The organism is Paraflavitalea speifideaquila (assembly GCF_032395985.1).
Classification (GTDB): domain Bacteria; phylum Bacteroidota; class Bacteroidia; order Chitinophagales; family Chitinophagaceae; genus Paraflavitalea; species Paraflavitalea speifideaquila.
Genome location: NZ_CP135920.1, coordinates 3321629 through 3376231, shown reverse-complemented (window position 1 = coordinate 3376231; position 54603 = coordinate 3321629). Strand labels below are relative to the sequence as shown.

The following is a 54603-nucleotide window of genomic DNA, read 5'->3' as shown; positions in this document are numbered from 1 at the left end:
CAGCGTGACCCGCTGGGTTATGTAGATGGCATGGGGCTCTACGCTTATACCGGCAACAACCCCATCAGCAGGCTCGACCCTTTAGGCACTGACTTTTGGGATGATGTCATGAATGTAGGCGCTGGCTTTGCCGATGAATTGACCTGGGGAGGAACTGAACTATTGCGAGGGCCAGATTCTAAGATAGACAAATGTAGCTGGGCCTACCAGTTTGGAAAAGGACTTGGAATAGGCGTACAGCTATTCGGCGGGTATGGAATTTTGAAGTTAGGCGCCAAGCAGGTTTTGAAATATGCGGCCAAAAGAGAGGCCAGGAAATTAGCAGAAAGAGCCGCCGCAAAATCGGCCGCCAATGGCGCAAGATTACGTGAGCACTTAAAGCTGCTGGAAGAACATGGTCAGAAGGGATTTAAAGAATTAGAAAACGGGAGGATCCGGTATTATGGTCCAACCAAGGCACCCAATACACCCGGAACTATGGCAGGACGCAGAAGTGTTAAGGAATGGGACCCTGCAACAGGAAAAACAAGATTCTGGCATGAAACCGTAGACCATAATGGCAATGTCAGGATCGTACGTCCGCAAACAGATGGCCCCAAGACTCATTATATGTTTGACGAGAATGGAAATTTTATAAAAAAATGGTAACAATGAAAGTCAACCTTACCAATATTGAAACAATGCTTAATGGGATGCTCAACCAAACCATCACCAGGGAAGAAGCATCGGACTGGGCAATTCAAGCCAGGCGTATGAAAGATAAAGGGCTCCTTATTTATGAACCAGAAGAGGCCGAATCTATAATCTGGGATGCTATTCAATTCCTGGAAACCATTGATATGCAAAACAGTCCAGGGGTCTATTTATACGGCGAGGATGATATAAAAATATATGCCCAACAAATTGCAACATCGCATAATAAATGAGTTGTTGGCAACGGGTATTAAACATACAATAAAAATTGACACATGAAACATGTCAATGCAACCATACTGATTCTGATTACACTGTTAACGCTTTGTATTTCTCCTGCCGTATTTGCCCAATCCGAATGCCCGCCCGATGGCGGCAGCCAGGACGGCGGCTATGGCAAGGGGGCGACTCTACCCTGCCCGATGACGACAATCCACTGGAATGGATCATCCGCCGTGTGCATTCGCAAGACCCTAATGATATGCTAGGGCCGCAGGGCTACCTGGACAAACGCTGGATTGCCGCCAAAGACAGGTTATCATTCCGTATACGGTTTGAAAATAACCCGCAGTTTGCCACCGCACCGGCACAAAATATCTTCATCCGCCAGGCCATCGATCCCCGCATCAATATCAATAGCCTGCGCCTCAGCAGTTTTGGCTTTGGGCACTATACGTTCACGGTGCCAGACAATACCAGTTTTTATACCACGCGGCTCGATGTAAGGGATTCGCTGAAGATATTTGTGGATGTAATTGCAGGTATTGACATTACCAAACACGAAATATTCTGGTCGTTCAAATCCATTGACCCCATCACGGGCCGCGCACCGGAAGATGCGCTGGTGGGTATCTTGCCCGTCAACGATACAGCCATCAACCGCTTTAACGACACCCTGCAAAAACCAGGTGAAGGATACGTTACTTACCTCATCAATACCAAATCAAATGTAGCCACCGGCGATACGGTGAGCGCCAAAGCGATCATTGTATTTGACACCAATGAAGAGATACCGACCAATACCTGGGTCAACAGCATCGATGCCGTAGCACCCACCAGCAAGGCCCTGGCCGCCCAGGTACAAAAAAGATACGATTACTATAAGTTGGTCGGGACAGGATGATGCAGGAGGCACCGGCATCCGGGAATATGCCTTGTATGTTTCAGAAAACAACAGCCCCTTTACGCTATATCGGGATAGGATCACCAGCAACGCTACCCCTTCACCGGTACTCAGGGTGTGAACTACGGTTTCTTCACCCTGGCTACCGACCAGGTGGGTAATACAGAAGCGCTTAAAAGACGGCCGAAGTAACCGCTTCGCTCACCAATTGTCCCGAAGAGATTTGCAATGGCGTGGATGATGATTGTGATGGGCAGACAGATGAAGGATTCACCGTTACCTATTACCTGGATGCCGATGGCGATGGTTTTGGCGCACTGGCCGCACCCAAACAGGGCACCACCTGTAACCCACCAGCGGGTTATGTACTGAATAGTATGGATTGCAATGACAACAATGCAACAGTATATCCCGGCGCTCCTGAATTGTGTGATGATATAGACAATAACTGCGATGGGCAAATAGATGAAGGAGTAACCAAATACACATATTACAAAGATGCCGATGGTGATGGCTATGGCAGTACCGAAAATATTACGATATGCAGCGCAACGCCACCAACAGGGTATGCTAAGCTGACGGGTGACTGCAACGACAACAATGCGGCGGTACATCCAGGCGCCACAGAGATCTGCAACCAGTTGGATGATGATTGTGATGGCCTGGTAGATGAAGGCTGCGGTATACAGCGGTATTACAATGATGTAGACAAAGATGGCTGGGGCCGCAATGAAGGCTCACGCTTATCAGCCACACCAATACCCGGCTGGGTATTAAAAGGCGGCGACTGTGCCGACTTTGACGCCACCATTTACCCCGGGGCTCCTGAACTGGCCAATGGCCGGGATGACAACTGCAATGGCCAGGTAGATGAAGGGCTGCCCATGCTGCGGTATTATATAGATGTGGACAAAGACGGATATGGACGAAATGAAAACTCCAAACTATCGGCCATACCGTTGGCAGGTTATGTACTGTTGAATGGAGATTGTGCCGACTTTGATGCTACGATCTATCCCGGTGCACCTGAACTGGCCAATGGCCGGGATGACAACTGCAATGGTCAAATAGATGAAGGATTACCCACGCTACGGTATTACCTCGATGTAGACAAAGATGGTTATGGACGGAATGAAGGCTCCAAACTATCGGCCATACCGCTGGCAGGTTATGTACTGGTGGGTGGAGATTGTGCCGACTTTGACGCTACCATCTACCCCGGTGCACCGGAATTGGCCAATGGCCGTGATGACAACTGTAATGGACAGGCCGATGAAGGCTTACCCATGCTGCGGTACTACCAGGATGTTGACAAAGATGGTTATGGACGCAATGAAGGCTCCAGGTTATCGGCCATTCCTTTAGCCGGTTATGTATTGCTTGGTGGCGACTGCCATGATTATGATCCCAAGATATACCCCGGCGCTCCGGAGATCATCAATGGTAAAGACGACAACTGTAACGGCGTCATTGATGAAGTGATCATCACTACCCTGACCAATACGCTGAAGGCAGGCATGGGAGCAGATACGGCAGCCGTAGCGGATTTCAATGTAGTTGCCCGGCCGGTACCCAGCTATACCACCTTCCAGGTGTACATCTACAGCCCGGACAAACTGGGAAAAATAACCCTCAGTGTACACGACAATGTAGGAAGGCTGATTGAAACCAGGGCTAATCTTAATGCTGGTCAGGTGATCACATTAGGCGGAGGTTATGCCAAAGGTTTCTATATGATAGAAGCCCGGCAGGGAAAACGGATCAAGACCATTAAGGTGATCAGGTTATAGGTAATAGCTGTTAGACATTAAAAAGGTGGGCCACCCTGCCGCGCTGCTATGCCGGGCTGCAGGGCTATTGTGTACCCACATCTTTTTGTAAAGCATATCCCTGATAAATGGTGTAAAACTTAGTTAGTCCATTTATCAGGGTATTAAACCCTGGTTTTCTTTGGGATGCATATCCTTTCCATCCCCCCAGTCGTGCTAATATCCAAAATGCCCAGGCTAAGTTTTGCTGCTGAAAGGGATTTGATTGTTTCTCTGTTTTGCCCTGTACCTTTTTATTGATATTTGCCAAACACGCTACTTCCTCATCCTCAAACATTGTTCCCGTATCAGGACTATCCCCTTCCTCCATACCGTAGGCAATTGACATCTGAAACAACTTAATGATCGTGTCCAGCAGCATGAGGGTAAGTTTGCGGATGCTCCAACCACTTTCCAGCTCACTGCCTTCAATATTAAAACATTCCTTTTTAGCACTTTAAATACCTCCTCGATAAACCACCTGCATCTGTACCATTCTATCACCGTATGGGCCTGTTCAAAGTCTTCTACCGGCCAGGTAGTATATAGACGCCATAATATCGGGTCTGCAAAGTCTGTGTTTACCTCCCGCGCCTCTATTACGGTTAACTGTACCGATGACCCTGGCATGGACGCTGCCTTCTTATGAGGCTTCTTTAACTTTACTTTGCCAATTTTTACGGCTATGTCAGCCTCCCTCTTTTTCCTGGTTTTGTCTTTATGCTGATAGCTGATGGTTGTCCTATAATGACCCGCTACGGGCAATCCCTCTATATGATCCCAAAGCTTTACACCCTGTTCCAGCCGCCTGTTATGGTTGCTGCGTACCAGCAAAAAGAACTTGCCATCCTGGGGAGCCATGGCAAACTGTTCATAAAAATCGCCCTCCCTGTCCTGAATAATGATCACTGCCTGGGCTGCCGACAGGCTCTTGTAAGTCTGTTCATTGGAATCCACCCATACCTGGCTCTCCTTTTCTGATACACTCTTGCGCTGCTGAACATAATGCGACACTTCCTGTCTCTGATGCTCCCTGGACCACACCTCAATACCCGAGTACCCATAGGGATAGCTCGTTCGGGCATCTATTACCAGGCTCGGATGTAACTTAAAGCCTATCCCTCTTATCGTATCGTTGATCGGACCAAGACTCTCATCATAGAGGATCCGTCCACTATGATCACATAGATTGATCTCGGTGGTATCCTGTATCGATAAAACTACATTGCCAGCACTTACCTTACCGCAACGCTCTACCATCTCCCTGATCAACAGGTCTTCTTGTACTTTATCATTCTTTAAAAACGATAATATCCTTTTTTGTTCTGCACGACTATTGGATATCGATTGAATACTACTATAACCTGCTCGAAATAAAGAACTTAGTAATTGTTCTCCGCGACGCTCTATTCGTTTATCCCCGAATAAGTAATTATAATTGCTTTGATTCATAGTCACAAAGCTATTATTTGTGGGTACACAATAGCCCTGCCGCGCTGCTATGCCGGGCTGCAGGGTGACTCACCTTTCTTTACATAGACCTAACGCCTGAAAATTAACACCTGACTGCCAATAAAGCTACTGTTATACCTCCTGCATTTATTATAGACTTTCTAAAACTATCTTGGTCATGCAACAAATCAATTCCCTCGCCGGCTTTCCGATGTACATTTATCACTAACCCCTTTATTGTGAAGCGGAGTGCTGAATACCCTAATTACGTCGCTTAATCTGTCTGACAACCAGGAGCCCTGCACCTATAATTATTAACAAGCCTGCTGCATAGTACAGCCAATGATTGTTTTCCCGTTCCAGTATTACCGGTTGCAGGCGTCCGCTGTATACAATACCAGCCCAGAAATAAGGCAATTGTAAGGTGGCATTACCGGTATGCGCTTGCAGCCATTGTACTTTGGCATCGTATAAGGCAAGGCCTGGATCTTTAGCATGATCTAATTGTTGATAGAACTGTTGCAGGATACCAATGGCTGCTTCGTCATTTACATTCCACAAACCTGCAATAACGCCACCGGCGCCAGCAGCCGTAAACCCACGGCTTAAACTATTCACCCCTCCCCTGCCAGCCAGGCCCCATCGGCCGTTTTACAAGCCCCAATACTACCAGGGCCGGCGCAAAAGAACGGTACCGCAGATCGAACAAATAAAAAGGCTGATCATAGAATTGTAAGTAAGGAAAAGAGTCTTGCGCAGAAGATACCGCATGACTACTGATGTGCACAATTCCTTTGCCATTGGCCTGATCAGTGAAATGACCCCAGGTAGCATTGGAATCCAGGTAATAACTTCCTTTGATCCTTGCCTGCAAGGATTGGTATTCCTGCCTTACCGCCAGGGCGGGCTGAGCCTGCCCCTTCCCTTTGGATACAAAGAAACCGGCAAAACTATGCGTACTGTATACAGCCGATTGCTGCTGGTACCAGGTTTGTAAAGAATAAGCCTGTGATAAGGTAGCCCGCTTAAACAGAAAGGGCCAGGCGCTATAATTGTGGCTGTATGGAGCGTGGGTTACCAACGCATCAAAAGGTAAGTAGCTGAATATGCCATCGGGAATGAGCAAATAGCGGCGCGTGCTATCCCATGAGTAGTCTGCAAATAACCGGGTATACAGGTGGTAGCCTTGTTCATAGAATGAACGGGGATTGTTGATCATGGGCGCCGCCCCATTCATAAACCACTGCTGCATGAATTGCCCTACTTCCTGCTCCAGCATACGGCTATTCCCAATCACCTTTATACCGGAAACACCTCTGTTGTCCATTTCTAGGAGGTAGGTACTGTCTATACCGGCAAAAACTCCAGTACCGTTACCTGTGGCGGAATACGTTGAAAGAAATGATGCAATTGTACCAGGCTGATCATTTTTCCTCTGCCGTATCTTTTCTAGCTTGTACCCGTCCTGTTTTGTTAAGCAAGGAAAGTTCATATTCCGCAGTCTGCAACAGGTCGGGAATTACTTTATTGCCGGGAGCCGCCGCCAATTCACGTTGATAGTAGATCACCGCATCCCGCAATCGTGCTGCACGTTTACCGATGCTGTCTATTGGATGTACTCCTTTTGCCTGCGCCGAGCGTGCAGCTCTTTCATCGGCCAATAGCTGGGCCTTGGACAACTCGGCAATCAGCAGTAATTGCTCTTCATACTTCTTTTGATGCGTATCCTTCCATAGGGTATAAGCCAGCTGCATAGCGGCATTGGCACGCACCTTGGCCAACTGCAATTCCTTTAACCTCGATTCTGTATAAAGAAAGCAGCCCGCAATTTCCGGCCTGCCATAAATACCGCCATATAATGCTCCAGGGCCATTTCTGGTTTATTCAGCAAACGCAGGGCATCGGCCTTGCCCGTTAATGCGTCTGTTAGCGTATTCTCACTATACAGTAATTCTTCAGCAGGCACTGCACCTACAGATGCCGGTTTCCAGGCTGGCAATAACCACAACAGCGCTTGCTGGTAGAATTGTAAAGCATTTTGCGGCTGACCGGTCTTTAAACTCACATCGCCCAGTAATACATTCACCTTGGCTTTTTCTCTTTGCCGGGCTGCCGGGTAATACCGGTTAAACAAGTCCAATGCCTGCGGAGCATATTGCATAGCAGCCGGGTACCTGCCTTGCAAAGGGCTATACGGGCCGCCACCTGCAAACTGCTGCCGTACCAATACAAAGCATCCGTATCATGCTTATGGGACTTCAATAACTGAAGGGATTGTTCAATCACCTTATTGGCAGTATCATACATTCCTTTTTCAGTCAGCACATCCGCCAGGGTATTCAGCAGCAGGCCATACAAAGGTGTACGCCGGTTAGCAATTGCCAGGCCAGCCTTACTGTATTGTAATGCCAGGGGCAGGTCACCCTTCCAGCGGGCACAAATAGCCATATTGTTGTAAGTGGCAGCCATTTCATGCCTGTCATTCCGCTGTTGTGCCAGGGCCAGGGTTTTACTGTGCACAAACAAAGCGGTGTTGTAATCGGCCAGCCGGGTATAATTATTACCCAATGGTTTCAGCACATAGGCTATATTATCAGCATCTGGCAACGGATAGGCTTCATAGAAAGCCAGGGCCGTTTCATACGCATTGATAGACGAAAGGATATTGCCCGTTTGTAATTGGTAATAGCCCTGCAGGATCAGCAGATTGAACCAGGCTACCCGTTCATCGTACGTTGTATAACTTCTCCAGGCAGCTTGCTGGGTTTCCATCAGGAAACCGATCCGCTCAAAGGGAGCCGCATCCACATAATCAATGCGTGCATAGAGCCAGTGCTCCAGGTCATCTTTTTGTTGAAAATCCTGTAATTGCCGTTGCAGGGATGCCGGCAACCCCGTACTATCGGGTGAAGCAACAGATTGAATGAAAAAAAGCAGCAATAAACGGTAAACTGTATAACTACCTTGTACAGGCAGTGCGCCATCAGGGTTGTAATTTGACTAAAATTACTTAAAGTTTCCAGCTCGCATAGAGAAAAATACGCTGATGAGAAGGGTTCATGTATTGCAGGAAACGGATACCGGCAGCCGGGCCGGCACGAACCACACCTACCTGTACATCGGCAAACAAGGCGCCCCGCCAATTGGTAAAGGATTCCAGTCGGGGCCATAGTCGCCCTTCAACATGCTCTGTGTGCCATTGGGTGATTGAATATAGGTTTCAACAATGGGTGTTACCGACCGTTCTACATCTACCCCCACCAAAGCGCCTGCGCCAGCTACCACCCAGGAATTGAAGTTATAGCGGAAATGCAGGGGCACTGCCTCCAGCGACAATACCTTTTGCTTTTGGTACAGATCACGGTACGCTACCTTATACCCTACCCCATTGATGAGCGTGTCACCACCCTGGCGACGGCCTTCATACGTTTCTAAGGTGCGCGATTTTTCAAGGTAAAGCTCCCACTGGAAGTATTTCCGGTAAGCGGCATATTCCGACAAGGTAAAGCCCAATACATAGTTCTGTGCCAGCATATCTTTGGGCCGCTTACCAGCTATAGTATTGTATCCAATGATGATACCCGGCGACAATCCCCGCTTAAACCGGCCTACCGTTCGATTGGTGTATACCGGTTCATTCTTATCAAATACAATGGCTGCCCGGCTGGTAAAAGGCAGTTTCTTCATGCCTTTGTTAAAACGCAATTTATACCGAACATAACCCATGGTTGAATCGGGATCACTGATCCCTTCCTGCTGTGTGCCGGACAGGTAAATATTCTTGAAGATGAATTGTATGCTGTCTTTTGTAAGCACCGTATCAATACAGCTTTGGTTGGCATACGCCGAATCACACCATGTACAGGCTGGTTTCATGTCTACCAGTTCTACCGTACCCGTATTGAGCATACCCGGTATGGTAATGGTAATGGCTACCCGTTTGGCTGGCCCTTTGCCGGTATTCTGAAATTGTACTTTATAGATATTCTCCCTGTTCTTACCGGTAAACCGGTAATTCAACCGGCGATTCTTCAGCATGATCCGGTTAGGATCATGCGAGGCTACGATTTGTAACTCCAGGTTAAATTGTTCCACATCCAGGGATGCATCGTCGGGAATAAAGAGGCCGGAGATCGTAACCACCGCATTCGTATCCTTGATCATTTCGGGCAAGGTATTCAGCGTAAGGAACATGAATTGTTCTTCGCCCTGTTTCACCTCCTGTACCCGCCAGATATGGTGCTGGCGATAGGTTTCCAGCTGTTGTTTCAGGAACTGTTTTAGCTGCGGTTTGGCAGCAACCGGTATACCCATGCCACCACTTACCGTGAAGAGCCCACCTTTTTCTTCCTGGCTGCCCGGTATATTCCACTCTTCTGCCGGGGCATAAGCCAGTAGCGAATCGAGCCCGGTCTTTTGCTCCCGGTGATAACTTCTGGCATCTGCCATATCGAAGCTGTTTTGCCCAAACTGCTTTTCATTATACAGCAACATGACCGACCCACTGACCGCCTGGGTAGGGCTGCCCGGCTTATTGCGGTACCCCAACAACAATACCATATCCTCGCCTGGCCGGGGCATTTGGTTGGTGATCATTTCCAGTGAACCTGCACCCTTAAAAAGGCGGGTGCCGTATTGGTCGCCAGCATGGCCTTTTTCTACCCGTATCTTTTGAGGCGGGTGGGCGGCTTTTTTCCATCATCATAATTGTTGGTAGCCCATAGGCGAATGGGGTAATCGCCTGTATCCTTGTAGGTATGTACCGGTTCTTTTTCAAAACTGTAGGTACCATCGCCAAACTCCCAGAAATAGGAATAAAAGGGGGCTGGCGCACCGGCTACCCCACGCAAAGGGCGCAGTATAGAAGTGAATTTCACGCGATTATCCTGTACCTGCGGCTCTACCACGGCAGGTAAGGTATCATTGAGCTGCGCCACCGTCCATTGGGTTACCAGCAGTAACACCAATACAGGCAGCCATGTGCGGAGTGCGTTCATAAGTTCAGCCGTTTAAGGTATCTGTGGTTATATCAACAGGTTGGATCATTTGTTACCCCTGAAAGGGTTAAATCTGCCAGCTTAAGATATAACTTTTCCCTATATAACGGTGTTTTGAAGGGAAACATTTGCCCGTTATTCCCTTTCTTTCTACTGTCGTTTCGATAAAGTTCCCAACAGGGCTTCCAGGTTTTGCATTGAGCCAGCATACCCCTCTTTGAAGCCCATTTCAATCATCTTCTCCAAACGGGCAAGCGATTCGTTATAAATAGTAATGCTCACTTTTGTAGTCGCCCCCTGATCGCTAAAATGATAGTCCCAATCAGAACCAGGCAACTCAGGGTTTTCATCCTTGTCTGCAAAAGCATTGAACATTTTGAAATTGGTCTTCGGTGTGATGGAAGTGTATTTCTGAATTGCCCAACGCTCCAGTCCTTCCGGGCTTACCATCGCATAAAATCGTCGTCCACCCACTTCAAAGTTCATGTGTTTTGTTTTTGAAGTCCAGGGTTTAGGCGCTACCCATTGGTCAAGAAACTCTGGTTTGGTAAAGGCATCCCATACCAGCGAAAGTTCGGCATCAAACTCTCTGGTTATGAATACTGTTTTTGTTGCTTTGTCAACGGTAAAATCAAATAGCAAGTTGGTAGTCATTTTTTTGTTTTTTAATTGTTGCTAATACTTTGTCAAGTTGATTAAATTGGATTTCCCACAGCTTTCTGAATGGGTCTAACCATTTATCGATCTCTTTCATTTTTTGTATTTGGAGCGAGTAGTAAATTTCCCTGCCTTGTTGTTCCTGTTTTACCAGTTCGCACTCTATCAATATTTTAATATGTTTTGATACAGCCTGTCTGCTGGTATTAAAATGTTCGGCAAGGGCATTGGGTGTCATTGCTTGCAATGCGATCAGGACGATGATTGCCCGCCTGGTAGGGTCGGCAATGGCCTGAAAGATATCTCTTCTGGTTTCCATCAGTAAACTATTTGCAACTACGTGGTTGCAAACATACGTGCAATTATTTGGTTGCACAAGTTTATTTTTCCTTCCCTTTTATCTTAATTGATTATCCGTAATTTAGAAATTAGGCTCCAATAAACTTCTTAATCCATGATAATGCCAAATGACACAGAGATTTTACCCGGGTGGAAGCTTAGCTATGAAGAGTTGTCATCAAATATTTTTAAAGTGTCTCTCACAGATCGTTATGGTCGAATAGCGTCTTCAACAGAAGCAGGTTTTGAAAATACGCTGGCAATTGCAGAAAAACATGCCTATGAAATAGAAATGTCGATAAATAAACACCCTAATAAATTCCTATATGACTACCTCCTTTCAAAGCTTGAAGATCGGATAACTTTAAAGGGAGAATCAAATGCCTACGGCACATGGGGAATTGAAACCGATAATAAGCAGTTGGTATTGGAAGGCCGCGACGACGTTCTCCTGACCAAGGAGTACCAAAACAATAAGTCCTCTTGGGAAATTGTAAAGGTTTTAAGCGTGAAGGACTTGGATTATGAAAGGATCGAGGGATTAGTTCAATTTTTAATAAGCTAAGAAATGGTAAGCCTATTTTACCATCCAGGCCCATGTTTTTCATTTGGTGCTGGTTCAATTATCGTCATATGATTTAACAGCATTGGATCTTCGCCTTTCTTGATTCTTTTATGCATGTCCAATAAAGTAGTTAAGAGAAGGCCACCCCCTTCATCTTCGTTGTCGTCCTGTATTTTCAATTTGGTTAAAGCCTTTTGTGCCGCCTCCCAGAAGTATGCACGATTAGTTGGTGCAAATGTTCTTAAATCAATATTGAACATAATGTTTTCATTGCCTCTGATGAAACCACCAAATCCGTTATACTCATCTCCATTCTTTCCCCGGAAGACAAAGCTTTCTAGATATTGATAAAATTCTTCTGCACCTTTAATTCCCTTTAGTTCATCAGTTATAAGCGCTAACATATTAGCCATCCCTGCCCAGTTTCGAGCAAATCCACGACCATCTTCAAGTGTCCAAAATGCTGATGCCATATTATTTATATTGTAACGCTTCAATGACTATTGTATAGCCGGCTCTAAGGCGCATTCAACCAGTGTATTGTCCTTTTACCCCCTCCCAGCCCGGTAAAGCCGGCTTAGATTTGGTGAAACAATATTAAAGTTATGAGAAAGTTACAAATGAAGATGTCAATGTCAATCGATGGTTTTGTTGCCGACGCAAATGGAAAGAACGACTGGATATTCAAGACGGGAGACGAGCAATCCAAGGCCTGGGCCGTCGAGCAAAGCTGGGACGCAGGACTGATCATTATGGGCTGGAAGTCGTTTGGGGAATGGCGCCTTATTGGGTAACTTCCACCGATGCCTATGCCGCGTCGATAAACGAGATACCCAAGGCCGTACTTACCCAAAAAGGATACAAAGGCTTCGATCCAGGGCAGGACAAATCGCCTGCCGCTGTTTCCTGGGCCAATGCACAAGTCTTCACAGGCGATCTTGCCAAGGAGATCAAGCAACTCAAAGCCGAGGAGGGAAAACCCATCACAGCCATTGGAGGCGCAGGATTCATGCGGAACCTGATAGCGACAGGACTTGTAGACGAATTACGCCTGGTTATCCATCCCGTAGCATTGGGAGCAGGCCTACCCATCTTTAATGGTCTTGCCAACCCACTCTACCTGAAACTAATCGATGTCAAAGTTTTCCCCAAAGGAACCACGGTACACACTTACGGTTTATAAAGAAGCTGAAAGGTTGAGCAGGTCGGTGGTTCAAGGGAACTGATCTAGTAAAAATCATCAAATCTGCCTCTGTTCCCGCATTCACTAAAGCTGTTGCTTTGCAAAGTATATTCTTCAAATAAATATTTTCGTTTATGGAAGTAAAGCCCTTTAGTGAAGCAGAGATACAGGCATTCAGAATGGAAACAACAGGCACCTTCGATCGCATTCATTTCTACAAACATTGAATGACAAGGAATTTATAACAGATAAAAGATTTGCTGAACAATAAAAAACGAATATGAAAAATGTAGTAAAAGCTGCCCTGGCACTAATGGTATTGTCTTCCTGTGGTGATGCAACGGAAAAGAAAGAACCCGCTACTACCGGCGGCCATGAGCACCATGCCGATGCAGCCATGCCTTCCAATAACGGCAAAATGGATTATGCCGATAGTGTAAATACAGGCCTAATACCCAAAGATACTTTGAAGGGCAGTCCGGCCCGGATGGCCATGGCTAATATTGGCAAATCGTACATACGTATTGAATACCATGCGCCGGGTACCAAAGACCGGGTTATCTGGGGAGGCCTGGTGCCCTATGGAACAGTTTGGGTTACTGGCGCGCACAGTGCCACCACCATCAATTTTCAAAGGATGTAACTATCGAGGGAAAAACATTAAAGCCGGCACCTATGCCTTTTTCACCATTCCAGGTAAAGACAAGTGGATCGTTATCCTTAATACACGGTTCGACCAACACCTCACGGACCAGTACAATCAGCAGGAAGATGTGGCCAGGTTTGAAGTAGTGCCCATTCAATCCGATAAAAACGTTCCCCGATTGAATTATTCCGTCGTCAAACTCTCCGGCACCTCCGGAACGATCAATATGGAATGGGAAAAAATTAAAATTAGTCTGCCGGCATCAGCCAAATAAAAGACATACTATGACACCACTTTCAAGAATTGTAACCCTGGCTATTGTAGGCATATCAGTCATTGGGTTACTCCTTTTCATTGGTACCAGCATCCTCAAAAGGATGAATTGCCCATTGGGAGATCCCGGTCATGTGGCCGGTAGCTTTTCCTTTACCAATCAGTTGGGTAAGCAGGTAACAGAAAAAGAAGTGCAGGGCAAAGTAACGGTAGTGGAGTATTTCTTCACTACTTTGTCCGGGTATATGTAAGATCATGAATAAAAACCTCACCTCTGTGTATACCACTTTTAAAGACGGACCGGGGTTTGTTATCCTGTCGCATACCGTTGATCCCGAAAGGGATTCTGTACCCGTATTAGCCGCCTATGCCAGTCAGTTAAATGTAGCCGGAGGCAACCGGGAGTTTTGACGGGCGATAAGGAAGCACTGTATTCCGCTGCCAGGCAGGAATATTTCCTGGCGGTGGAAGACACTTGTAAGGAGTAGATTGCCAGCAACGGCATGACTGTATAAATTATCCCATGGCCCGGGATTGCAAGCGTTGTTGTTGTTTCACTTTTCGCAGCCTCTTGGTCAATATTGAAGAAGGCAATGGAATGGTTGGGTTTCATGGCAGTAATACAGCGTATCTATAATTAATCAAGCTGTCTGACAACAATGAGGCACAAAATAATACAATGTTTAATGACAGCAATGGAACCTCTGGCGGACTAAGCGAATTCATAGCCGGTACCAACACCCTACTACTATTGTGTCGTCCAGTGTATGCTTTTAACCTTCGCTTCTATATTCTTTTACTTTTCATACCTTTTGAATAACTCCCTTAACGGACATCTTAGGCTAAATAATTCAACTCTCAAGGCGACCTGGCCACCTTTTGATTCAGATTGGTAAACCCGGATAAAGCAGAAGAAATATTATGTTTTGACAAATTATAAACGATAGAAGTTGCGCCCACGAAAACCAGCCGCCCTTGCTTATTCACCACCCATCCTCGCACCGGGGCTTCCCTCTCCAAGCTATTAACTTCAGGTATAGCATTATCTTCCGATAACAAATTGTCAGACCTCCGACTTCCGGACTTTCGGACTTCCCGTCTTTCCTCCTCCACCCACTTCTCCAGTTCTGGCGGCAGTTCCCATTGCGGCCATTCCGTTCTATACCCCAACCGCGCCAGTTCATTCCAGGCAGCCTGCTGTACCGTTTCTTTTGTGGCTCCCTGGTGCAATAGCTTTACGCCGAGGCCTACCAACTTGCGGTACAGATCATGGCAGCGCCAGTCTTCATTTAGACTATTGTACACCGGCGTCACCCATTCCGACGCCCTGGCCAGTATCCCTGCATGGTGCATCGTACGGCGGAAGCGCTTGTCTTTTTAACTCTTTTACCAGTAAGCGAACTTTTAGTACGGATAAAATAAGCGCCATACATCTTATAGCAGGTAATAATACCACACAAAGTAGCTTCTACCTCAGTAGCGGCCAGGTAGTTCTTCCTGAAAGCTTCCAGGTGAGGTGGTAAATCGATATGTTGGTAGCGCTTTTTCATGGTGGATGACCGCTCTCTGAAATTACGAAAAATTAACATACAATATTCCTACATGCTCCACCATCCTGGCAAGTTTGAACACTCAACCACCTTTCAATAGGACCTTGTTCGCCCCATGTTCGGTTCTCATTAGTGGTTAATGCGCATTTACTAAGGGTTTTGTTTCCTGAGCTGGATCGAAGAAGAGGCGAACATGGTACGAACTTGGGAATAACAAGACCCAAAGGAAACATAAATTGACGTATATTACAATATGGCCGTTAAACCATTGGTACGGAAGCTGTTGAAGATTGCCGGGATTACCTTGGGCATATTGCTGGTGGTACTGGTTACTGCTTATATATGGTTTGTACACCATGCTGAAAGTATCCTCCGGGATATCGTACGCCAAAAATCCAATGGCACCGTAGAGCTTTCCCTCAAAAGCATCACCTGCAATTTTAAGGAGCGCCGGCTGAACCTGAAAGATGCCATTATTTACAATACCGATTCGACCAGCACAAAAACAGCCTACCGCATTTCCATTAAACGACTCAACCTGCAATTACATGGTTTGACGCCCTTACTCCTGCGCCGGGAGCTGGTAATAGACAGTATCCTGATCAACAACCCCGATATCCGGGTCATGAAATCCGATACACTGGAAAAAAAGCACGGCTCTCTTTCGCACGAAATTGGCGACCTGTACCATTCTATCAACCAGGCCCTCTCCTTGTTTTCCATAGGACAATTCAGGGTGGAGAATGGCCGGTTTTCTATGGCCAACCAAGCGCGGGCAGACTGGCAACCGGTAACCATCTCCAACATTTATTTCCGTATCAACAATATTAAAGTAGGTGGTGATAAAAAGACAGTTCGGCCTTCCATTTCAGTGAGGATATTCTTTTCAATACCGACCACCAGGAGATCGTTTTTCCCGATGGCCGTTACCGCATGGCCTTTAGCAATTTCAGGATCAATGTAAAAGAGCGCGTGGTGGCGCTTGACAGTTGTACCATTATGTCTACCGGCCGGCGACAGAAGCAATTAGGAGTACACCTGTTCTTTGATAAGCTAAAGTTTGTGAACATCGATTTTCCGGCCTTGTATGCCACCAATGTGATCAGGGCCGATTCGATGTATGCCCTCAATCCGCTATTGGACCTGAAGGTAACAGTAGACAGCAATAACCGCCGCAAAAATGCCCCCTTGTTAAAATGGATACCCTGCTGAGGCGCCTGGGCGTAAATACGCACCTCAAATACATGGGTGTTAAAAATATCAGCACATCAGTAATCACAATTCAAAATGGGCGTTTTGCCGAATTCAGCACCAAGGAGATGATTTTGAAATGCGCGACCTGGTGGTTGACCGCACCGCCAAAGAACCGGTAACGGTAGGCAGGTTTGATATGGCCATCCGGGGTTATTCCAGTCTCAATAAGGATAGTACCTACCGGTTTCAGTTTGATAGCATACGCATTGTGAATTCCAGCATCCTGTTGAATAATTTTACCATTAGCAGCCTGGCCAATGCCCCCATTCAGCGGCACCATATATTGCCCCTGTTTGAGTTGGACAGCCTTTCCTGGGAAGAACTGATCTTCGACCGGCGCATCAAAGCCAAGCAGGCTGTATTGCACCATCCCGAGATCCATTATGTAAAACGCCGGGGTACGCAGCCGGAAAAAAGCTTTCCCTGTATTCTATATTGGACTCCCTGGAGAATGTAATGTCGTTGGAAAGGATCCGGGTGATCGATGGCAAACTGTCTTTTGAACCCAACCCCACTACCCGCCTCTTGCTGGAACAGGTAAACCTTACTGTAAATACCAATCAATTACTGGCCGCCCGGTCAGGTACTATGTTGGGCGACGCAGTAGACTCCCTGCAATTTGAGAAGGGCAGCATCAAAACAAAAAAGCTACAGGCTACTATCAGCCATGGCAGCTTTCAGGGCAATGGCACCCGGCTCACCGCTGCCGGCGCTACCATACATGACTACACCGGCAAGATGACCATCAAGGTAAAAGGGTTACAGCTGGCAGGATTGTCGTTTGATGACAGCAGTGATCATATTGGCATTGACCAGGCCAACTGGAAGGCCGCCACGGTAACCATCATGGAACAGCCAAAACACCCTGCCCCCCAGGTGCACGGCCCCTTGGTTTCCATGTACAACAAGTGCAAGGCAATAACACCCAATTATCATTTACCGGCCTTCATAGCACCGCCCATACTTTCATTAATACACTTGCCATCAGCGACGCAAAAAAGGAAAACGGTAAGCCGCTTAGCCTCACCGGCGTAATCATTGACGGGAAGTACCTGCAGTATACCGGCGCTAACATTACGGTGCATACCGGCTCCTTTGTGTTGGCAGAGAATGCCCTTCCCACTTGCATAACGTGCAGTTTACCCAATACAAGGACCAGGACTCCATCACCGCCACCATTCCCGAATTACGATTGGAGACCGACCTGGCAGCGATAGTAGAAGGCAACCTGCAAGCAAAGGAGATCACCCTGAAAGAGCCCATTTTGCTACTAAAACTGGGTAGCAAGCCAGCTAGGCAGCCCGGCACAAATGCCCCAACGACAAAATCCCTGCCCCTGATCGACATTCAAAAGCTGGTCCTTGAACATCCTACCCTGCATGTGGAACAGCAACAACCCAATGATACCATGCGCCTTCACTGGAACCGGGGCGCCCTGTTGGCCCATAACCAATGGGTATTTACCAATATCCGGCACAATGGCAAAGAACCTTTGACCATTGAGAAAGCCAGCCTGTCGGGAACAGCCGTATCCTTTGCACAACACGCGAAGAAGATCCTGCTGCTACAGCCACAAAGTATGCAACTGGTGCTGGCCAACACCCGGCTGTTAATGGATAAACACGCCCCCATCCCCTGGTCAACCATCGTAGAAAGGTTGGCACTGAAGGATATGATGCTGGAGGGAATGGGAAAAGACAGTGGGCGGCTTCAACTGATAGCCTTAACAGTAGAACACCTACTTGTTCAAGCCAGGCAAACCCCGAAGGAATGGCTCGACAATAGTCCCGGTTTTATACTACATGATCTTACAGGCCAGTTTACCACCTCCCAAAATTACTTCCGCTGGAAACGGCTCAACTATCATCACCGGCAACACCTGTTATCCGTCGATTCCTTTACTTATACGCCCGTAATAAGCAGGGATGCCTACATAGCAGCGCACCCTTACCAAACTGATTACATACAATTGAATACCGGAAGGATCAACATACATCGTCCCGGTCTGGACAGCTACTTCAGGGATACGCTGATCCATATTGCTGCCGTTGATGTCAAAGACCCAATGATCAGCGTTTACCGCGATAAACGTCCGCCCCGCGAACCCAATATAATAAGACCCTTACCAGTTGATATGATCAAAGCCCTGCCTTTTAAGCTTAGGGTAGATAGTGTGCGGGTACACAACGGGCAGGTGGCGTATGAAGAATTAAGTGAGAAGACCAACAAGTCGGGGATCATCAACATTACCCACCTGAATGCATTACTGGGCAATATAAAAAGCCGCCACCTGGGGAGACAGACAGTCTGCGCCTCCAGGCCGATGCCTACATGATCGACTCCATTCATGTTAAGCTGCAACTGCATGAATCTTATACCGATTCACTCGCAGCCTTCCTGATGACCACCCGTGTGGGGCCTGCCAACCTCATGAACCTGAATAAGGTAGTTGAACCCTTGGCATCCGTAAGGATCAGATCGGGCTACCTGGATACCCTAAACCTGCGGGCCATTGGCCGGGAATATATATCCTATGGAGAGATGCACATGTTGTACAGCAAACTGAATGTAGAAATATTGAAGAATGGCGATATTAAAAGAGAAGTTTTGTTACTAAAATGATCACGTTCATTGCCAATACCTTCGTGATCAAAAGCCGCAACCGCCATAAAACAGGCATCATCTATTTTGAACGCCTGCGTGACCGTTCCATTTTTAATTACATGATAAAGATGTTGCTCAGCGGTGCCGGCACCAGCGTGGGCGCCAAGAGCAATAAGAAATCCATCAAGCACTACAAACGTGAATTGCGCAAACAGGGTTTGCCGCCGATTGAATTATGAGAGCTCCACTCATAATATTTACGTTTCCACTCAACTAACCTCCCTATAAGCTCAATACCTGTCCAGTCGCACGCCACTTGTAGCCTACCTTTAACACCGCGCAACCAAAATTAATTTGGAGGGATCTATTAACCCACTTATCTTGTGGACTAATAAGATTATCTCCTGCTACCTGTACTTACATATCATCCTTCGTGTTGTTGTAGCTGCCAGTCTATAATGGGTTGTTGCTGCTAATACGCACACTGTCCAATTCCTGATTTCATCCTTTTGCTTATTCCATCAATCATTAAATAGTATCGTTATGAGTCAGCAATGGCATTTTGACACCTTACAATTACATGCCGGTCAACAAATTGACCCCACCACCAAATCAAGGGCCGTACCCATATACCAAACCACATCCTATGGCTTCGACAATGCAGCCCATGCAGCCGACCTGTTTGGATTGAGGCAGTTTGGCAATATCTACACCCGCATCATGAACCCCACTACCGATGTATTTGAGCAGCGGATCGCAGCCCTGGAAGGGGTGTGGCGGCAGTGGCTACCAGTTCGGGACAGGCTGCGCAGTTCATAGCCCTGAGCAATATATTACAGGCAGGAGACAACTTCGTTTCTACATCTTATTTATATGGCGGAACGTACAACCAATTCAAAGTAGCCTTCAAACGCCTGGGCATTGAGGCCCGTTTTGTGGAGGGCGATGATGCCAATAATTTTGCCCGGCATATCGACAAAAACACCAAGGCTATTTATCTTGAAACCATTGGTAATCCGCGCCTCAACATCCCTGATTTTGAAAAATTCGTGCAGCTGGCCAGGGAGTACGACCTACCCCTGGTAGTGGACAATACCTTTGGTGCAGGCGGTTACCTGTTCCGTCCCATTGAGCATGGCGCCAACATCGTGGTAGAATCGGCCACCAAATGGATCGGTGGTCATGGTACTTCCATTGGCGGGGTGATCGTAGATGGCGGTAACTACAACTGGGGCAATGGCAAGTTTCCGCAATTTACCGAGCCATCAGAAGGTTATCATGGCTTGAAATTCTGGGATGTATTTGGTGAAGGCAATCCACTGGGCTTACCCAATATTGCTTTTGCCATCCGCGCAAGAGTAGAAGGCCTGCGCGACTTTGGTCCCTCCCTGAGCCCCTTCAATGCTTTCCTGCTGATACAGGGATTGGAAACCTTGTCGCTAAGGGTACAAAGACATGCCGACAATGCCCTGGCCCTGGCTACCTGGCTGCAAAACCATCCCTTGGTAGAGTTTGTTGATTATCCCGGTTTGGAAAGCAGTCCTTATCACAAGCTGGCGCGCAAATACCTGGTCAATGGATTTGGCGGTATCCTCAACTTTGGTATCAAAGGAGGTAAGGAAAAAGCCAGCCAGCTAATTGATTCCTTGAAGTTGGCCAGCCACCTGGCCAATGTAGGCGATGCCAAAACCCTGGTTATCCACCCCGCCTCAACTACCCATGAGCAATTGAGTGCCGGGGAACAAGTTATATCCGGCGTACTTCCCAACCAGGTAAGGGTAAGCGCAGGCATTGAGCACATCAGTGATATCATTGCCGATTTTGAACAGGCTATTGATAAAGTATTTGCCAAACAGCCTGTATCATAATAGAAGGTGCCGCTTCCCATCCCGCGCCTTATAGTGCGGATGGTTTTTAATCTAGTAACGCAGTGATTGTACATGAGCGATTATAAAGTTTTTGAGTACCGCGCCCCGTTTACACTGGAAAGCGGTAGTAGCTTGCCGGGCTTCCACCTGGCCTATCATACCTATGGTACCCGACAGGCACAGCCTGGTAATGTAATATGGATATTTCATGCCCTCACGGCCAACAGCGATGCGGCCGACTGGTGGTCTGGATTAGTGGGCGAAGGCAAATTATTCGACCCCTCCCGGCACTTTATTGTATGTGTGAATATGCCGGGGAGTTGCTATGGCAGTGTGGGGCCCCTGGAAAGAAACCAGGCAGTGAAGAACGGTATTACCACGCGTTTCCGGTGCTCACCATCCGCGATATGGTACGTATGTACCAGATCCTGCGCAGTTTCCTGGGCATTGAGCAGATCCATATCGGTATTGGCGGGTCAATGGGCGGGCAACAGTTATTGAATGGGCCATTGATGAACCAGCAGCGTTTGAATACATTGTACCCATTGCTACCAATGCCTGGCATTCGGCCTGGGGCAAGGCATTCAATGCTTCCCAGCGTTGGTGTATTGAAGCCGATCCTACCTGGCAACAAAGTGTGCCGGAAGCAGGCATGAAAGGTATGCAAATAGCCCGTAGTGTAGCCCTGCTCTCCTACCGGCATTATCAAACCTACGACCTGTTTCAAAGCGACGAGTCACCTTATGAAGCAGGGCAATACAAAGCAGGCTCTTACCAACATTACCAGGGGCAAAAACTGGCCCTGCGCTTTAATGCCTTCAGTTATCACCGTCTCAGTGCCAGCATGGATAGCCACCAGGTAGGCAGAGACAGGCAGGATGCCATACATGCATTGAAGCACATTACCGCTCGCACATTGGTTATTGGCATTGAAACAGATATTTTATTCCCGGTATCAGAGCAAGAATACCTGGCCAGGCATATTCCCGGCGCCCGGCTGGCGGTGATCAGTTCCCTGTATGGCCATGATGGTTTCCTGTTAGAATTTGAGCTGATTGAAAAAGAGATCAACAGTTTTTAGGTACACCTGCAAATGTGTTATCCAACAAGCAGACAACGTTGACCGATCTTAATTAGGGGGAAGTACTTTACCATTTGTCCAGCCATTGCTGCGCAAACTCCCGGCATTCCAGGTCGTATTGTACAACTTGTTCCAGCAGGGATTTGGCTTGTGTAAGATCGCCGGGTTTATTGCGCTTGATAAGGGTGAGCGCCTGGTAGAAAATACCTTTATTGGAGACGCTCTTGTAGGAGGCCAGTTGTTTGAACCAGGCGAGGGCTTTATCATATTGCTGCAGGCGCAAGTTGGTAACGCCCGCATATTCCAGTACTTTTTGATTGCTGGCATCATAACTAATGATGGCTTCAGAGAGTATAAGGGCCTCGGCAAAGCGGCCTTTATTATAAAGGCTCCGTATTCTTTCAACACTGTCTTCAATCCCACTCATGGAAGCACCCAGGTCATTCAGTTGATGGCTGATATAATTGTCGGCCATTTGCTGTTTGGTAGGAGGCACCAGTATATTAATGGTAAAGATAAGCCCGATGAGCACGGCTGCGGCCGCTACATAGTACCATACACGGCGTGGCGACTTAACCACTTGTAATGGAGTGTGAACAGGTTGTTGTTCGTATAATTTTCTGAAACGTTCAATTTTTTTCGGCCTTGGCTTCTTCCTGCAACAAGCGTTGTGTGGTCAGGTAAAAGCTACTTCTTCGGCAAAGCTGGGATCATCCTGTAATCTTTGCTCAAATTGCCTGTTCCGGGAAGCCTGATCGGTTCCTTTAAAGTAATCGTCTATGTATTCCAGGTGTTTCATGTGACCTTTATGTCGGATTGTATAATCGGCGCAATTTTTCCAGGCAACGGAGCCTGCTGGTTTTTACCACATCGGCTGTTTTGTATTCCATCAGCAAAGCTATTTCCTTGTCAGAATGGCCTTCTGCCGAAAGCTGCAATAACTGGTGACAGGTATCCCCTACCTCGGCCAGCCTTTGCTTCAGCAGCTTCTCATCGGCCTGATCTACTAGCTTTTGTACGATGGACTTGGCGGCATCCGATACATGTGCTAACATGTCTGTGATAGAAACCGTTTGATGCACCTTGTTCTTATTAGTCGTCTTTTTGCGCAACAGGTCAACGCTTTTATTATGAAATATTTTATAAAGCCAGGTTTTTAACGAAGAGGCCCTTTCAAAACTGCCATCGGCGATCTTTTCAATGGCCGATAAAATAGTATCTGAATAGGCGTCAAACGACTCATCTTCCGACAGGGGATACTTGCGCATTCCTTCATGTATGAAATACATATAGGTAGTGAACAGCTCTTCTTCACCTTTTCTTCTGTAAATACCGCCACGCGTAAGATTTTCAATGATCCGGAGATCTCCAGCGGGTAAATGTTTAGACTCGTTCATTATAGAAATGTGGCAGTTGTATGTAATATAACAAAAATATGCCCAAAATTAATTCGGTTGGGATGTTTCCCTGCAATAACCGTACTACGACTAATAAAATTGAGCGACACTAACCCTCGGCCATTAGCACTTATCCACTCCTTGCTAAACCGTACAACCGTTTGTAACAGTTTTGTCATTTTCAGGATGCAAGCTGTTACCGGTACACATTTCACAAGGTCAAAACCCACGGATCCATTCCGTTAATACACTAAACCTGTAGAGCCATTAAACCTGGCAACCTATATAAAAGAACTGCGCGGCAGGGATTTGCAGTGCTATATCGTAAAGCCCCCGCTTCGGCGAGGGGCTTTATAGCCCATTACTGCGCAAAGAAAACAGGTCTCGTTTTTAAAACGGGTTACATTAACCAACATAGCTATTAAGACTATCTTCTATGAAAGTGCAAAAATGCATATAATTGACGATACGGTGCCGTACGATTCACGGGAAACCAAACAGGAGTACCACCTGGCCAGGATCAGGCTACTGGAAGAAGCGTTGAACCGGCTAACGCTGTTGGAACATCCATGTGAAATACTGGCCATTTGTAAGCAAATAATTGCTATTAAGGAATTGTTGCGAAAAATAGCACCTGTTACCGGATGATCCTCACTCCATAGCGGGTCGCTACCGCAAAGGGCGCCCCACCCGCCACCAGTGGTATATTCCAATCAGTACCACCACACCCGCCACACTGGCCAGTACAATTAGCCACCAGGCCATAGGCGTTTGTCCGGGCATGGCCGTTACCTTGCCCGTAAGCACGGGTACCGCCCAGTAATAAGGCAAGCTATTGGCTTTAGAAGCACTATTCATAAAATCCAGCTTGGCCCGCTGTAAGGCCACATCCACCGGCTCTCCAGCCGAAAGGTATTTGTAAAATAAGGTCGTAAGCGCATAAGTCTTCTGATTATCGGCCTTCCAAAGGCTTGTAATGGCTGCCGGAATACCCAGCGCAGCAAATCCCCGGTTAAAACTAAAAACCCCTTCCCCCTGGTAAAGCTTCCCCGTTCCCGTTTCACAGGCTGATAATACCACCAGGCCCGTAACTGGCTTTTTTTCACTCACCAGGTCCGACAAATACAGCAACGAATCGGAAAAATAGATCACCGGCTCTCCCTTATCCTTGTTATCTGTGGCATGCGTGTACAATTGTATGATCCGGTAATCTGTAAAATGCTGTAGAAAGTTATTCTTCGAAGCCCTTTTCCCTATGAAATTATCCCCTCCACTGAAATACCGTGTCAATGCCTCCAGCGACTGGTCACTTTCATACAACTCGGGCAAATGCGTACCTGCATATTCAACCGGTGCAAATCCCACAAAACTTTTGGCTTTTTTATTGTCCGCTACAGTAAAATCATTCAATAGGTAACGGGCTGAATAAGTATAGCTGACAGCATGGTTTTTCAACAGCCACGATGCCGGATCTTTGCTCGTGAGCAAGGCTTCAAAAGGAAAATACTGGCCATCCGGTGAAATAATGAGACGGCCCGCCGGTAACCCTCCTTGAGGAAAAAGTAATTGATATAGTTGATGGGATATGCCGGTAAAGACCTCAAATTCGCTGTTCTGCGATCTATAATCAGTAAGATATTGTACAAACAAGTTGGCCAGGCTATCATAGTTCTTTTTATCAACCTTCCGCAATTGCGCAGTTTTAGCGCCAACCACCATCACATACACCGCACTATCGCCCGAGAATATCTCTACCAACCCTCCATACTCCTGCAGCATGTTTTGTTTTACCTGTTGGAGACTGATGAAATTGCTATCCAGGAAGCTCTGGTAATAAAAAGGGTTGCGTGCTTTGATCGAATTATTGAGCCTGCTCAACTGCAATTGGTTGTCTGTTCTTTCTTCCTCCTTTTAGTTCGTTCAGCCTCCGTGAGCTTGCTATTATTTAGCTCCCTGGTCAGGTTATTGATCGTTTTCATGGCCTGGTTTTGCTGCTGGATGTCCTGCTCCCCCATCCATCGCTGATCGGCCAGTTGATCATTCAACAATACGGCCCTGCTTTTCTCAAAAAATAGAAGGCATCCTCCAGGTTACCGGAAGTATAACAAGCTTCCAGGGCATGTTCGTACAAGCCATGGCTATTGCTGCGCCAGAATAATTTGGAATTGAGGTTAGCCTGTTCACCTTTGATGCGGTTCACCAATCGGTCGGCTTCTTTATATACTTCGATGGCCTTACGCAGGTCTTCGGGCTGATGCGTGCGGGCATATTTCTTTCGCCAGGTATTCCCTTGTTCTATCAACAGACTGGTGAGGTAGTGTATCTTTTCTGGCTCACCAATTCAGCAGGGGGCTGCTTACAATTGCGGCAATGCTAATACCCGGCTTAATATGGTCCAGGGCTTTCCGGAAGCAACTAAAAGCTTCTTCATACGCGCCCTGTACCACTTTCATTTCGGCTATATTGGACCATATACTCAAGGACTCAATGGAATCTTCCTTGTACTTTGTAGGGTCATTATTTTTACTGGCCAGCGCCTCTTTGAACAGGTACATCGCTTTATCATACTGCTTGTAATGCCTGAAATACACTTCATTGGCCATGGTATTTAGCAACTGTTTACGGCTTATGGGTCTTTTTCAACTGCCAGTGCCAGCCTGAAACTTTTGATGGCCTGCTCATAATTACCCTTGTGCACTTCCATTTCGGCCCGTATTCCATAGAAAGTACCACGGTAAGCATACAAACTATTTACGCCCTTCTGTTTGGCCTGGTTATTCAAAAGCGCCTCTGCTACATCATAATGCTTCAGGCGGATATGTGAATTTACCCGCCACACAAAGCTGCTAAGGGCATAAGATACAAATGCGGGTCTACTCACACTATCCGCATAGGGAATATATTTAAAGGCAATTCTTTCACAATCGTTTGAATATTCACTGCAGTGGTAGTAATCACCCAGATCATAACTATATTCCGCCTTTTCGTAGATAGCGGCCAGGTAGGAAAGATCAACCTGCCCCAGCCGGTTGCCAATGCTGATGCAACTGTCGAGGGACCTTATTCTGGCCGTTACATTATTGATACGCTGGAATGCTACAGCCATCCAGTAATATACACGCACCAGCTCGCGTTCGTTAATGGCAGGATTATTAGGTATACGCTTAATAAATGCAATGGATTGTTGGAGGTACTTGATCGCTTCGAGGTAATTTTCCTGCTTGAAGTAGGTATTGCCAATGGCTCGCAACAATAATACCCGTGTTGAGTCCTGCCAGTAGGAGCATTGCCTGATCCTGCTTTCTATTTGCAGCAATTTTCCCCGCGCTTCCAGGGCGGGCATTTCGGCGGAGTCCTTTAACATATTGATCTGTCGCCACAGGGAATCCCTGTTGGGGCATTGCCCCCGAAGCCCTGTAAGTAATAATAGCGTACCCAAAAGGAGAAGAACCTGCTTTAACATCGCTGCTAAAGTTAGTCAATAAAAAACACATAGCCCCGGCATACAGACCGTATTGCCGGGGCATTTTCCTATTCGCCTTTTCCTATTACTATTAGGTGTTGATTACATGGTTGGTGGCGGTGGCTTGGGAGGTGTTGGCGGATCTATTTCATCGCCGCTGCGCAATGCTACTGCTTCAGTGGCAGCAAGTGCATTGGCACCTGCGGTTGCGCCTTTTTAAGAATGGTAGGTGCTGGGGTTACATACACATGCAAGGTAAAATCCTTACAATTAGGCAGTTTACTGGCCACTTCCGTCCATTCAAAAGAACAGCATACTTCCTGCCTTTAATGGTATTATAAGCGGTAATAAAACCGATGTAATACCCTTCGATCGCTTCCTTGCGATGAAGAATGGAAGGATCAAAAATAATGTTCTTGAATTCAACATTGAACCAGCTGGCGTAGCCCTTGGGAGCGGGCGGTGCTGCTTTGCTTGCCTGCGCTTCGGCTGCGGTTAATCCATTAGTGCTCATAAACCTGATTTTAAAGTGAACAATTGGAGATTTGCTATATCCAACAGCATCCCAATACAACACCTCCAAAGCAGGTTTTGAAGTTTACCTGTTGGTTTATATATAAGGATGGCTGATGATTCAGGGAAATAAAGTTCCATAAGGGAGGGAGAAAACATAATAATTAGGATAAGTTTCAGTACTGCTGCTTTCCAGGGTCTTTTGCTTTGTACTAGCTTTTGTCGTATTTCATTGAATAAAGGGAAACAAAATGCCAATGCTTTCTTGTTAATTTGACCACTTGGCTGGTTAGTTGGTAGGGGCCTGACCGATAAAAAGTGAAAGTAATAAAAAGATGGGGCAAAAAAACATTTTCCCCTTGTTTCCTTTTCTTAACAATGCACGACTATTATATACCGACTTTTTATTATTTCCTCCTCTTTCACCTTTCCTTCATTAAGGTTTCCGGTTATTAATGCATCAGGTGCTCATTATTCTCCTGCCGCCATACTGTACCCATTGCATGATCAGTAGTGTATTATTCCTGTATTGCAGGCTTGTCCACACCCGCCTGCTGTATCCACTTGCCTTTGTCACACTAAAACTGAATAAATATGGCAACGAAATTAGCTATTGAGCCCGAAAAGCTGGTGTCACTACGCAAACAAACACACCTGCTGCTCTTACAAAATCCCAATTACTTCGGCACCATGACCGATAAGGTCATCGCCAAAAAAATTTGAACCTGTGTTGGACCTGGGGAGTAGTAAACAGTACTATGAAGAACTGGAATGTATTGACTACAAACCGGAAACAGCCAAACTGGGTGCGGTGATCAAGATCAAACAACCCAGTGGTTATTCCGGCAGCCCCTGCGCAGGCGGCAGCCGGGAGTATGTACGCTTCTTTGTTGACTATAACAATAATGGTACCTGGGTAGATGAAGGACTGGCCGATCTCGGTATATATGACCACCCGTTTACCGACGATCTATGCTACCATGTTGAGATCAATCTCAGCCCCGACAAGATCAGCTGTTGCCGCAGCAAGGCCGTGCTGCCAAAAGTCAGGGCCATCCTTTCCTGGAATATAGTACCCACTGCCGGAGATCCTAATTTCCCCTTTGTATGGGGTGATGTACACGAAGCATTTATACAGATCCATCCCAGCAACTCTATCTGGTGTTATATCCTGGGATCGCTGGAAAAGAACCCCAAGTTCAAACTGGCGCCGGAATTCTATACCCCTGAATTTGAAAAACAGTTCCTGCCCGACCTGAAAGAGAAAGTGAAGTTTGTAAAACCACTAGCCGAGCTCACTACCTCGGCTGCTGACCTGAAAAAGTATATGGCACCGAGGTGCATGAAGGCCGTATTGCACTCAAAACCATCTATGAGCTTTCTAAAAAAGCTTCTCTGAACAATAACAGTGTGATCACCTCCCTCCTGCCCAACTTCAACCTGGCCGAAATATTCGGCTTCTATGAAAAAACAAAATTCAATACCGACTTTGAAGAGCTGCATTGCGTAAGCCTTAACCGCGACATGGATACCTTGCATGGTTCTATTCAGATAAAAAGGAAAACGGGTTATAATGGCGATCTCTGTAGTAAGGGAGGTAAGGAATATGTGGCATTCTACATGGACTTTGGCACAGGCTGGGAATATATGGGTACGCAATCCTGCAGTGTGCATGACATTCCCGACATTCCAGCTGGTGGCCTGTGGTACAATGTATCCCTGGGTGTAAAGCTGGATAAATACCGCAAGCAATGGTGCCAGGTAGGCAAAGCTAAAGTAAAAGGCATCCTTTCCTACAACCTCGTTCCCACACCAGGCGATCCTGAATTTACAGCCCCTGGGGTGACTGGGAAGAATGCAACGTGGAAATAAAACCACTACCTAAGGGCGTTACTACCGGCCTAACCACCGTGGTGTTGGAAAAAGCAGGCGGTATGGTAGTGGTAGATATCAATGATGCTACCGGCCTGGCCACCACCGGATCGGCCGGCTCATTGGGCGGCGCACTCAACAGCCCATTCTATGGAACCATTGAATTGATTGGACATATCTTCTATGCAGCGCCAGGAATGGAATACCGCTTCCTGGTTACCCGGCCGGGTGAAACAGAAAAACCATTGCTGGATCAGCAGGTCATTACCACCGTCAATACAGGCGGCACGTTTGTAGACCATCCGCTGGATCCCGATGGTGATGGATGGATACCGTACTTAGAAACATCTTCACTCAACATCGTAGCCGACCTGTTGGGCCGCTATGGAGCTTTTGTGCCAGGCAAACACGTGATCCGCATCCAGGCCCGCAGTGGCGCCATCATTTACGATGATCCCAATGGATCGGTAACCCTGCTGGTAGACAATAAGGTGCCTGATGTACACATCCATATTATTACAGGTGGCGGTGATTGTGCCGACTTTACTTCCGGCACCAGCATCAGTGGTACTTATTCCATGCTGGATGACCATGCCCATTCCTTCTCCATCAGTGTAACCCCAATAAGGGCGCCACGGTGAATATAGATGGTACGGGAAGTAATAGCCTTAGCTATGCCGCCGGAACACTGCCAGGCACCGGCAAGAACGGCACCTTTGTGATCAACACAACTGGAGTGCCTAAGTGCGGTTACAATGTGCGTATTGATGCTTATGATCGCACCATTGTCAATTCACATGGCATAGGACTTTATAATAACGACATACAGGGATTCTGTTTGAGAGCAGCTAACTAAGAATAACCGACAGGAAAAACAACACCCGGCTGATTGCAGCATGCCTGCAATTACCGGGTGATTGTTTTTACATTAACCATTGAGTTGTATATAAAAAAGGGTATTTATACCTTTTTTAATGTAAGATAAATTTAGAACCTTGCAGCTATTTAGAACTCACCTGCTTTTTTATCTGCACCCAGCCAAAGCAACCTCTGATTAGGACTGGCAACCTGTTAGTAAAATTTTCACCTTTATTCCCTGATCCCTGCTGCTCCTGACAGTAAGGAGGTATATTATACGATCATCATTTAAATCCACACGCTGTATGAGAAAGAGAGTTAACAATGGCAAGGGCATATCCGTTCATGGCATTGCCGGCACCTATGTAGTATTGTTAGGCATGGATGCAACTCCACAGGCCCGTAAAGGATTACTTGGCTTTGCTATACACCGTACCGATAAAACAGAAAAAGAGCAGTATTGGCTCATGGGTTTTCGCACCTTCAAAGACACCGAACCTAACCCCGCTCCCGGAACCCTTATCTCGACGCAACAACACCCGGTACAAGGCTTTGTATGGGGCGATTATACCGCCAAAGCCAACCATACCTATGTCTATAAAGTAGTGCCCGTATATGGCACTCCCAAAAACCTGAATACGGTACGCCAGCCGAGCTGACCATTAAAACTGAGAACGAAGACAATGGCACCCATGCCATTTACTTTAATCGTGGTGTAGCCGGCAGCCAGGCCTACACCCGCAAGTTTGGCGATAAGAAACCCAAAGAAGTAGGTAAAGAGGCCTATGACTGGCTCTCACGCGGGGCATTGGAAGCCGTTCTCAAATACATTGGACAGGCAAAAGGAAAACGTTACAGCATCCGGGCCGCCGTATATGAATTCAGCTACCTGCCAGTACTGGAAGCTTTTAAAAAGCGTCCACCAGTGGAGCCGATGTAAAAATCGTGTACGATTGCCGTCAGCCCCAGCCACAAAAACAAGCAATGCCATGATCAAAAAAGCCGGCATTAGCAAACTCATGATCAAACGCACGGCCAATGCTTCTTATATCTCCCACAACAAGTTTATCGTACTGCTGGATAAGGGCAAACCCGTTCAGGTACTTACAGGCTCAACCAACTTCACAGAAGGAGGTATCTTCGGACAGTCCAATGTAGTTCATATTGTACGTGACCCTAAAATTGCCGCCCGCTATCTTGAATACTGGGAACAACTGGCAGCCAATACCGATGCCAAAGAACTACGCCCCTGGAATAGTGAGAACAATCCCGATCCGGAAGAACTCAGGAAAGGCATTACCGAAATATTCAGTCCCCGGTCTTCATTAGGCGCCCTGAACTGGTATGCCGATCAAATTAATGTCGCCACGAAGTCCATTGGGTTTACTGCTGCTTTCGGCGTTAATAAAACCATTGCCGCCATACTGGGTAAAAACAAAAAGAACTTCCGTTACCTCATCCTGGAAAAGGAAGGCAATACCTTCAACGACTTCAACCAAAACAGGAACAATTTTGTGGCCCTGGGTTCTGTACTGAATCCCAAAGCAGTAGGCGACGCCATCTTTCAACGTTGGTTAAAAGAAGAACTGAGCAACCTGAATAAAAATGTAAAGTACCTCCATACCAAATACCTCCTTGCCGACCCCTAAGCGATGATCCCATAGTAGTAAGTGGATCGGCCAACTTTAGTGATGCCTCTACCAAGAACAACGATGAGAACATGCTCCTCATTAAAGGCAATACCCTGGTGGCGGATATTTACCTGGGCGAATTCATGCGCCTATGGCACCATTTCTTCTTCCGTGATATCGCCAACCGCCTGGCGCATAAAACCACCGCGGATACCGCCTACCTCTACCCCAATGATAAATGGACTGATAATTTTTATGGAAAGAACATACGCAAAACAGCAGAACGTCAACTATTTGCTTAATCCCATTTATTACTCATACGTACTATGCAATACAATATCCTTTCCTTCTGGCAGCAGCAGGAGAATCTGCCAGTAGGCCATCCCGACAAACTGGGATGCAGAACCAACCGCTTGTTACAATACCTGTTTGAACAATGGCGCAATAAACCAGCCTGGCCCGATTGGGGGCAGCTGGGTCATCTTTTCGACCGGTATACCGGCACCGAGCTGGACACCATACGCAGCCAGCCCGTAGCCATCCGGAAGGGACTTGCCATCAAACACATGCTCACCGAGCTATCAGACACGACCGCGGCGGTCAAAAAGGCCTGATGCAGGTACATCCCGATGAGCTCATCATTGGCTCCCTCCCACCCTATTCCGTTGGGCAAGGCAAGGAACTCATGCGCTACCTCACCGAGGAAGAAGCCTTGTATTATGAGATCAGGTACCTGAACGAATGGAGCCCCTTTGGTCATATTGTACCCGATCACCAGCGTATACTGGATCATGGTATTGATCATATCATTGCAGAATGCCGGCAGAAGGTCAGCGAAACAGCTGAACAAAAAAGCAGGTTTTTATACTTCCGTTATCCTGGCCCTGGAAGGCGTATTGCTCTATGCTGCCAACTATGCCACACTGGCCCGTAAGAAAGCCGAATTATTCAAGGATGAACCCGAAAGGCACCAACAATTCATAGCCATCGCGCAAAGACTGGAACATACACCCAGGCTGGCGCCCCGCACCTTTACCGAAGCAGTACAATGCATTTACCTGGTACACTGCGCCCTTCACTATTCCGGCGAAATTGTACCACTGGGCCGCCTGGATCAACTACTTTACCCTTTCTATAAAAGACCGGGCCGATGGCATATTGACGGAAGAACAAGCGCGGGAAGTACTGGAATGCTTATGGATCAAACTGGATGAAAAGACCATCCTGAATGCCCGCCTGCTCGAAGACCGCTTCACCTCTTCCGATGGCGCCCTCCTGGGCACCGGCAGCGCCAGCAATTTCGATCAGGGTGGACTGGCCAATCAATGGATGCAACAGGTAACCATTGGCGGCGTAATAGCCAATAATGAGCCCCAGGCCATCGATGCCACCAACGAAATTACCTACCTCTGCCTGGAAACAGCAAGACGGTTGCCCATGAACAGTCCTACCCTCGACCTGCGTGTTCATACACAAACGCCTGCCCGGGTATTGGACCTGGCCGCTGCCGCTTTACTAAGTGGCGGCGCCCACCCCGTGCTGCTCAACGACGATAAGATCATACCAGCCCTCCAACTCAAAACAGGAGGTACGGTAGAATTAAAAAGCGCCCGCAACTATGCTTGCGATGGCTGTTATGAAACCCTTTTGCCGGTGAAACAGAATTCAGCTTTGGCTTTGTTGCCGCCCTCGATGTACTGGAAAAACAATGAATAGTGGTGCCGGTTTTTCCATGTCGGGCCCCCTTTACCTACGGGGTATGAAAGGCAGTTGGCGCACACCACCCGCCAGTGATATTAAGGACTTCACCCAATTCTGGGACATTCTGCGGAGCCATATCATCCTGGGCTGCCATAAATTCCTGCATGGTATACTGGTGCAGTATGGCAGTAAGGAAGACGTATCACCATCACCTCTTTTATCAGCTATTATAGGCGGCTGCCTGGCTTCGGGCAGGGACCTGGCAGGTGGTGGAGCCCGCTATCACCTGTTTTCTCCACTCATGACAGGCATCAGCACGGCTACCGATTCGCTTTACATCATCAAAACCCTCGTATTTGAACAACAATTGTTTTCCCTCCAGGAACTGGTAAGCTGCTTGCGTTCCAACTGGGGCAATAATCCAATCGTTACCGGTCTGCAATTAAGCAAAGACCGCATCACCCAGATAAGGACCCTCTGTTTGCAACAACCCAAATTCGGGTATGGACATGAGGCAGTGGATGCCTTAAGCTGGCAGCTTATAGATACTTTCTACCAATGCATGGAAGAAGCCCGAAAGGCACCTGTACACCAACCCGATTGGGATGCCCTCAAAGCCCGCTATGATATACCGGGCCGCCCCTTTGAAATACTCTTTGCACCCGGAGTGGGCACTTTTGAGCAATATGTATTTGGCGGTTCTTTTGCAGGCGCCACCCCCGATGGACGCCTGGCATTTGCACCCATCGCTTCCGACCTATCCCCTGCTCCTGTACATGCCGATCAACCTGCTTATAACATCACCGGCCAGACCGGCAAAGACCTGCAGGTAGAACCCCTGCGCACCGGCATACTGGCCAAAGCATTGAAAAGCTATTCCAACGAAGCCATCCATCACCTAAGTGACGGTGCTCCTTCTGATTTTAATATACCGGAAGACTTTCCCCAGCAAAAACTGGCCGAAGTACTCCAATCCTTTGCCAATGGACAGGGCAGTAATGTAATGACCATCACTACCGCCAATCCCAAAACCATGTACCTCGCGGCATTGGCGCCTGAACAATATGAGCTATTTCGCGTGCGCATGGGCGGATGGACGGAGTTTTTATTACCCTCTTCCCCGACCATAAAGCTCAACACCAACACCGCCCGGTATTTCTTCCCCATTAAACTATTCAACTTATGCCTACCAAGGAAGTAAAACGCATACCCGATCTCCAACATCCAGTGCCGGTAACACGTTACGACTGGCCTTACCAGCATGGCATAGCCGATCCCTTCTGGCCATTTGAACCTGATGGGGAATGGAGTGCGGCTGATAAAGAAATCTATAGCATTTATTATTCCGGGCGGGTAGATCCCCAAAGGTTTGTGGCCATCCTTCGTGCCGATGTTTTGTCGCACGATACCACCCAGTTGCAGCAGCTATTAAAACTACTCACCGAAAGGCTTCACTGGTATGTGGATACCAAACCATCCCAATCCCATGTGCTGCCTTTCTCCGAAAAAGATATACCTGTCACCTATCGCGTTACAGTGACCCTGGCCCTGGGCAGCTCTCTGTTTGTTGATACCACCGGGTATGATCGTTTTGGCATCCATTCCCAGCGACCTGCTTTCCTAAAGCCAATGCCCGGCTTTCCCGGCGATGCACCCGATTTTCAGGCACAGGCCAATACCAGCGACCTGCTGATCATGATCTGCAGCGATCATCCTTACGTCAATACCGCCGTAGTAAGAGATATTACCGAAAAGATCAATCCGGCCTTTGCCAGCAAGTACAGTTACCCGGCAGGGAGCAAGATCATCCACATCAAAGATGTGGAGCAGGGATTTGGCCGGCCCGACAGGCGGGAGTTCCTGCGCTTTGATGACGGTATCGACAACCTGCGCCTCAAAGGTGAACTGGAGAAACTGGTATTTGTGAACGAGAAAGACCCAGAGCCTTCGTGGTGCATTAATGGCAGCTATATGGTATACCGTAAGATCAGGGAAAAGCTGCCTATCTGGGAAGCCTTCTCCACCCCCACGCAAGAGGGTATGATTGGCCGGGAGAAAGCCACCGGTAAACCTTTATCACCATCCGCCGGTTACCCCAAAGATGAAGCCCCCGATTTTGGAGGCGCTACCAACCCAGGAAAAACACCCTTCACCGCCCATATACGCAAAGTGCAGCCCCGCCGCCCAGGCACCGACCTGTTCGGCATTCCCGATACCGATAGGCGCTTTCTAAGAAGGCCCTACCCTTTCTTTGAAGGCATTAACACACAGGGGGAATTTGTAAATGGGCTGCATTTTATAGCCTTCATGCGCAGCCTGCAACACCAATTTGAACATGTAACCAATATGTGGCAAATGAATGCCGGCTTCCCCGAAGCAGGTACCGGCATCGACGCCATGTATGCCAAAGGTGTACTGGAAACAGTAGATGGCGGCTATTATTTTTGCCCACCTATGCCCGCACCCGACGATTATTTCGCCTCAGGAATGTTTGTATAAAACATCCCATACATACATCCCCTTATATTATTCCTTTAAAATATGAAACACTACCATCATCCATGGCTGCTGCGCAGCCTCCTTTTCATTCTCTTTCATACGGCTCACACCATCCAGGCCTCCGCCCAAAAAACGCATACCTTCACCATTCTCCAGGTCAATGATGTGTATGAGATATCACCCCTGGCCAATGGCAAGGAAGGCGGTATGGCCCGCGTAGCAGCCATCAGAAATCAACTGCATGCCAAGGACCCCAACCTCATTACCGTACTGTCGGGCGATTTCCTAAGCCCCTCCTTTATTGGCACCCTGAAATATAAAGACGCCACCGGCAATGAGCTAAAAATTGCAGGCAAACAGATGGTAGAGGTTATGAACAGCGCAGGCATTGACCTCGTTACCTTCGGCAACCATGAGTTCGATATTGCCCAGGCCGATCTCCAACGCCGTATTGATGAATCACGCTTTGATTGGATCAACAGCAATGTATACCTCGTATCCGGCGGCCGGCAGCAACCCTTTACCAAAACCCAAAACAACCAAACCTCCACTATACCCTCCTGTGTTATTCGCAACATTACTTTCCCCGATGGCCAATCCGTCCGCGTAGGTTTTATTGGCTGTACTGTAGCATTCAATAAAAACGACTATGTGGCCTATTCCGATGAAATAAATACCTTCCAACGCATCTTTGATAGTATTCAAAATAAATGCGATATCGTACTGGGGCTCACACACCTATCTAAAGATGTAGACTCTACCATTGCCACGAAGATCCCTGGCCTGCACCTCATCATGGGCGGGCATGAACATGAGCATATGAAAGTACCGGCAGGCAAGATCAATGTATGCAAGGCCGACGCAAATGCCAAATCAGCCTACATCCATACCATTAGCTATACACCTGCCACCAAACAGGTAAGCATTCAATCCGACCTGAAATTGATCAATGAAACGGTACCCTTTGATGAAACCACCAATGCGGTGGTGAACAAGTGGGTGAAGCTGGCCGATTCCATCATGCGGAAGAATGGCTTTGATCCACAACAGAAATTGATGACAGCTACTGTACCCTTAGATGGACGGGAACATTCCATCCGCAACCATCCCACCAATTATACTGAACTGATCGCCCGCGCCTTGATCTTTGCCGATCCTTCCGTCGACGCCGCCTTTTATAATAGTGGCTCCCTACGGGTGGATGATGAACTGAGTGGTGATATTACTCAATACGATGTACTGCGCTCCCTCCCATTTGGCGGCCCCTTGGTAGCCATGACCTTATACGGTAAGCAACTTGACAGCATAATCACTATTGGCACCACCATCAACAAGGGCGAAGGCGGCTACCTCCAACTGGCCAATATTATCAAAAAACGTAAGGGCTGGTATATCAAAGGCAGGCGCCTCAAAGACCACAGAAGCTATTGCATACTGCTACCCGAATTTATGGCCCTGGGCGGCGAAAGCAACCTGGGCTTCATAAAGAACTACAGCTATTGCAAGCCCAATGCCTTCCATGGCAATCAATTGCCCAACGACCTGAGGAATATTGTGATGGCCTACATGTTGGCATCAGGCGGAAAATAAGCATCCATATCGCAGCTGTCAGCCTGTACTTGTCGACTTTCAGTCTTGTCGAAGGTGGGCCACCCTGCTGCGCTGCTTTGTCGGGCTGCAGGGTGACTCACCTTTCGTCTAAAGGAGCCTGTCGAAGCCATCTTAAAGAAAAAGAACTGATACGGGAAAACACCCCGAAAGGCTCCTTGCGACACCTCCATTCTATGACCTATTATTAAAATAAATCCCCGGCCATGCGAAGCACATAGCCGGGGATTACGATTTAAAAACAACCTGCTGATTAATTAACAGTCCGTACAAACCGCTTGTTTACCGGTACCCGCCAACATCATTTTCCCTTCAGGTTTTACCCGATTAATAGACTCATTAACAGGTTTTTGTTTTCTATATTTCGATAAATTAATTAATAATACACTAGCCAGGATTACACCCAGTCCTACTACTTGTAGCCAGCTCATGTGCTCACCGGCAAATAGTACTCCCAGCAGTACCGCCACCACCGGATTCACATATACGTGCGTACTTACCTGCGTAACCGGGCGCACACTCAACAACCACACATAGGCACTATAAGCTGCCAGCGATCCGAATACGACCAGGTAAAGCGTGGCAAACCACGATTCTGCCGGAACAGTCTGCCAATCGAAACCCGCCCATTCATTATTGATGAAACTGGCCGGAATAAAGACCAGCCCTGCTATCAACATCTGCCAGGCTGAATTGACCGTAGTAGATCCGCTGGAATGCTTCTTAGAATAGATCGACCCGCCCGACCAGCTAAGCATTCCTACCAATAGGATGAGGAAACTGATCACAGATGCGGCGCCACCGGCATTCGACACTACCCCTGAAACACTTTCAAAGAATAGCAGGACTACACCTGCGAATCCGATCAGCAATCCGATGATCGTATTGCGGCTGGTAAAGTTTATTTTCCAGTTGGCCTTGTCCAGCAGTACCAGCCAGATAGCTTGCGAAGCTATTAACACACCAACGAGCGAACTGGGCAATGTTTTCTCCACCCAGATCACCGCACCATTGCCAATAAACAACAGCATGATACCCGTTACTGAAGCATGTTTGAGTTGCTCAAGATTGAATAATTTTTCTTTCTTCAGGGCACACCACAGCAATAACAACAGGCCTGCAGCTATATAACGGAAAGTACCCAGTATAAATGGTGGTATATGGGCTACTGCTTTGGCAATGAAAAATAGGTGGAACCCCAAACAATGTACACCGTAGCAAAAGCTATGATGATTATTAAAGGAGAGGCTTGTTTTTGTTTTTCGGCTAATGACATAAAGTTAGTTTTTACGAATGACCAATTGTTGTTGCTCTTTCACGGTCTCCAGCACAATGGTTGTTTTGGTGGAAAGTACATTCGGCACCCTTTTGATCGACTTACGCATCATGGCCATCAACGAGGCTGAATCTTCCGTACGCACTTTTACGAGGAAGCAATCTTCACCGGCAATGATATGCACCTCCTGTACTTCCGGGATCCGCGCCAATGTAGTAGCTATTTTTGCATCCGACTCCAGTTCCTTTGTCTTGATAAATATGAAAGCCAGCAGCTTCTGGTTCAGCGCTGTGGGACTAATTGCTGTATTGTACTGAAGGATCACTTTTTTCTGCTCCAGCTTTTTTACCCGCTCCAATACTGCCGAAGGCGCCATCGACAATTGCTTGGCAAGGTCTACATTAGAGATACGGGCATTATCCTGCATCAGGTCCAGGATTTGCAGATCAATATCATCCAATTCAATCGTCATACAGAATTAATTTCCGTAAAACTACAACTATTCCGAATATAATTCTGCACACCTACCCATATTTCGCAATTTGTTTACAAACAAAGGAGCCGGTCCGACAAATATTCGACACCTTATGCCCTGCCCAGCTCCGGTAATTGCCCATTCTTTCCTGACCCAAAGCCTTTTAATAAATTGATGGGCTATCGTTTGCACAGTATTACCTTCATTTTAAATCTTACCTTACCCAAAAGTATTCGCCCCCTATCGCCTACTTTTGGCACCAACCATTCAATAAATTATTGCTAACCTATTATGGAAACCAGGAGATCATTTCTTAAAAAAGCATCCATCTTATCAGGCGGCACCGGACTTTTGCAGGTATTACCCGCTTCCATAGCCAAAGCCATGGCCATCAACCCCGCCGCTGGCAGCACCTTCCTCGATGCTGAACACATCGTATTCCTGATGCAGGAAAACCGCTCCTTCGATCACACTTTCGGTACCCTGCAAGGCGTACGCGGATACAATGATCCCCGTGCCATTACCTTGCCCAACAATAATAAAGTATGGCTGCAAACCAATGCTGCCGGCGAAACCTATGCCCCCTTTCACCTCGATATTAAGAACACCAAGGCTACCTGGATGCACTCCCTGCCCCATAGCTGGAGTAACCAGGTAGACGCTCGCAATAATGGTAAATATGACCGCTGGTTGCAGGCCAAACCCTCCGGATATGCCGCCTATAAAAGCATGCCCCTCACACTGGGCTACCATACCCGCCAGGATATACCCTTTTATTATGTCCTGGCCGATGCCTTCACAGTATGCGATCAGCATTTCTGTTCCTCTCTTACCGGCACCACCCCCAACCGACTGTATTTCTGGAGCGGTACCATTCGTGAAAAGCAACACGAAAACGTATTGGCCCGTGTATGGAATGGCGATGCCGACTATGACAATTGGGCTAACTGGACTACTTTCCCCGAGCGACTGGAAGACAATGGCGTATCCTGGAAAGTATACCAGAACGAGATCAGCGTTGGTGTAGGCTTTGAAGGAGAAGAAGATGCCTGGCTGGCCAATTTTACTGATAACCCCTGGAGTTTTTCTCCCAGTACCAGGTGAAACTATCGGCTGGCTATATTGCCAACCTCCCCAAGGCAATCGATCAATTAACAAAAGCCCTCAGTCAGCAAGAACAATTGTTGCCCACCCTGACCGAAGGTTCCAAGGAACTAGATAGGGCCAAACGAAAAATAGCCGACCTTAAAAAACAACTGGCCACTGCCCGGGAAGACCAAAAATTATTTACCCGCGAGAAGTATGAACAATTGTCCCAACGGGATAAGAACCTGCACGACAAGGCATTTACTACCAATAAAAATGATCCGCACTATCACCAGTTGGATACACTGAAATACAAAGATGGCGATACAGACCGCGAGGTAAAACTGCCCAAGGGCGATATCCTTCACCAGTTCCGCAACGATGTCAATGAAGGCAAGCTACCCACCGTATCCTGGATCGTGGCGCCCGAAAACTTTTCCGACCATCCCGGCGCAGCCTGGTATGGCGCCTGGTACATCAGCGAGGTGATGGACATACTCACCAAAAATCCTGAAGTATGGAAAAAGACCATCCTGGTATTGACCTACGACGAAAATGATGGGTACTTTGACCATGTACCTCCCTTTGTAGCACCGCATCCCATTAAAAAGGAAACAGGCTTTACTACCGGGGACATCCCTACCGGAGTGGAATATGCCACCGCCAGCCAGCAATCATCCGACGCTGGCAGCATGCGAGAAAGTCCCATTGGCCTCGGCTTCCGGGTTCCCCTGGTGATCGCCTCCCCCTGGACACGCGGCGGGTGGGTCAACTCGCAGGTATTTGACCATACTTCTTCCCTGCAGTTCCTGGAAAAATTCTTAACCCACAAATTGAGCCGGCCCATCATAGAAACCAATATCAGTACCTGGAGGCGTACCGTATGCGGCAACCTAACGTCGGTATTCAGGCCCTATAATGGAGAAACGATCATCAGTCCGGCGCCCATACCAAGGGAAGCTTTCATCGAAAGCATCCACAAAGCCCAGTTTAAAGAGCTGCCTTCCAATTACCGCCCGCTCACCAAAGAAGAAATTGCCCTGGCCAATAAAAATCCTGCGGCATTGCCTTTCATGCCCCACCAGGAAAAAGGTATCCGCAATGCCAACGCCCTGCCTTATGAATTATATGCAGATGGGTTAATTAATAATGACAAACAATCATTTGAAATAGTATTGAAAGCAGCCAATTATCAGTTTGGCAATGCGGCCGCTGGCGCCCCTTCCAGGTCTATGCACCAGGCTTTTACAAAGGAGAAAAAGTAAGGGTGTGGGATTACGCAGTAGCTGCCGGAGATGCCCTGACCGACAACTGGAAACTATCCGATTTTGAAAATGGCATTTACCATTTGCAGGTATATGGTCCCAATGGTTTCTTCAGGGAATTTACCGGTAGCAAAGACGAACCATCCGTATTCATCCGGCCCACCTATGAACCTGCATCCGATAACCCGGCTCAATTGTCGGGCAAACTGGTCCTAACATTTGCCAATGGGGCTAAAACGCCACAAACAGTTATCATTACCGATAATGCCTATAAAACAGCCAGTCAAACAGTGATCGTTCAACCCGGTCGTGAAAACCTGGCCATCATCAATACCATCAAAAGCCATAGCTGGTATGATTTTACCTTTACCGTCAAAGGTCATGCTACCTACAGTAAGCGATATGCAGGCCGGATTGAGACAGGCAGGAACAGCAAAACAGATCCATTGATGGGGCGGGTAGTATAACCACTTTTGGTGGTTGAAACGGCCATATTCCAGCGCAACCAAGTAACTTTACCCTTGCAATGGAAGAAAGGAAAACCATAACCAACGAGCAAGGCACCATGAACAGCATTACCTGGGATTGCGATGGCATCCTATTGGGCCATGCTGTAAATACTTTTAAAGCGCTCACCAGTTTTAGTGGTAGCAGCCAAAAGGACGTGGTACGTATGCATTTTGGGATGAAAGGCAACTATGCCTTTACCTATAAACAGCTCGACAAAACCTATGACCTCATTGGTGGGCACCACAATATCATGTACTCCAAAGAGTATGATATTACCGTATTCAACAAGACCCTGGTGCTGGAAACCTTCGGTATCCAATTTTCCTCCGAACAGTTTATCCAGTTCACCCAAAACGCCAATGATTCACTCAAACGTTTTGCCGAAGCCATCCTGGCCGGTGAAAATGTAATGCTATCCGAACAATGGGGCGCTATCGACTCCCCCATCCAGCAAGTACTACAGCAGATCATCCATTGCAAATACAAGGACGATCTCAAAAACTATTCCTCCTTTCCAAAAGCATTGAACTACTGGTGCTCTGTGCCGAAGCCTATCAGAATACCCGGCAGGAACAATTTATTAAGAACAAGGCCGATAAAGAAAAACTAATCGCTGTACGCGACCTCATCAACGAGCGCGTGCAGGACCCGCCCAACCTGTCACAAATAGCCCGCATCGTGGGCCTCAATGAATACAAGCTAAAACGAGGTTTTAAAGAAGTATTCAACAATACCGTATTTGGCTACCTGGCCGATCAACGCTTGCACCTGGCCCACCGTTACCTGCAGGATACCCGTAAAACAGCCGCAGAAATATCCTATGAACTGGGTTATGCCACCCCACAGCACTTTAGCAATGCCTTTCGTAAGAAATTTGGCATTACACCCGCTTCCGCAAGAAATAATCCGTAAAATGCAATCCCGCCCTTTTGATTGTTATTAGGTTTGTGCAGTCATTTAAAACAATTCAATTATGAGTCAGCCACTATTTGTAAAAAACGTTGTTACTATCAATGCACCTGCCGCAACTGTATGGGATGCCCTGGTCAATCCCGTACAAACTAAGAAATACATGTTTGGTTGTGAAACCGTTTCCGACTGGCAACCCGGCAGCAGCCTGGAATGGATAGGGGAATATGAAGGCAAGGCAATGGTCTTTGTAAAGGGCATATTGTGGAGATCAACCCCGGCCAATTCCTGTCTTATACCACCATTGATCCCCATTCTGGCATCGACGATACTTCCGAAAACTACCTGACCGTTACCTACGAGCTGATACCTGAAAATGGCCATACCGTACTCACCGTTACCCAGGGCGATTATGCCAAAGTAGCCGAAGGCGAAAGAAGGTACCAGGAAGCCTGGAACAATGGCGAAGGCTGGAACCCCATCCTCCTCCAGATCAAACAATTAGCAGAAGTACAATAAGTTAATTGCTTCTATACCTATTTATTATAGCATCCGGGAGGATGCTTTTTTATTGACTCAACCGATATACAAAAACTTACTAATCTTCTGGTATCACCAGTACAGGTACTTTTGTATTCTTCAATACACCCGAGGTGACGTTACCCACCAGGATATCCAGGGCACCCCGGCTATGCGCTCCCATCACGATCAGGTCGGCCTTCCAATCGATCGAAAAGTCCAGGATAGCATCAGCAGCATCGCCTTCCAGTACAAATGTTTCTATATTTTGATCACCCAGGTGTTGCGCTGTAGCCTGTACAAAATTCCGCGCTTCCAACTTTAGGTCTACCGCTAATTGTCGCGCATTATCCCCACCCAGGCCCGTATACCCCATCAAGGGAGAATATTCCATCGCATAATACGATACATCAGCCACTACATGCACCAGCGCTACCCTAGCTCCCATACTCTTGGCTACTGAATAACCAGCCTCGGTTACCTTTTGTGCCACCGGACTAAAATCAACTGCAATTATTACACGCTTCATAAGTATCAATTTTATTAATGAATGACTTACTTAGGAAAATTAGATATTTTTTATTTACTATACGTTTTAGGCTTTTTAGCAAATTGATACAATTGATATGCCACCCCGTTCCCAATCCATTTAATTTGCTGAAATTTGTGCCGGCTAAAAGCAAGTACATGAAAAGCAGAGATGAACAATTAAAGAAGGTCCTTGAATGGGCTACAAGCAACAACGATATCAGCGCCATGCTCCTCACCAGTTCCCTCACCAATCCCGACGCCCCTTCCGATATTTTCAGCGACCTCGATATCGAACTGGTAACCACCAACCTGCCTGCCATGCTGGCCAGTGATGCCTGGCTGGAAGAATTTGGTCCTGTAATGGCAAAGATCGTGGAAAATGAAGATGCTTTCGACGGCCTCCATGCCATGCGTATGGTATTGTATGAAGACTATTCCAGGATCGACTTCAAACTATGGGCCATTGATAAATTTAAGGAAGAGATCAACAATCCCGAATTGTACGAAGATTGGGACGTAGGCCACAAAGTATTACTGGATAAAGATGGCATTACTGCCGGACTAAAAGCCCCCACCTATCAGTCTGTAGTGATCAGCCAACCCACCGAAAAAGAATTCCAGCGCCTATTCAATGATTACTGGTGGGATACCCACTATGTTGCCAAATGCTTATGGCGGGACAATATCTTTTATGCCAGGTTCATGCTGGAACATGAGATCAGGCCCGAATACCTCCAAAAGATCATTGAATGGTATATTGCCAGTGAAAACAATTGGCAGGTAACTACCAACAAGTTCGGGCGCTTGTTCAAACGCTTTCTGTCCCCTGCACTTTGGGATCAGGTAGAGCAAACTTTTGCAGGCGCTGATATTGAGGATAATTGGCGCGGCCTGTTTGCGACCAACGACCTGGTACGGAAAATGGGACAACACCTGGCCAACCACCTAAACTATACCTACCCTATGGCCTTAGATCAAAAAATGACCCACTACCTGAAGTTGGTAAAGGATCTCGACAAAGACGCCAAGGAAATAGCCTAAGCAATCGTCAACAGGAATAGGAACCCGGTTGGCCGCTGCCGCTATCTTTCTACTTTTTATCGGTATTATTACCAGGGTCCATTTCAAGAACGGCTACTTTATGAACTTCTTCGGCAAATTACCAGCCGGCCAGAAAGGCTATGAATTTCACCTGCTGATATTAGGTCTATGCATAGCCAGCATGATCGAAGGCGGTGGAAAATGGTCTATAGATGGATTGCTATATGTTCATTGATCCTGCTTACAACGAGTAGCTTCAGCATTCTTTTTGTATTCACTGATCTCTTCCAGTAGTTCAATCGACCTAAGCATGGGATCCCACTCTTTTCCCCTAAAGATTAGGCGAAACCATCTCTTATGCCTGTTCTCGTATTTTATGTTCAGGAAAAGCCATACTGCCGCATAGGTAAAGATGGCCGTGATCACCACCGGCAGTAGGATCAACCAGACATTGCTGGTCATAAACATTTTTTGCTCATAAAAAGGTAGTCCATATAGGTAGCTGTAAAAACAGCAGGCGTGTCACCCACAAGGTCGAGACCATTAACCGGGCAATTCTTTCCTGAGTGGTCAATATGGGTTCACTGATATCCGTTTCATGAATTAGTATCAGCTGATATAAGTAAACACCAATGGCCAGTTTGGTCAGCAATACCTGGATACCCAGGGAGATAAGAAAAAGGAACTGGCAATAGAAAACAGGTTAATGATCAGCAGGTCAATTAATACCACCCAGGCAATACCTACCAGCACCGTAAAGACTTTAATCGGTCTCATGGAATACAGAAAAGATTGCACCTTCATGCGCGTAATCTCTTCTGTATTTTTCCTGTTCAATACCAGGCTTTCCTGAAGCCTTTTATCATAAGACTTCCACAAGTTCATGATCTCTACATCTTCCATAACCTTAGATTTGTACGTTGGAAAATTCTTTTTTAATTGTTGTTTGATCCTGGCAACCTTGGTTGACACATTTGTTGTTGTAAGTCCCAGAATATCCCCTATTTCCTGATGACTACTACCTTCCAGGTACAGCAACATGATAGCGCGGTCTATCTCCTTTAACTCCCTGATCAGTTTGTACAATTGGTTGATGGCCGCCTGCCCTTCTCCTCCATTGTCTTCTTCTTTTAGGTATAACATTGCCTCCGGCATCGGATGATTGATCTTATCCCGCCTGTTTTCTTTACGGTAATATGAAATGGAAACATTCAGGGCAATCCGGTACATCCAGGTGGTAATCCGGTATTGTTCATCATATTTGGGAAAAGAGAGCCATAGCTGCAGCATGATCTCCTGTATCAGGTCTTTCCTATTGTCCTCATTCCTGCAATATGAATTGGCTACTTTATAAATGACTCCTTTATTCGCGTCAATAACTTCCAGGAATGTTTGGGCAGTTCTTTGCAACGCCATCCTGTTAAAGTTGATGTTGTTTAAATGTACATATTTGCATTCCTTATTATTCGCTCAGCAGTAGGAAATATCACAGTTATCCGTCACTTTTTCCCAAAGAATTCATTTGCTCCACATTTTCAATGTATTACATGCCGGATAGCACTATTCCATAAACGCAAGAATCAGGTTTTCCACTTGAGGCATGCAGGATAGTTTTGTGGAGTCATTATTGAATACCACATAAAATTGTCCCATGCACTTTAAGAGCGAACCACCCATTTTATATTTCGGTACGCCCGTTGTACTGATCAGTACTGTTAATGAGAACCAATCGTATAACCTGGCTCCCATGTCATCCGTCTTTTGGCTGGGCTGGCGCTGTATGTTAGGATTGGGAACCGCTTCGCAAACAGTTCAAAACATTAAGCGCACAGGCGAATGTGTTTTGAACCTGCCTTCTGTTGATCTTGTAGGCGCTGTTGACAGGCTGGCCCGCACCACCGGCAGAGATCCCATCCCTGCAGGTAAATTAAAAAAAGGATACCGGTACGAAAAAGAGAAATTTGAATTGGCAGGGCTTACGCCAGTGCCTTCAGAAACGGTAGCAGCCCCACGGGTGGAAGAATGTCCGGTACAGATGGAAGCAAAATTGATAGCCATACACCGTGTAGGCGAAGATGAACCCTTGCAGGCAGGTAATATCCTGACCTTTGAAATGCGCATCCAACGGGTCTACCTTCACCCTTCCATACTCATGGAAGGTCACAATAACCGCGTTGATCCCAACAAATGGCGGCCCCTCATCATGAGCTTCCAGCAGTTCTATGGATTGGGCGAACAGGTACATCCTTCAACCCTGGCACAAATACCCGAGGCTTTGTATTACAGCGCCGACATTGAAAGGGCCAGGGAGTTGGTCGTATAAATGAATCATTGCACAACCGGGCAAAGTGCCACCCTTACCACCCTACCCGGTCTGTAAATCATACTACATTTTTGTATCTAATATTAAGTAATGGAACAAAGTTGCAGGAAGCCTTTTGTGCAGAACTTTACAATTGTTAAGAACTATGAAAACCTTAAGAGATGGGTGTAGGGCTCGAACCTACGTCTGCCCGGTAAAGAGCCGGGTATTCTACCACTGAATTAACCCACCTAATTCTTTTCCGGGAATATAGGATCCACCTGCTTCCCCGAAAAATATCGATGCCTTTTAAGTACTGTTGCTAAAAACGGATTCGATATAGCCACCCCATGCACCAACTCGGGTGTAGGTGTAAAAGCAGCGATACCATGTACCCGGGGAGCAATCCACCCCGACCTTTCCGCATCTATACCCGCTAATGTACAATATTCTTGCACAAGCTGCTTTGTACATACAGCCTTGCCCGCAAAAACCACCCAGGGCAAAGGCAACTTATTCCATATTTCCGTATTGGGATCCAGCTTCCCACCTACCGACCGGTGCCAGGCCGCTACATCGGCCGCCATAAGTCGCAACACCTTTCCAAAACAAACCTCATCCAGCACATATTCCATTCCCATACCATACAAGAGGTTCATCCAATTATCCCTGGCCTTATTCCAGGCGCCTGCTGTATTGTTCCAGGTAGTAGAGTCATTACCCCGCTTAACGATCATCGTTTCTTTATTAATATCACTGTATTGCCACACTTCTTCCAGCAACAAAGCAATATCCTGTAAGATACTTGTCCATTGCCCTAATAACAGCCCCTTTTGCTCATCCGTCAAATGTTGCAATAAATCCCTGCTTGTATACACATGCGCAATGGCCCACCAGTTGCTCTTTTGGGTGCAACGGGCTAAGAGCATTTGGCTGATCTCGTCAAAGGGACGTTGTTGACCTGCTGCCGTAAATTGACTTCTAAGATTACACCGGGCGGTATAATACGCTATAAAACAAGCACTGTCAAGATCTTTAGAGAAGTTTTCAAGATCAAGGTGATGTGCCAGGCCATGCTTGGCGATCTGTTGAAATTCATTTTTCCTGCTTTCCCTCGCAAAAGTCAAGAGCTTCTTTTCAAGGCGCTTTAGCAAACGCCACTTCTTATTGTAATTGCGCTTCGACAGATCAATCCCCCGTTCCTTCCGTTGGTCTTTATTGAATCGGTCTACTTTAAAATTGTTTTGCCCTACCGGTTTTTTGAATAATGGGCGACACCGCTTGAATGAACTGTTCAATATGGGTATAGTTATTATACCCTGCCCATTCAATATTATCCAGCTTAAATAGTTCAATGGTTTTAGCGACCTGTTTCCCCGCACCGATAGCAGTAGCAAAAGTTTGCATCATTGAGGTGTAGCCCGATAGATTTCTTTTAGACAACCCGCAGCCGCTTTCTCCAGCAGGCTTTTTGCTGTATTGTCCAGGTCATGCCCTTTTAACGACAAAATCGCTTCGGCAATATCTTCTGGTCGCCTACGCTCTTTCAGGGTATCATACAGCTGCTCTATAGTCATGCTTTCAGCATTCAGGAAATGGCAAAATACTTAAAACGTTTTCTTCCCACTTCCACCAGTAAATACTTCACTTTCCATAAAGGGTTGTTTATAGATGCGCTTGCCGGTGGCTTTAAAGATCGCATTGGCAATGGCGCCACCTGTAGGTGGTAAAGCGGGTTCACCGAGCCCGGTAGGATCAAAACCACTATCCACAAAGAACAGGTCCACTTCGGGAATCTCCTTCATACGTATCAATCGGTAATTATGGAAATTGCTTTGTTCCGCAGCGCCCTCTTTGAAGGATAACTTACCAAAGAAGGCATGTCCCATGCCATCTACAATGGCACCCATTACTTGTTGTTGTGCGCCGCCAAGATTCACTACCTGACCGCAATCTGCCACCGCAAAGATCTTCTTCACCACCAGCTTGCCTTTCTCCATCACCACCTCTGCTACCTGCGCTACATACGAACGGTGGGAGAAATAAACGCTGAAACCCTGGATCATGCCTTTCTTCTGCCCCCAGCCCGACCTTTCCGCTACCCGCTTGGTAACATCGATCATCCGGTTGACGTTATAATTCATTTGACCAATGGGCTTGGCCTTAGCTTTTTCAAACAATTCCAGCCTAAATGCGATGGGGTCTTTACCGGCTGCCTGCGCCACTTCATCCAAGAAAGCCTGCTCGGCATAAGCCAGGAAGTTGGTGATGGGTGCACGCCAGGCTCCCGTAGTAATGGGCGACTGATGTTCAACTGAATCAATCAAAACATTATCAATAGCCCCTGATGGGAAATTACTTTCACGTGTAGGGTTGCCCGAATTGATGCCCACTCCCCGCAGCTTATAACCAATCATTAAGCCATTGGCATCCAGCGCAGCTTCAAAGCGGTACCGCACAGCCGGGCGATACGTTCCGCCTGTCATATCATCTTCCCGGCTCCAGATCACTTTTACCGGTGCTTTGACCAGTGAGGATACTTCAGCCGCTTCTGTTACATAATCATTATACAGTCGGCGGCCAAAACCACCACCCAGCCGCGTAAGCTCCAACGTGATCTTATCTTCAGGAATATTCAACATTTTGGACACCGCCGTTCGCGCACCGCCAGGTATCTGGCAGGGGCCTATCAATTCTACACTATCTTCTTTTACATGCGCAAAAAGTTCATCGGCTCCAGCGGATTATGCGGTATGAAGGGGCATTGGTATTCCGCCTTCACCACCTTGGCTGCATCTTTAAAGGCCGTTTCTACATCTCCGTCTTTCCGGCGTACCGTGGCTTTGCCATTGATCAGCAGGTCGGCAAATATCCGGTCATGATCGGTGGTGCTTTCAATATTGCCACTGTTCTCATAAGTGATCTTTAAAGCTTTCCTGGCCTTCATCACCTGCCAGGTCGATTTTCCCACCACTGCTACTCCATTCTTCACCTGCACCACATCAATAATGCCTGGCAGCGCCTTGCCGCCGCCGCATCAAACGATTTCACCTTGGTACCAAAAGCAGGTGGCCGCTGTATCATAGCATACAACATACCTTCCCGGTAAAAATCAAGTCCATACATTGGCTTACCCGTCAGTATATCTTTATTGGCTACATTTCGTACAGCCGTACCAATCAGTTTAAAATCCTTGCGGTCCTTCAACGTTACCGTTGCAGGTACTGGTATTTTGCCTGCATCTTCGGCCAAATCACCATAACCCAGTTTTTTACCACTCCCTTTATGCAATACAAAACCCTCTTCAGCCGTACATTCCGCAGCAGGTACTCCCCAGCGTTGGGCTGCTGCTGCAATCAACATAAACCGGGCTGTTGCTCCTGCTTTTCTCAGCAAAGGCCAGCTATGCGGTACCGCACCACTGCCACCCGTTAACTGCCGGTCGAACCGGCTGTCCAGTGGAGCTTGCACTACCTTCACCTGTTTCCAGTCTGCATCCAACTCTTCTGCTACGATCATTGGAAACGAGGTCATGATGTTCTGCCCCAATTCGGGATTGGGTGAAAATATCGTTACAATGCCATTCGTGCCAATGGTGAGATAATGATTGATGGCTACTTCAGCTTCTGCCAGGCCGGCTGCAAATACCGTGGCGGTTTGCGCATCGGCGCCTGTCCACTTAAAACCAAGTACCAACCCTCCTGCAGTGAAGGTGGACCATTTGAGAAAGTCTCTTCTACTGGTATTATTAACAGTTTCCATACTTTACTTTTTTTTGCTGGCTACTAATACGGCTTCACGAATGCGGTGATAGGCGCCACAACGGCACAGGTTGCCATGCATCGCGCTGGTGATCTCATCCATGGTTGGATGTGGATTGTTTTTGAGGAAGGCGGCCGCCGTCATCATTTGACCAGCCTGGCAATATCCACACTGCGGAACATCCACTTCATCCCAGGCCTGTTGCACCGGGTGATCGCCATTTTCCGACAATCCTTCAATAGTAGTGATGGGCGTTTTAACTGCCGAGACAGGCAGGATACAGGAACGAACAGCAGCACCATTCATGTGCACCGTACAGGCGCCGCATTGCGCAACACCACAACCAAACTTCGTTCCTGCCAGGTGCAGGCTATCCCGAAGCACCCACAATAAAGGGGTATCAGCTTCTACATCAACCTGCCGCTCTTTACCGTTTATAGTAAGCTTAAAAGGGCCATAAGGTTTTCATTTTGAGTGCTCTAAAGTTAGACAAAAAAATGAGCCGTGAAGCAAAAGCCTCGACCGTTTACCCTATTTTTTAGATACTTCCTCATCGGATACATTACATTATTTAAGTATATTCATCCCTTATTCTATGCCAAACCATGCTAACAAACGAATTTCAATACAGGGAATTACTCATTGCTGTAAGAGAGCGTATACGATCTAGTCAGGTAAAAGCCGCCTTATCCGTAAACTCTGCAGTCATTCAATTATACTGGAATATTGGAGAAATGATCGCCAAGAACCAGGCTTTATTTGAAGGCAGGAACAATTATATTCAGCAATTGGCGACTGATATAAAAGCGGAATTTCCCGATTTACCAGGTTTCTCGAAAAGGAACCTTTTCGACATCAGAAGGTTCTACCTCTTTTATCAGTCAATTTCAGTGCAGCAGCTTGTCGCACTGGTACCCCGGGGCATCATTTGTTAATCCTACATAAGACCAAAAATCCGGAACAAGCCTTATTCTACATCCAACAGACAATTGAACACCAATGGAGCTGCGCTGTTTTAACCCTTCAAATTGAGCAAAACTTGTATGCTCGCCAGGGCAAAGCCTTCAACAACTTCAAAAATACGCTCCTCGAACTACAAGCACTGATAGCCCAGCAAATGCTCAAAGACCTTTACAACTTTGGGTTTCTGACATTGGAACCTAAGATCCAGAAATTGGAGATCGAGAAACAACTTACCGAACACATCACCAAATTCCTCCTTGAAATGTTATGTAAACCTTTACATAATATGTGATAATTCCTTATCTCAACAGAATATCTGCCTAACGCGTCCATCATAATATTGAGAGGAGGACTTACCCTCTCTGTGATGGCTTATTAACAGCAATCAGGGCCGCAGCAAATTTTGGCGGCTACTGGCTTTTCAGCGTAAACGGTGACACTGACAATCCCCGTGCCGGAGGCTTTGAAGCCGGTAATCTCGTCGGTGTTGAGGTATTGGCCAAGTATGTCGTCAGGGATAGTGATGAGCTTTTCTTTCTGGGTCGTGATCTTTTGGAAACCGGTAGTCTCGATCAGTGCCAGGTATTCCTGCTTCTGGATGGCTCCGGCGACGCAGCCGGCATACATTTCAGCGGCTTCACGGATTTTGGCTGGCAGGTCGCCAACCAAGACGATATCGGAGATACTAAAATGACCACCTGGTTTGAGGACACGGTATATCTCCTGGAAGACCCCATATTTGTTGGGGACGAGGTTCAAGACGCAGTTGGAAACGATGACGTCGGCGACATTCGCGGTGACGGGCATCTTCTCAATATCGCCCTGGCGAAACTCGACGTTGTTGTAGCCCAACTTATCGACATTGGCGCGGGCCTTCTCGATCATGGCCGGGGTGAAGTCGATGCCGATGACACGGCCCGTCTCGCCGGTCTCTTTGCGGGCGATGAAAGCGTCGTTGCCGGCACCTGATCCGAGGTCGATCACCGTGTCGCCGGGTTTGATCTGCGCAAATTGGGTGGGCAATCCGCAGCCCAGGCCCAGATCAGCATCGGGGTTGTAACCTTCGAGGGTGCTATAGTCGTCGGTCATGATGTTGGCCGTTTCGATGGAGCAACACCCGGAGCCGCAGCAGGAGGCGGCGTTGTCCTCCTTGTCCTGGAGGGCGATGGCGCTGTATTTTTCGCGCACCATAGCTTTTATTTGTTCGGTCGTTTCCATGGTATATTTAGTTTAATGTGAGGGATTGGCTTCGGTAGCCGGTATCCAGTAGCTTATCCGGCTTGCGTCCTGGACAAAGGTTTTGATCTGCTGCTCGATCTCGTCGCGGACCTGGCGGATCTGCCGGAGGATTTCCTCGGGGCTGCCGGTGAGGATGGAAGGGTCTTTGAAGTACCATGCAATGCGTTTGACCGTGCCGGGGAAAAGGGGGCAGCGTTCGGCAGCTTCTTTATCGCATACGGTAACGACGGCGTGGTATAGGCGCCCTTGCTGGAAAAGATCGAAAACAGCCTGTGTGGGTTTGCCGGAGAGGTCGATGCCGATCTCCTCCATGACTTTGACGACATTGGGATTGAGCGTACCGGGTTCCAGGCCGGCGCTTTCGGCCTCGAAGGCGTCACCGCCGTATTTTTCAGGAAGGCTTCGGCCATCTGACTCCGGGCGGAGTTGTGAATGCAGACGAAGAGGATTTTGTGTTTGTTGAGCATGGTCGGCATATTAATATTGCGATGTTTTGGAGCAAAAAAATAGGCTTTCCGTTATCCGCAGCAGTTGTTGGGGCCTTTGTAGGCGGCGAAGAGGGCGCCGATCTCTTTTGATAGAGTGCCCAGGTCTTTGGCTCGATGCAGTAGCAGACGCTGGTTCCCTCGATGGCGCCTTGGATCAGACCGGCGGTCTTTAGCTCTTTCAGGTGTTGGGATATGGTTGGCTGCGCCAGGCTCAGGACCTCGACCAGGTCGCCGTTGATGCAGGCGTTGGCTTTGAGGAGGTGTTGGATGATGGCGATACGGGCGGGATGCGCCAGGGCCTTCATCATGGTGGCGAGCTTGTTTTGCTTGTGGGCAAATATTTCGGATTTGGTCAGGCCCACGTGCTTATTGCTTCATTGCAATATTACGATAATTTGGCAAATACCATAAGTTTTTAATTTTTTTGGGGTATTGGCGACTTTACTTGAATGTTCCTACCTACTGTATGGCAAACTATGGTCCCGTTACCAATATGCGTAATATCGAAGACGGCTTATGGCATAATAGCTGCAATTTAAACGACTTCAGGAAGTCCAATAGTTTTCCGTTTCCTTGCCATATTGGTTTAGCTGTAGTATCCG

At 47.3% G+C, this 54603-nt stretch carries 83 protein-coding genes, 1 tRNA gene and 3 pseudogenes (1 of these 87 running past the window's edge); 49 read left to right on the top strand and 38 right to left on the bottom strand.

Going from position 1 to position 54603, the window contains the following annotated elements:
• The 4 genes from RS881_RS23105 to RS881_RS23090 form a co-directional block, all read left to right on the top strand.
• Positions 1–648: the final stretch of an RHS repeat domain-containing protein gene (locus RS881_RS23105; protein ID WP_315823251.1), read on the top strand. Its footprint begins 843 nt before the window's first position; the window shows 648 of its 1491 coding nt (coding positions 844–1491); its start codon lies off the left edge, out of view; the stop codon is at positions 646–648.
• Positions 649–650: 2 nt separating this feature from the next.
• Positions 651–926, top strand: coding sequence for a YxzC family protein (locus RS881_RS23100; RefSeq protein ID WP_315823250.1), 276 nt, complete (start codon positions 651–653; stop codon positions 924–926).
• Positions 927–1051: 125 nt separating this feature from the next.
• Complete coding sequence (locus tag RS881_RS23095; protein WP_315823249.1) at positions 1052–1816, top strand: DUF7619 domain-containing protein; 765 nt, start codon at positions 1052–1054, stop codon at positions 1814–1816.
• A gap of 233 nt (positions 1817–2049) precedes the next feature.
• A complete protein-coding gene (locus RS881_RS23090; protein ID WP_315823248.1) occupies positions 2050–3606 on the top strand; it encodes a MopE-related protein in 1557 nt (518 codons plus the stop codon).
• A gap of 294 nt (positions 3607–3900) precedes the next feature.
• Here the strand turns inward: RS881_RS23090 and RS881_RS23085 are convergent, their stop codons facing one another.
• The 11 genes from RS881_RS23085 to RS881_RS23040 all read right to left on the bottom strand — a co-directional run bounded on the left by RS881_RS23085 (position 3901) and on the right by RS881_RS23040 (position 11049).
• On the bottom strand, positions 3901–5076 hold the full coding sequence (locus tag RS881_RS23085; RefSeq protein WP_315824580.1) for an IS4 family transposase: 1176 nt from the start codon (positions 5074–5076) through the stop codon (positions 3901–3903).
• A gap of 261 nt (positions 5077–5337) precedes the next feature.
• Positions 5338–5694 (bottom strand): CHAT domain-containing protein, encoded by a 357-nt coding sequence (locus RS881_RS23080; protein ID WP_315823247.1) that lies wholly within the window; start codon positions 5692–5694, stop codon positions 5338–5340.
• Entirely contained in the window at positions 5687–6403 is a 717-nt protein-coding gene (locus tag RS881_RS23075) for a CHAT domain-containing protein (protein WP_315823246.1), read from the bottom strand. The genes RS881_RS23080 and RS881_RS23075 overlap by 8 nt, the downstream gene beginning before the upstream one ends.
• A gap of 97 nt (positions 6404–6500) precedes the next feature.
• Positions 6501–6857 carry a hypothetical protein gene (locus RS881_RS23070; RefSeq protein WP_315823245.1) on the bottom strand — a complete coding sequence of 119 codons (357 nt, stop codon included), beginning with the start codon at positions 6855–6857 and terminating at the stop codon, positions 6501–6503.
• 11 nt (positions 6858–6868) lie between these two features.
• Positions 6869–7162 carry a hypothetical protein gene (locus RS881_RS23065; protein ID WP_315823244.1) on the bottom strand — a complete coding sequence of 98 codons (294 nt, stop codon included), beginning with the start codon at positions 7160–7162 and terminating at the stop codon, positions 6869–6871.
• On the bottom strand, positions 7159–8016 hold the full coding sequence (locus RS881_RS23060; protein WP_315823243.1) for a tetratricopeptide repeat protein: 858 nt from the start codon (positions 8014–8016) through the stop codon (positions 7159–7161). Before RS881_RS23060 ends, RS881_RS23065 begins: the two co-directional genes overlap by 4 nt.
• 70 nt (positions 8017–8086) lie before the next feature.
• Positions 8087–8206: a DUF7849 domain-containing protein gene (locus RS881_RS62300; RefSeq protein ID WP_484557628.1), complete on the bottom strand. Its 120-nt coding sequence runs from the start codon at positions 8204–8206 to the stop codon at positions 8087–8089.
• Positions 8185–9672: a DUF7849 domain-containing protein gene (locus tag RS881_RS23055; RefSeq protein ID WP_315823242.1), complete on the bottom strand. Its 1488-nt coding sequence runs from the start codon at positions 9670–9672 to the stop codon at positions 8185–8187. Before RS881_RS23055 ends, RS881_RS62300 begins: the two co-directional genes overlap by 22 nt.
• Positions 9673–9734: 62 nt before the next feature.
• Positions 9735–10073 (bottom strand): PKD domain-containing protein, encoded by a 339-nt coding sequence (locus RS881_RS23050; RefSeq protein ID WP_315823241.1) that lies wholly within the window; start codon positions 10071–10073, stop codon positions 9735–9737.
• A gap of 150 nt (positions 10074–10223) precedes the next feature.
• The gene (locus RS881_RS23045) at positions 10224–10727 is read right to left on the bottom strand and encodes an SRPBCC family protein (RefSeq protein ID WP_315823240.1); all 504 of its coding nucleotides are present in this window, start codon (positions 10725–10727) and stop codon (positions 10224–10226) included.
• On the bottom strand, positions 10705–11049 hold the full coding sequence (locus RS881_RS23040; RefSeq protein ID WP_315823239.1) for an ArsR/SmtB family transcription factor: 345 nt from the start codon (positions 11047–11049) through the stop codon (positions 10705–10707). Before RS881_RS23040 ends, RS881_RS23045 begins: the two co-directional genes overlap by 23 nt.
• 141 nt (positions 11050–11190) lie before the next feature.
• Here RS881_RS23040 and RS881_RS23035 point away from each other — a divergent pair, with 141 nt between their 5' ends.
• Positions 11191–11634, top strand: coding sequence for a hypothetical protein (locus RS881_RS23035; protein WP_315823238.1), 444 nt, complete (start codon positions 11191–11193; stop codon positions 11632–11634).
• A 17-nt stretch (positions 11635–11651) separates the two neighbouring features.
• Here RS881_RS23035 and RS881_RS23030 read toward each other — a convergent pair whose 3' ends face one another.
• The gene (locus RS881_RS23030) at positions 11652–12131 is read right to left on the bottom strand and encodes a hypothetical protein (protein ID WP_315823237.1); all 480 of its coding nucleotides are present in this window, start codon (positions 12129–12131) and stop codon (positions 11652–11654) included.
• Between the two features lie 108 nt (positions 12132–12239).
• Between RS881_RS23030 and RS881_RS23025 the strand changes: the two genes are divergently transcribed.
• The 6 genes from RS881_RS23025 (at position 12240) to RS881_RS23000 (ending at position 14147) form a co-directional block, all read left to right on the top strand.
• Entirely contained in the window at positions 12240–12428 is a 189-nt protein-coding gene (locus RS881_RS23025; protein ID WP_315823236.1) for a dihydrofolate reductase family protein, read from the top strand.
• Entirely contained in the window at positions 12410–12817 is a 408-nt protein-coding gene (locus RS881_RS23020) for a dihydrofolate reductase family protein (protein WP_315823235.1), read from the top strand. The genes RS881_RS23025 and RS881_RS23020 overlap by 19 nt, the downstream gene beginning before the upstream one ends.
• Before the next feature lie 280 nt (positions 12818–13097).
• A complete protein-coding gene (locus RS881_RS23015; protein ID WP_315823234.1) occupies positions 13098–13460 on the top strand; it encodes a DUF2911 domain-containing protein in 363 nt (120 codons plus the stop codon).
• Positions 13429–13737: a DUF2911 domain-containing protein gene (locus tag RS881_RS23010; RefSeq protein ID WP_315823233.1), complete on the top strand. Its 309-nt coding sequence runs from the start codon at positions 13429–13431 to the stop codon at positions 13735–13737. Before RS881_RS23015 ends, RS881_RS23010 begins: the two co-directional genes overlap by 32 nt.
• 10 nt (positions 13738–13747) lie before the next feature.
• On the top strand, positions 13748–13987 hold the full coding sequence (locus RS881_RS23005) for an SCO family protein (protein WP_315823232.1): 240 nt from the start codon (positions 13748–13750) through the stop codon (positions 13985–13987).
• Between the two features lie 4 nt (positions 13988–13991).
• Complete coding sequence (locus tag RS881_RS23000; protein ID WP_315823231.1) at positions 13992–14147, top strand: SCO family protein; 156 nt, start codon at positions 13992–13994, stop codon at positions 14145–14147.
• A gap of 447 nt (positions 14148–14594) precedes the next feature.
• Here the strand turns inward: RS881_RS23000 and RS881_RS22995 are convergent, their stop codons facing one another.
• Positions 14595–15089, bottom strand: coding sequence for a hypothetical protein (locus RS881_RS22995; RefSeq protein WP_315823230.1), 495 nt, complete (start codon positions 15087–15089; stop codon positions 14595–14597).
• Positions 15047–15286 carry a hypothetical protein gene (locus tag RS881_RS22990; protein ID WP_315823229.1) on the bottom strand — a complete coding sequence of 80 codons (240 nt, stop codon included), beginning with the start codon at positions 15284–15286 and terminating at the stop codon, positions 15047–15049. The genes RS881_RS22995 and RS881_RS22990 overlap by 43 nt, the downstream gene beginning before the upstream one ends.
• Positions 15287–15539: 253 nt before the next feature.
• On the opposite strand from RS881_RS22990, the gene RS881_RS22985 reads away from it, so the two are divergent.
• The 10 genes and pseudogenes from RS881_RS22985 (at position 15540) to RS881_RS22935 (ending at position 22093) form a co-directional block, all read left to right on the top strand.
• Positions 15540–16250, top strand: a complete 711-nt coding sequence (locus RS881_RS22985; protein ID WP_315823228.1) for an AsmA family protein — start codon at positions 15540–15542, stop codon at positions 16248–16250.
• A complete protein-coding gene (locus RS881_RS22980) occupies positions 16220–16498 on the top strand; it encodes a hypothetical protein (RefSeq protein WP_315823227.1) in 279 nt (92 codons plus the stop codon). Before RS881_RS22985 ends, RS881_RS22980 begins: the two co-directional genes overlap by 31 nt.
• Positions 16499–16616: 118 nt before the next feature.
• Positions 16617–16997, top strand: coding sequence for a hypothetical protein (locus tag RS881_RS22975; RefSeq protein WP_315823226.1), 381 nt, complete (start codon positions 16617–16619; stop codon positions 16995–16997).
• Positions 16998–17002: 5 nt separating this feature from the next.
• The gene (locus RS881_RS22970) at positions 17003–17575 is read left to right on the top strand and encodes a hypothetical protein (protein ID WP_315823225.1); all 573 of its coding nucleotides are present in this window, start codon (positions 17003–17005) and stop codon (positions 17573–17575) included.
• A gap of 88 nt (positions 17576–17663) precedes the next feature.
• A complete protein-coding gene (locus RS881_RS22965) occupies positions 17664–18875 on the top strand; it encodes an AsmA family protein (RefSeq protein WP_315823224.1) in 1212 nt (403 codons plus the stop codon).
• Positions 18872–19162, top strand: coding sequence for a hypothetical protein (locus tag RS881_RS22960; protein WP_315823223.1), 291 nt, complete (start codon positions 18872–18874; stop codon positions 19160–19162). The genes RS881_RS22965 and RS881_RS22960 overlap by 4 nt, the downstream gene beginning before the upstream one ends.
• Entirely contained in the window at positions 19159–19383 is a 225-nt protein-coding gene (locus RS881_RS22955) for a hypothetical protein (RefSeq protein ID WP_315823222.1), read from the top strand. The genes RS881_RS22960 and RS881_RS22955 overlap by 4 nt, the downstream gene beginning before the upstream one ends.
• Positions 19384–19687: 304 nt before the next feature.
• Positions 19688–21012: pseudogene (locus RS881_RS22945) on the top strand (O-acetylhomoserine aminocarboxypropyltransferase/cysteine synthase family protein).
• 72 nt (positions 21013–21084) lie between these two features.
• Positions 21085–21513, top strand: coding sequence for a homoserine O-acetyltransferase family protein (locus tag RS881_RS22940; protein ID WP_315823219.1), 429 nt, complete (start codon positions 21085–21087; stop codon positions 21511–21513).
• A gap of 136 nt (positions 21514–21649) precedes the next feature.
• Entirely contained in the window at positions 21650–22093 is a 444-nt protein-coding gene (locus RS881_RS22935) for a homoserine O-acetyltransferase family protein (RefSeq protein ID WP_315823218.1), read from the top strand.
• Positions 22094–22160: 67 nt separating this feature from the next.
• Here the strand turns inward: RS881_RS22935 and RS881_RS22930 are convergent, their stop codons facing one another.
• From RS881_RS22930 to RS881_RS22920, 3 genes are all read right to left on the bottom strand, one after another.
• Positions 22161–22673: a hypothetical protein gene (locus RS881_RS22930; protein WP_315823217.1), complete on the bottom strand. Its 513-nt coding sequence runs from the start codon at positions 22671–22673 to the stop codon at positions 22161–22163.
• A gap of 96 nt (positions 22674–22769) precedes the next feature.
• Positions 22770–22892, bottom strand: coding sequence for a hypothetical protein (locus RS881_RS22925; protein WP_315823216.1), 123 nt, complete (start codon positions 22890–22892; stop codon positions 22770–22772).
• Between the two features lie 7 nt (positions 22893–22899).
• Positions 22900–23490 carry an RNA polymerase sigma factor gene (locus RS881_RS22920; RefSeq protein WP_315823215.1) on the bottom strand — a complete coding sequence of 197 codons (591 nt, stop codon included), beginning with the start codon at positions 23488–23490 and terminating at the stop codon, positions 22900–22902.
• Positions 23491–23940: 450 nt separating this feature from the next.
• Between RS881_RS22920 and RS881_RS22915 the strand changes: the two genes are divergently transcribed.
• The gene (locus RS881_RS22915; RefSeq protein ID WP_315823214.1) at positions 23941–24138 is read left to right on the top strand and encodes a hypothetical protein; all 198 of its coding nucleotides are present in this window, start codon (positions 23941–23943) and stop codon (positions 24136–24138) included.
• Positions 24139–24159: 21 nt separating this feature from the next.
• Here RS881_RS22915 and RS881_RS22910 read toward each other — a convergent pair whose 3' ends face one another.
• The 6 genes from RS881_RS22910 to RS881_RS22885 all read right to left on the bottom strand — a co-directional run bounded on the left by RS881_RS22910 (position 24160) and on the right by RS881_RS22885 (position 27467).
• Positions 24160–25368: a CHAT domain-containing protein gene (locus RS881_RS22910; protein ID WP_315823213.1), complete on the bottom strand. Its 1209-nt coding sequence runs from the start codon at positions 25366–25368 to the stop codon at positions 24160–24162.
• Positions 25365–25538, bottom strand: coding sequence for a hypothetical protein (locus RS881_RS22905; RefSeq protein WP_315823212.1), 174 nt, complete (start codon positions 25536–25538; stop codon positions 25365–25367). The genes RS881_RS22910 and RS881_RS22905 overlap by 4 nt, the downstream gene beginning before the upstream one ends.
• A complete protein-coding gene (locus RS881_RS22900) occupies positions 25532–25792 on the bottom strand; it encodes a hypothetical protein (RefSeq protein ID WP_315823211.1) in 261 nt (86 codons plus the stop codon). Before RS881_RS22900 ends, RS881_RS22905 begins: the two co-directional genes overlap by 7 nt.
• 31 nt (positions 25793–25823) lie before the next feature.
• Complete coding sequence (locus tag RS881_RS22895; RefSeq protein ID WP_315823210.1) at positions 25824–26105, bottom strand: tetratricopeptide repeat protein; 282 nt, start codon at positions 26103–26105, stop codon at positions 25824–25826.
• An 11-nt stretch (positions 26106–26116) separates the two neighbouring features.
• Positions 26117–26929 carry a hypothetical protein gene (locus RS881_RS22890; protein WP_315823209.1) on the bottom strand — a complete coding sequence of 271 codons (813 nt, stop codon included), beginning with the start codon at positions 26927–26929 and terminating at the stop codon, positions 26117–26119.
• 262 nt (positions 26930–27191) lie between these two features.
• Positions 27192–27467, bottom strand: coding sequence for a hypothetical protein (locus tag RS881_RS22885; RefSeq protein ID WP_315823208.1), 276 nt, complete (start codon positions 27465–27467; stop codon positions 27192–27194).
• Positions 27468–28060: 593 nt separating this feature from the next.
• Between RS881_RS22885 and RS881_RS22880 the strand changes: the two genes are divergently transcribed.
• The 14 genes and pseudogenes from RS881_RS22880 to RS881_RS22815 all read left to right on the top strand — a co-directional run bounded on the left by RS881_RS22880 (position 28061) and on the right by RS881_RS22815 (position 37617).
• Positions 28061–28189, top strand: a complete 129-nt coding sequence (locus RS881_RS22880) for a hypothetical protein (RefSeq protein ID WP_315823207.1) — start codon at positions 28061–28063, stop codon at positions 28187–28189.
• Positions 28190–28193: 4 nt separating this feature from the next.
• Positions 28194–28865: a hypothetical protein gene (locus tag RS881_RS22875; protein ID WP_315823206.1), complete on the top strand. Its 672-nt coding sequence runs from the start codon at positions 28194–28196 to the stop codon at positions 28863–28865.
• Positions 28805–29338 carry a hypothetical protein gene (locus tag RS881_RS22870; protein WP_315823205.1) on the top strand — a complete coding sequence of 178 codons (534 nt, stop codon included), beginning with the start codon at positions 28805–28807 and terminating at the stop codon, positions 29336–29338. The genes RS881_RS22875 and RS881_RS22870 overlap by 61 nt, the downstream gene beginning before the upstream one ends.
• Entirely contained in the window at positions 29329–29979 is a 651-nt protein-coding gene (locus RS881_RS22865) for a hypothetical protein (RefSeq protein WP_315823204.1), read from the top strand. The genes RS881_RS22870 and RS881_RS22865 overlap by 10 nt, the downstream gene beginning before the upstream one ends.
• Positions 29976–30194 carry a hypothetical protein gene (locus RS881_RS22860; RefSeq protein WP_315823203.1) on the top strand — a complete coding sequence of 73 codons (219 nt, stop codon included), beginning with the start codon at positions 29976–29978 and terminating at the stop codon, positions 30192–30194. Before RS881_RS22865 ends, RS881_RS22860 begins: the two co-directional genes overlap by 4 nt.
• A 307-nt stretch (positions 30195–30501) precedes the next feature.
• On the top strand, positions 30502–30855 hold the full coding sequence (locus RS881_RS22855; protein ID WP_315823202.1) for a hypothetical protein: 354 nt from the start codon (positions 30502–30504) through the stop codon (positions 30853–30855).
• Positions 30856–31185: 330 nt separating this feature from the next.
• A complete protein-coding gene (locus RS881_RS22850; RefSeq protein ID WP_315823201.1) occupies positions 31186–31845 on the top strand; it encodes a phospholipase D-like domain-containing protein in 660 nt (219 codons plus the stop codon).
• 71 nt (positions 31846–31916) lie between these two features.
• Positions 31917–32129 carry a hypothetical protein gene (locus RS881_RS22845; protein ID WP_315823200.1) on the top strand — a complete coding sequence of 71 codons (213 nt, stop codon included), beginning with the start codon at positions 31917–31919 and terminating at the stop codon, positions 32127–32129.
• Between the two features lie 24 nt (positions 32130–32153).
• Positions 32154–32441 (top strand): hypothetical protein, encoded by a 288-nt coding sequence (locus RS881_RS22840; RefSeq protein WP_315823199.1) that lies wholly within the window; start codon positions 32154–32156, stop codon positions 32439–32441.
• Complete coding sequence (locus RS881_RS22835; RefSeq protein ID WP_315823198.1) at positions 32441–32761, top strand: pyruvate formate lyase family protein; 321 nt, start codon at positions 32441–32443, stop codon at positions 32759–32761. Before RS881_RS22840 ends, RS881_RS22835 begins: the two co-directional genes overlap by 1 nt.
• Positions 32724–33543 (top strand): annotated as a pseudogene (locus RS881_RS22830) (pyruvate formate lyase family protein). The gene RS881_RS22835 and the pseudogene RS881_RS22830 overlap by 38 nt, the downstream one beginning before the upstream one ends.
• Positions 33536–34729 carry a pyruvate formate lyase family protein gene (locus RS881_RS22825; protein ID WP_315823196.1) on the top strand — a complete coding sequence of 398 codons (1194 nt, stop codon included), beginning with the start codon at positions 33536–33538 and terminating at the stop codon, positions 34727–34729. The pseudogene RS881_RS22830 and the gene RS881_RS22825 overlap by 8 nt, the downstream one beginning before the upstream one ends.
• Positions 34711–36027 carry a Dyp-type peroxidase gene (locus tag RS881_RS22820; protein WP_315823195.1) on the top strand — a complete coding sequence of 439 codons (1317 nt, stop codon included), beginning with the start codon at positions 34711–34713 and terminating at the stop codon, positions 36025–36027. Before RS881_RS22825 ends, RS881_RS22820 begins: the two co-directional genes overlap by 19 nt.
• A 42-nt stretch (positions 36028–36069) precedes the next feature.
• The gene (locus RS881_RS22815) at positions 36070–37617 is read left to right on the top strand and encodes a bifunctional metallophosphatase/5'-nucleotidase (protein WP_315823194.1); all 1548 of its coding nucleotides are present in this window, start codon (positions 36070–36072) and stop codon (positions 37615–37617) included.
• Positions 37618–37892: 275 nt separating this feature from the next.
• On the opposite strand, the gene RS881_RS22810 is transcribed toward RS881_RS22815, so the two are convergent.
• Positions 37893–38837, bottom strand: coding sequence for an EamA family transporter (locus tag RS881_RS22810; protein ID WP_315823193.1), 945 nt, complete (start codon positions 38835–38837; stop codon positions 37893–37895).
• Between the two features lie 78 nt (positions 38838–38915).
• Entirely contained in the window at positions 38916–39383 is a 468-nt protein-coding gene (locus RS881_RS22805; protein ID WP_315823192.1) for an Lrp/AsnC family transcriptional regulator, read from the bottom strand.
• A 294-nt stretch (positions 39384–39677) separates the two neighbouring features.
• Here RS881_RS22805 and RS881_RS22800 point away from each other — a divergent pair, with 294 nt between their 5' ends.
• The 7 genes from RS881_RS22800 (at position 39678) to RS881_RS22775 (ending at position 43675) form a co-directional block, all read left to right on the top strand.
• On the top strand, positions 39678–40490 hold the full coding sequence (locus tag RS881_RS22800; protein WP_315823191.1) for an alkaline phosphatase family protein: 813 nt from the start codon (positions 39678–39680) through the stop codon (positions 40488–40490).
• Positions 40487–41737 carry an alkaline phosphatase family protein gene (locus tag RS881_RS22795; protein ID WP_315823190.1) on the top strand — a complete coding sequence of 417 codons (1251 nt, stop codon included), beginning with the start codon at positions 40487–40489 and terminating at the stop codon, positions 41735–41737. Before RS881_RS22800 ends, RS881_RS22795 begins: the two co-directional genes overlap by 4 nt.
• Positions 41738–41739: 2 nt before the next feature.
• Positions 41740–42204, top strand: coding sequence for a phospholipase domain-containing protein (locus RS881_RS22790; protein WP_315823189.1), 465 nt, complete (start codon positions 41740–41742; stop codon positions 42202–42204).
• Between the two features lie 59 nt (positions 42205–42263).
• On the top strand, positions 42264–42857 hold the full coding sequence (locus tag RS881_RS22785) for a hypothetical protein (RefSeq protein WP_315823188.1): 594 nt from the start codon (positions 42264–42266) through the stop codon (positions 42855–42857).
• Positions 42782–43159, top strand: coding sequence for a helix-turn-helix transcriptional regulator (locus RS881_RS22780; RefSeq protein ID WP_315823187.1), 378 nt, complete (start codon positions 42782–42784; stop codon positions 43157–43159). Before RS881_RS22785 ends, RS881_RS22780 begins: the two co-directional genes overlap by 76 nt.
• Positions 43160–43220: 61 nt before the next feature.
• Entirely contained in the window at positions 43221–43505 is a 285-nt protein-coding gene (locus RS881_RS59870; RefSeq protein ID WP_350340168.1) for an SRPBCC domain-containing protein, read from the top strand.
• Entirely contained in the window at positions 43421–43675 is a 255-nt protein-coding gene (locus RS881_RS22775; protein ID WP_315823186.1) for an SRPBCC domain-containing protein, read from the top strand. Before RS881_RS59870 ends, RS881_RS22775 begins: the two co-directional genes overlap by 85 nt.
• Before the next feature lie 79 nt (positions 43676–43754).
• Here RS881_RS22775 and RS881_RS22770 read toward each other — a convergent pair whose 3' ends face one another.
• Positions 43755–44204, bottom strand: coding sequence for a universal stress protein (locus tag RS881_RS22770; protein ID WP_315823185.1), 450 nt, complete (start codon positions 44202–44204; stop codon positions 43755–43757).
• A gap of 158 nt (positions 44205–44362) precedes the next feature.
• On the opposite strand from RS881_RS22770, the gene RS881_RS22765 reads away from it, so the two are divergent.
• Complete coding sequence (locus RS881_RS22765; protein ID WP_315823184.1) at positions 44363–45247, top strand: aminoglycoside 6-adenylyltransferase; 885 nt, start codon at positions 44363–44365, stop codon at positions 45245–45247.
• 228 nt (positions 45248–45475) lie between these two features.
• Here the strand turns inward: RS881_RS22765 and RS881_RS22760 are convergent, their stop codons facing one another.
• Positions 45476–45709 (bottom strand): hypothetical protein, encoded by a 234-nt coding sequence (locus RS881_RS22760; RefSeq protein ID WP_315823183.1) that lies wholly within the window; start codon positions 45707–45709, stop codon positions 45476–45478.
• A 183-nt stretch (positions 45710–45892) separates the two neighbouring features.
• A complete protein-coding gene (locus RS881_RS22755) occupies positions 45893–46657 on the bottom strand; it encodes an RNA polymerase sigma factor (protein ID WP_315823182.1) in 765 nt (254 codons plus the stop codon).
• A 241-nt stretch (positions 46658–46898) separates the two neighbouring features.
• Here RS881_RS22755 and RS881_RS22750 point away from each other — a divergent pair, with 241 nt between their 5' ends.
• Positions 46899–47570 carry a flavin reductase family protein gene (locus RS881_RS22750; protein ID WP_315823181.1) on the top strand — a complete coding sequence of 224 codons (672 nt, stop codon included), beginning with the start codon at positions 46899–46901 and terminating at the stop codon, positions 47568–47570.
• A 159-nt stretch (positions 47571–47729) separates the two neighbouring features.
• Here RS881_RS22750 and RS881_RS22745 read toward each other — a convergent pair.
• The 7 genes from RS881_RS22745 to RS881_RS22715 all read right to left on the bottom strand — a co-directional run bounded on the left by RS881_RS22745 (position 47730) and on the right by RS881_RS22715 (position 51695).
• Positions 47730–47801, bottom strand: a tRNA-Lys gene (locus RS881_RS22745).
• Positions 47801–48847, bottom strand: coding sequence for a hypothetical protein (locus RS881_RS22740; protein WP_315823180.1), 1047 nt, complete (start codon positions 48845–48847; stop codon positions 47801–47803). The genes RS881_RS22745 and RS881_RS22740 overlap by 1 nt, the downstream gene beginning before the upstream one ends.
• A gap of 108 nt (positions 48848–48955) precedes the next feature.
• On the bottom strand, positions 48956–49126 hold the full coding sequence (locus tag RS881_RS22735; protein WP_315823179.1) for a hypothetical protein: 171 nt from the start codon (positions 49124–49126) through the stop codon (positions 48956–48958).
• A 30-nt stretch (positions 49127–49156) separates the two neighbouring features.
• On the bottom strand, positions 49157–50242 hold the full coding sequence (locus tag RS881_RS22730) for a xanthine dehydrogenase family protein molybdopterin-binding subunit (RefSeq protein WP_315823178.1): 1086 nt from the start codon (positions 50240–50242) through the stop codon (positions 49157–49159).
• A gap of 17 nt (positions 50243–50259) precedes the next feature.
• Positions 50260–50550: a hypothetical protein gene (locus tag RS881_RS22725; protein WP_315823177.1), complete on the bottom strand. Its 291-nt coding sequence runs from the start codon at positions 50548–50550 to the stop codon at positions 50260–50262.
• On the bottom strand, positions 50538–51311 hold the full coding sequence (locus tag RS881_RS22720; protein ID WP_315823176.1) for a molybdopterin cofactor-binding domain-containing protein: 774 nt from the start codon (positions 51309–51311) through the stop codon (positions 50538–50540). Before RS881_RS22720 ends, RS881_RS22725 begins: the two co-directional genes overlap by 13 nt.
• Before the next feature lie 3 nt (positions 51312–51314).
• On the bottom strand, positions 51315–51695 hold the full coding sequence (locus tag RS881_RS22715; RefSeq protein ID WP_315824579.1) for a (2Fe-2S)-binding protein: 381 nt from the start codon (positions 51693–51695) through the stop codon (positions 51315–51317).
• A gap of 221 nt (positions 51696–51916) precedes the next feature.
• On the opposite strand from RS881_RS22715, the gene RS881_RS22710 reads away from it, so the two are divergent.
• The 3 genes and pseudogenes from RS881_RS22710 to RS881_RS22705 all read left to right on the top strand — a co-directional run bounded on the left by RS881_RS22710 (position 51917) and on the right by RS881_RS22705 (position 52566).
• Complete coding sequence (locus RS881_RS22710; protein WP_315823175.1) at positions 51917–52246, top strand: DUF1016 N-terminal domain-containing protein; 330 nt, start codon at positions 51917–51919, stop codon at positions 52244–52246.
• Positions 52240–52302: pseudogene (locus RS881_RS59865) on the top strand (hypothetical protein); the annotation flags it as partial. The gene RS881_RS22710 and the pseudogene RS881_RS59865, both read left to right, overlap by 7 nt.
• Before the next feature lie 48 nt (positions 52303–52350).
• Positions 52351–52566, top strand: coding sequence for a hypothetical protein (locus RS881_RS22705; protein ID WP_315823174.1), 216 nt, complete (start codon positions 52351–52353; stop codon positions 52564–52566).
• Positions 52567–52649: 83 nt separating this feature from the next.
• Here the strand turns inward: RS881_RS22705 and RS881_RS22700 are convergent, their stop codons facing one another.
• The 3 genes from RS881_RS22700 to RS881_RS61690 are packed head-to-tail and all read right to left on the bottom strand — an operon-like array spanning position 52650 to position 54270.
• A complete protein-coding gene (locus RS881_RS22700) occupies positions 52650–53492 on the bottom strand; it encodes an arsenite methyltransferase (protein WP_315823173.1) in 843 nt (280 codons plus the stop codon).
• Positions 53493–53504: 12 nt separating this feature from the next.
• Positions 53505–53951 (bottom strand): arsenate reductase ArsC, encoded by a 447-nt coding sequence (locus RS881_RS22695; RefSeq protein ID WP_527250434.1) that lies wholly within the window; start codon positions 53949–53951, stop codon positions 53505–53507.
• Positions 53905–54270, bottom strand: a complete 366-nt coding sequence (locus RS881_RS61690) for an ArsR/SmtB family transcription factor (protein WP_315824578.1) — start codon at positions 54268–54270, stop codon at positions 53905–53907. Before RS881_RS61690 ends, RS881_RS22695 begins: the two co-directional genes overlap by 47 nt.
• Between RS881_RS61690 and RS881_RS61685 the strand changes: the two genes are divergently transcribed.
• Positions 54184–54420, top strand: coding sequence for a hypothetical protein (locus tag RS881_RS61685; protein ID WP_315825062.1), 237 nt, complete (start codon positions 54184–54186; stop codon positions 54418–54420). The two genes, RS881_RS61690 and RS881_RS61685, sit on opposite strands and share 87 nt — an antisense overlap.
• The last annotated feature ends 183 nt before the right edge of the window (positions 54421–54603 follow it).

Coding starts and splice junctions, on each gene's coding strand:
- RS881_RS23100 (WP_315823250.1), top strand. CDS start 651: ATGAAAGTCAACCTTACCAATATTGAAACAATGCTTAATGGGATGCTC.
- RS881_RS23095 (WP_315823249.1), top strand. CDS start 1,052: ATGCCCGCCCGATGGCGGCAGCCAGGACGGCGGCTATGGCAAGGGGGC.
- RS881_RS23085 (WP_315824580.1), bottom strand. CDS start 5,076: ATGAATCAAAGCAATTATAATTACTTATTCGGGGATAAACGAATAGAG.
- RS881_RS23075 (WP_315823246.1), bottom strand. CDS start 6,403: ATGGACAACAGAGGTGTTTCCGGTATAAAGGTGATTGGGAATAGCCGT.
- RS881_RS23055 (WP_315823242.1), bottom strand. CDS start 9,672: ATGATCACCAACCAAATGCCCCGGCCAGGCGAGGATATGGTATTGTTG.
- RS881_RS23050 (WP_315823241.1), bottom strand. CDS start 10,073: ATGAACGCACTCCGCACATGGCTGCCTGTATTGGTGTTACTGCTGGTA.
- RS881_RS23045 (WP_315823240.1), bottom strand. CDS start 10,727: ATGACTACCAACTTGCTATTTGATTTTACCGTTGACAAAGCAACAAAA.
- RS881_RS23040 (WP_315823239.1), bottom strand. CDS start 11,049: ATGGAAACCAGAAGAGATATCTTTCAGGCCATTGCCGACCCTACCAGG.
- RS881_RS23035 (WP_315823238.1), top strand. CDS start 11,191: ATGCCAAATGACACAGAGATTTTACCCGGGTGGAAGCTTAGCTATGAA.
- RS881_RS23025 (WP_315823236.1), top strand. CDS start 12,240: ATGAGAAAGTTACAAATGAAGATGTCAATGTCAATCGATGGTTTTGTT.
- RS881_RS23020 (WP_315823235.1), top strand. CDS start 12,410: ATGGCGCCTTATTGGGTAACTTCCACCGATGCCTATGCCGCGTCGATA.
- RS881_RS23015 (WP_315823234.1), top strand. CDS start 13,098: ATGAAAAATGTAGTAAAAGCTGCCCTGGCACTAATGGTATTGTCTTCC.
- RS881_RS23005 (WP_315823232.1), top strand. CDS start 13,748: ATGACACCACTTTCAAGAATTGTAACCCTGGCTATTGTAGGCATATCA.
- RS881_RS23000 (WP_315823231.1), top strand. CDS start 13,992: ATGAATAAAAACCTCACCTCTGTGTATACCACTTTTAAAGACGGACCG.
- RS881_RS22995 (WP_315823230.1), bottom strand. CDS start 15,089: ATGCACCATGCAGGGATACTGGCCAGGGCGTCGGAATGGGTGACGCCG.
- RS881_RS22990 (WP_315823229.1), bottom strand. CDS start 15,286: ATGAAAAAGCGCTACCAACATATCGATTTACCACCTCACCTGGAAGCT.
- RS881_RS22985 (WP_315823228.1), top strand. CDS start 15,540: ATGGCCGTTAAACCATTGGTACGGAAGCTGTTGAAGATTGCCGGGATT.
- RS881_RS22980 (WP_315823227.1), top strand. CDS start 16,220: ATGGCCTTTAGCAATTTCAGGATCAATGTAAAAGAGCGCGTGGTGGCG.
- RS881_RS22975 (WP_315823226.1), top strand. CDS start 16,617: ATGCGCGACCTGGTGGTTGACCGCACCGCCAAAGAACCGGTAACGGTA.
- RS881_RS22960 (WP_315823223.1), top strand. CDS start 18,872: ATGATCGACTCCATTCATGTTAAGCTGCAACTGCATGAATCTTATACC.
- RS881_RS22955 (WP_315823222.1), top strand. CDS start 19,159: ATGATCACGTTCATTGCCAATACCTTCGTGATCAAAAGCCGCAACCGC.
- RS881_RS22940 (WP_315823219.1), top strand. CDS start 21,085: ATGAGCGATTATAAAGTTTTTGAGTACCGCGCCCCGTTTACACTGGAA.
- RS881_RS22925 (WP_315823216.1), bottom strand. CDS start 22,892: ATGAAACACCTGGAATACATAGACGATTACTTTAAAGGAACCGATCAG.
- RS881_RS22920 (WP_315823215.1), bottom strand. CDS start 23,490: ATGAACGAGTCTAAACATTTACCCGCTGGAGATCTCCGGATCATTGAA.
- RS881_RS22915 (WP_315823214.1), top strand. CDS start 23,941: ATGCATATAATTGACGATACGGTGCCGTACGATTCACGGGAAACCAAA.
- RS881_RS22885 (WP_315823208.1), bottom strand. CDS start 27,467: ATGAGCACTAATGGATTAACCGCAGCCGAAGCGCAGGCAAGCAAAGCA.
- RS881_RS22880 (WP_315823207.1), top strand. CDS start 28,061: ATGGCAACGAAATTAGCTATTGAGCCCGAAAAGCTGGTGTCACTACGC.
- RS881_RS22855 (WP_315823202.1), top strand. CDS start 30,502: ATGAGAAAGAGAGTTAACAATGGCAAGGGCATATCCGTTCATGGCATT.
- RS881_RS22850 (WP_315823201.1), top strand. CDS start 31,186: ATGATCAAAAAAGCCGGCATTAGCAAACTCATGATCAAACGCACGGCC.
- RS881_RS22845 (WP_315823200.1), top strand. CDS start 31,917: ATGCTCCTCATTAAAGGCAATACCCTGGTGGCGGATATTTACCTGGGC.
- RS881_RS22840 (WP_315823199.1), top strand. CDS start 32,154: ATGCAATACAATATCCTTTCCTTCTGGCAGCAGCAGGAGAATCTGCCA.
- RS881_RS22835 (WP_315823198.1), top strand. CDS start 32,441: ATGCAGGTACATCCCGATGAGCTCATCATTGGCTCCCTCCCACCCTAT.
- RS881_RS22825 (WP_315823196.1), top strand. CDS start 33,536: ATGAATAGTGGTGCCGGTTTTTCCATGTCGGGCCCCCTTTACCTACGG.
- RS881_RS22820 (WP_315823195.1), top strand. CDS start 34,711: ATGCCTACCAAGGAAGTAAAACGCATACCCGATCTCCAACATCCAGTG.
- RS881_RS22815 (WP_315823194.1), top strand. CDS start 36,070: ATGAAACACTACCATCATCCATGGCTGCTGCGCAGCCTCCTTTTCATT.
- RS881_RS22805 (WP_315823192.1), bottom strand. CDS start 39,383: ATGACGATTGAATTGGATGATATTGATCTGCAAATCCTGGACCTGATG.
- RS881_RS22800 (WP_315823191.1), top strand. CDS start 39,678: ATGGAAACCAGGAGATCATTTCTTAAAAAAGCATCCATCTTATCAGGC.
- RS881_RS22785 (WP_315823188.1), top strand. CDS start 42,264: ATGGAAGAAAGGAAAACCATAACCAACGAGCAAGGCACCATGAACAGC.
- RS881_RS59870 (WP_350340168.1), top strand. CDS start 43,221: ATGAGTCAGCCACTATTTGTAAAAAACGTTGTTACTATCAATGCACCT.
- RS881_RS22770 (WP_315823185.1), bottom strand. CDS start 44,204: ATGAAGCGTGTAATAATTGCAGTTGATTTTAGTCCGGTGGCACAAAAG.
- RS881_RS22765 (WP_315823184.1), top strand. CDS start 44,363: ATGAAAAGCAGAGATGAACAATTAAAGAAGGTCCTTGAATGGGCTACA.
- RS881_RS22760 (WP_315823183.1), bottom strand. CDS start 45,709: ATGACCAGCAATGTCTGGTTGATCCTACTGCCGGTGGTGATCACGGCC.
- RS881_RS22750 (WP_315823181.1), top strand. CDS start 46,899: ATGCACTTTAAGAGCGAACCACCCATTTTATATTTCGGTACGCCCGTT.
- RS881_RS22735 (WP_315823179.1), bottom strand. CDS start 49,126: ATGACTATAGAGCAGCTGTATGATACCCTGAAAGAGCGTAGGCGACCA.
- RS881_RS22720 (WP_315823176.1), bottom strand. CDS start 51,311: ATGGAAACTGTTAATAATACCAGTAGAAGAGACTTTCTCAAATGGTCC.
- RS881_RS22710 (WP_315823175.1), top strand. CDS start 51,917: ATGCTAACAAACGAATTTCAATACAGGGAATTACTCATTGCTGTAAGA.
- RS881_RS22700 (WP_315823173.1), bottom strand. CDS start 53,492: ATGGAAACGACCGAACAAATAAAAGCTATGGTGCGCGAAAAATACAGC.